This window comes from Streptomyces sp. NPDC111606, from assembly GCF_055656945.1.
In genome coordinates, this window is the sequence record NZ_JBVKBY010000016.1 from 1 (window position 1) to 57,671 (window position 57,671).

The 57,671-nt window shown below is 68.8% G+C and carries 44 protein-coding genes and 3 pseudogenes (1 of these 47 running past the window's edge); 26 read left to right on the plus strand and 21 right to left on the minus strand.

All coding sequences use genetic code 11. From position 1 onward, the window contains the following. Positions 1-362 precede the first annotated feature (362 nt). A complete protein-coding gene (locus ACZ7M7_RS40365; RefSeq protein ID WP_472125890.1) occupies positions 363-1,043 on the minus strand; it encodes an NAD(P)H oxidoreductase in 681 nt (226 codons plus the stop codon). Positions 1,044-1,167: 124 nt separating this feature from the next. Between ACZ7M7_RS40365 and ACZ7M7_RS40370 the strand changes: the two are divergent. Then, positions 1,168-2,097 (plus strand): annotated as a pseudogene (locus tag ACZ7M7_RS40370) (AraC family transcriptional regulator). Between the two features lie 183 nt (positions 2,098-2,280). On the opposite strand, the gene ACZ7M7_RS40375 reads toward ACZ7M7_RS40370, so the two are convergent. After that, positions 2,281-2,775, minus strand: coding sequence for a hypothetical protein (locus ACZ7M7_RS40375; protein WP_451175624.1), 495 nt, complete (start codon positions 2,773-2,775; stop codon positions 2,281-2,283). 398 nt (positions 2,776-3,173) lie between these two features. Between ACZ7M7_RS40375 and ACZ7M7_RS40380 the strand changes: the two genes are divergently transcribed. Further along, positions 3,174-3,674, plus strand: a complete 501-nt coding sequence (locus ACZ7M7_RS40380; RefSeq protein WP_472125893.1) for an RICIN domain-containing protein — start codon at positions 3,174-3,176, stop codon at positions 3,672-3,674. 306 nt (positions 3,675-3,980) lie between these two features. Here the strand turns inward: ACZ7M7_RS40380 and ACZ7M7_RS40385 are convergent, their stop codons facing one another. After that, positions 3,981-4,805, minus strand: coding sequence for a class I SAM-dependent methyltransferase (locus tag ACZ7M7_RS40385; RefSeq protein ID WP_472125895.1), 825 nt, complete (start codon positions 4,803-4,805; stop codon positions 3,981-3,983). A gap of 475 nt (positions 4,806-5,280) precedes the next feature. On the opposite strand from ACZ7M7_RS40385, the gene ACZ7M7_RS40390 reads away from it, so the two are divergent. Then, positions 5,281-6,471: a PP2C family protein-serine/threonine phosphatase gene (locus ACZ7M7_RS40390; protein ID WP_472125898.1), complete on the plus strand. Its 1,191-nt coding sequence runs from the start codon at positions 5,281-5,283 to the stop codon at positions 6,469-6,471. A gap of 41 nt (positions 6,472-6,512) precedes the next feature. On the opposite strand, the gene ACZ7M7_RS40395 is transcribed toward ACZ7M7_RS40390, so the two are convergent. The 5 genes from ACZ7M7_RS40395 to ACZ7M7_RS40415 form a co-directional block, all read right to left on the minus strand. Continuing rightward, positions 6,513-7,016, minus strand: a complete 504-nt coding sequence (locus ACZ7M7_RS40395) for a MarR family winged helix-turn-helix transcriptional regulator (protein WP_383614701.1) — start codon at positions 7,014-7,016, stop codon at positions 6,513-6,515. 49 nt (positions 7,017-7,065) lie between these two features. After that, on the minus strand, positions 7,066-7,476 hold the full coding sequence (locus tag ACZ7M7_RS40400; RefSeq protein ID WP_472125902.1) for an STAS domain-containing protein: 411 nt from the start codon (positions 7,474-7,476) through the stop codon (positions 7,066-7,068). After that, positions 7,473-8,567, minus strand: coding sequence for a cobalamin B12-binding domain-containing protein (locus ACZ7M7_RS40405; RefSeq protein WP_472125905.1), 1,095 nt, complete (start codon positions 8,565-8,567; stop codon positions 7,473-7,475). The genes ACZ7M7_RS40400 and ACZ7M7_RS40405 overlap by 4 nt, the downstream gene beginning before the upstream one ends. Further along, positions 8,564-10,216 (minus strand): PP2C family protein-serine/threonine phosphatase, encoded by a 1,653-nt coding sequence (locus ACZ7M7_RS40410; RefSeq protein ID WP_472125908.1) that lies wholly within the window; start codon positions 10,214-10,216, stop codon positions 8,564-8,566. The genes ACZ7M7_RS40405 and ACZ7M7_RS40410 overlap by 4 nt, the downstream gene beginning before the upstream one ends. 326 nt (positions 10,217-10,542) lie before the next feature. Beyond that, complete coding sequence (locus ACZ7M7_RS40415) at positions 10,543-11,760, minus strand: phospholipase D-like domain-containing protein (RefSeq protein ID WP_472125910.1); 1,218 nt, start codon at positions 11,758-11,760, stop codon at positions 10,543-10,545. A gap of 900 nt (positions 11,761-12,660) precedes the next feature. On the opposite strand from ACZ7M7_RS40415, the gene ACZ7M7_RS40420 reads away from it, so the two are divergent. After that, positions 12,661-13,857 (plus strand): S8 family peptidase, encoded by a 1,197-nt coding sequence (locus ACZ7M7_RS40420; RefSeq protein WP_451175612.1) that lies wholly within the window; start codon positions 12,661-12,663, stop codon positions 13,855-13,857. 274 nt (positions 13,858-14,131) lie between these two features. Here the strand turns inward: ACZ7M7_RS40420 and ACZ7M7_RS40425 are convergent, their stop codons facing one another. Beyond that, positions 14,132-15,847 carry a PP2C family protein-serine/threonine phosphatase gene (locus tag ACZ7M7_RS40425; protein WP_472125913.1) on the minus strand — a complete coding sequence of 572 codons (1,716 nt, stop codon included), beginning with the start codon at positions 15,845-15,847 and terminating at the stop codon, positions 14,132-14,134. Between the two features lie 215 nt (positions 15,848-16,062). On the opposite strand from ACZ7M7_RS40425, the pseudogene ACZ7M7_RS40430 reads away from it, so the two are divergent. Beyond that, positions 16,063-16,187: pseudogene (locus tag ACZ7M7_RS40430) on the plus strand (IS630 family transposase); the annotation flags it as partial. A gap of 889 nt (positions 16,188-17,076) precedes the next feature. Here ACZ7M7_RS40430 and ACZ7M7_RS40435 read toward each other — a convergent pair. Then, the gene (locus ACZ7M7_RS40435; protein WP_472125916.1) at positions 17,077-18,099 is read right to left on the minus strand and encodes a hypothetical protein; all 1,023 of its coding nucleotides are present in this window, start codon (positions 18,097-18,099) and stop codon (positions 17,077-17,079) included. Between the two features lie 700 nt (positions 18,100-18,799). Here ACZ7M7_RS40435 and ACZ7M7_RS40440 point away from each other — a divergent pair. Both ACZ7M7_RS40440 and ACZ7M7_RS40445 read left to right on the plus strand, forming a co-directional pair. Continuing rightward, positions 18,800-19,045 carry a hypothetical protein gene (locus ACZ7M7_RS40440; RefSeq protein WP_472125918.1) on the plus strand — a complete coding sequence of 82 codons (246 nt, stop codon included), beginning with the start codon at positions 18,800-18,802 and terminating at the stop codon, positions 19,043-19,045. Between the two features lie 275 nt (positions 19,046-19,320). Further along, positions 19,321-20,091 (plus strand): class I SAM-dependent methyltransferase, encoded by a 771-nt coding sequence (locus tag ACZ7M7_RS40445; RefSeq protein WP_472125920.1) that lies wholly within the window; start codon positions 19,321-19,323, stop codon positions 20,089-20,091. A 33-nt stretch (positions 20,092-20,124) separates the two neighbouring features. Here the strand turns inward: ACZ7M7_RS40445 and ACZ7M7_RS40450 are convergent, their stop codons facing one another. From ACZ7M7_RS40450 to ACZ7M7_RS40460, 3 genes are all read right to left on the minus strand, one after another. Then, complete coding sequence (locus tag ACZ7M7_RS40450) at positions 20,125-20,268, minus strand: hypothetical protein (protein ID WP_472125923.1); 144 nt, start codon at positions 20,266-20,268, stop codon at positions 20,125-20,127. Positions 20,269-20,816: 548 nt separating this feature from the next. After that, entirely contained in the window at positions 20,817-21,650 is an 834-nt protein-coding gene (locus ACZ7M7_RS40455; RefSeq protein ID WP_472126089.1) for a DUF4436 family protein, read from the minus strand. 62 nt (positions 21,651-21,712) lie between these two features. Beyond that, a complete protein-coding gene (locus tag ACZ7M7_RS40460) occupies positions 21,713-22,294 on the minus strand; it encodes a serine hydrolase (RefSeq protein ID WP_472125926.1) in 582 nt (193 codons plus the stop codon). Here ACZ7M7_RS40460 and ACZ7M7_RS40465 point away from each other — a divergent pair. Then, the gene (locus ACZ7M7_RS40465; RefSeq protein WP_472126097.1) at positions 22,208-22,435 is read left to right on the plus strand and encodes a hypothetical protein; all 228 of its coding nucleotides are present in this window, start codon (positions 22,208-22,210) and stop codon (positions 22,433-22,435) included. The two genes, ACZ7M7_RS40460 and ACZ7M7_RS40465, sit on opposite strands and share 87 nt — an antisense overlap. 572 nt (positions 22,436-23,007) lie before the next feature. Here ACZ7M7_RS40465 and ACZ7M7_RS40470 read toward each other — a convergent pair. Then, positions 23,008-24,876 carry an NACHT domain-containing protein gene (locus tag ACZ7M7_RS40470; RefSeq protein ID WP_472125929.1) on the minus strand — a complete coding sequence of 623 codons (1,869 nt, stop codon included), beginning with the start codon at positions 24,874-24,876 and terminating at the stop codon, positions 23,008-23,010. A 1,229-nt stretch (positions 24,877-26,105) separates the two neighbouring features. Between ACZ7M7_RS40470 and ACZ7M7_RS40475 the strand changes: the two genes are divergently transcribed. Next, entirely contained in the window at positions 26,106-28,883 is a 2,778-nt protein-coding gene (locus tag ACZ7M7_RS40475; RefSeq protein WP_472125932.1) for a glycosyl hydrolase, read from the plus strand. Between the two features lie 860 nt (positions 28,884-29,743). Beyond that, complete coding sequence (locus tag ACZ7M7_RS40480) at positions 29,744-33,289, plus strand: SpoIIE family protein phosphatase (RefSeq protein WP_472125935.1); 3,546 nt, start codon at positions 29,744-29,746, stop codon at positions 33,287-33,289. A gap of 52 nt (positions 33,290-33,341) precedes the next feature. Here ACZ7M7_RS40480 and ACZ7M7_RS40485 read toward each other — a convergent pair whose 3' ends face one another. Then, complete coding sequence (locus ACZ7M7_RS40485; protein WP_472125938.1) at positions 33,342-34,355, minus strand: L-threonylcarbamoyladenylate synthase; 1,014 nt, start codon at positions 34,353-34,355, stop codon at positions 33,342-33,344. A gap of 183 nt (positions 34,356-34,538) precedes the next feature. Between ACZ7M7_RS40485 and ACZ7M7_RS40490 the strand changes: the two genes are divergently transcribed. Beyond that, positions 34,539-35,240 carry a bleomycin resistance protein gene (locus tag ACZ7M7_RS40490; protein WP_472125941.1) on the plus strand — a complete coding sequence of 234 codons (702 nt, stop codon included), beginning with the start codon at positions 34,539-34,541 and terminating at the stop codon, positions 35,238-35,240. Positions 35,241-35,372: 132 nt separating this feature from the next. On the opposite strand, the gene ACZ7M7_RS40495 is transcribed toward ACZ7M7_RS40490, so the two are convergent. Next, the gene (locus ACZ7M7_RS40495; RefSeq protein ID WP_472125944.1) at positions 35,373-36,428 is read right to left on the minus strand and encodes a SpoIIE family protein phosphatase; all 1,056 of its coding nucleotides are present in this window, start codon (positions 36,426-36,428) and stop codon (positions 35,373-35,375) included. On the opposite strand from ACZ7M7_RS40495, the gene ACZ7M7_RS40500 reads away from it, so the two are divergent. The 4 genes from ACZ7M7_RS40500 (at position 36,345) to ACZ7M7_RS40515 (ending at position 40,623) form a co-directional block, all read left to right on the plus strand. Beyond that, the gene (locus ACZ7M7_RS40500; RefSeq protein ID WP_472125947.1) at positions 36,345-37,148 is read left to right on the plus strand and encodes a hypothetical protein; all 804 of its coding nucleotides are present in this window, start codon (positions 36,345-36,347) and stop codon (positions 37,146-37,148) included. The genes ACZ7M7_RS40495 and ACZ7M7_RS40500 overlap by 84 nt on opposite strands. Continuing rightward, complete coding sequence (locus ACZ7M7_RS40505) at positions 37,145-38,737, plus strand: HAL/PAL/TAL family ammonia-lyase (RefSeq protein ID WP_472125950.1); 1,593 nt, start codon at positions 37,145-37,147, stop codon at positions 38,735-38,737. Before ACZ7M7_RS40500 ends, ACZ7M7_RS40505 begins: the two co-directional genes overlap by 4 nt. Before the next feature lie 59 nt (positions 38,738-38,796). Beyond that, the gene (locus ACZ7M7_RS40510; protein WP_472125953.1) at positions 38,797-39,720 is read left to right on the plus strand and encodes an LLM class F420-dependent oxidoreductase; all 924 of its coding nucleotides are present in this window, start codon (positions 38,797-38,799) and stop codon (positions 39,718-39,720) included. Positions 39,721-39,798: 78 nt separating this feature from the next. After that, a complete protein-coding gene (locus ACZ7M7_RS40515; protein WP_472125956.1) occupies positions 39,799-40,623 on the plus strand; it encodes a DUF1684 domain-containing protein in 825 nt (274 codons plus the stop codon). Positions 40,624-40,649: 26 nt separating this feature from the next. Here ACZ7M7_RS40515 and ACZ7M7_RS40520 read toward each other — a convergent pair. Together ACZ7M7_RS40520 and ACZ7M7_RS40525 are read right to left on the minus strand one after the other, a co-directional pair. Further along, positions 40,650-40,757: pseudogene (locus ACZ7M7_RS40520) on the minus strand (cupin domain-containing protein); the annotation flags it as partial. A 24-nt stretch (positions 40,758-40,781) separates the two neighbouring features. Beyond that, entirely contained in the window at positions 40,782-41,162 is a 381-nt protein-coding gene (locus ACZ7M7_RS40525) for a winged helix-turn-helix transcriptional regulator (RefSeq protein WP_472125959.1), read from the minus strand. A 73-nt stretch (positions 41,163-41,235) separates the two neighbouring features. On the opposite strand from ACZ7M7_RS40525, the gene ACZ7M7_RS40530 reads away from it, so the two are divergent. The 3 genes from ACZ7M7_RS40530 (at position 41,236) to ACZ7M7_RS40540 (ending at position 43,734) form a co-directional block, all read left to right on the plus strand. After that, complete coding sequence (locus ACZ7M7_RS40530; protein ID WP_472125962.1) at positions 41,236-41,889, plus strand: NADPH-dependent F420 reductase; 654 nt, start codon at positions 41,236-41,238, stop codon at positions 41,887-41,889. A 245-nt stretch (positions 41,890-42,134) separates the two neighbouring features. Then, positions 42,135-43,124, plus strand: coding sequence for an ornithine cyclodeaminase family protein (locus tag ACZ7M7_RS40535; RefSeq protein WP_472125964.1), 990 nt, complete (start codon positions 42,135-42,137; stop codon positions 43,122-43,124). A 175-nt stretch (positions 43,125-43,299) separates the two neighbouring features. Next, positions 43,300-43,734, plus strand: a complete 435-nt coding sequence (locus ACZ7M7_RS40540; protein WP_472125967.1) for a hypothetical protein — start codon at positions 43,300-43,302, stop codon at positions 43,732-43,734. 219 nt (positions 43,735-43,953) lie between these two features. Here ACZ7M7_RS40540 and ACZ7M7_RS40545 read toward each other — a convergent pair whose 3' ends face one another. Both ACZ7M7_RS40545 and ACZ7M7_RS40550 read right to left on the minus strand, forming a co-directional pair. Further along, positions 43,954-44,820 (minus strand): GNAT family N-acetyltransferase, encoded by an 867-nt coding sequence (locus tag ACZ7M7_RS40545; RefSeq protein ID WP_472125970.1) that lies wholly within the window; start codon positions 44,818-44,820, stop codon positions 43,954-43,956. 123 nt (positions 44,821-44,943) lie between these two features. After that, positions 44,944-45,789, minus strand: a complete 846-nt coding sequence (locus ACZ7M7_RS40550; RefSeq protein ID WP_472125973.1) for an RNA polymerase sigma factor SigF — start codon at positions 45,787-45,789, stop codon at positions 44,944-44,946. Positions 45,790-46,056: 267 nt separating this feature from the next. Between ACZ7M7_RS40550 and ACZ7M7_RS40555 the strand changes: the two genes are divergently transcribed. From ACZ7M7_RS40555 to ACZ7M7_RS40565, 3 genes are all read left to right on the plus strand, one after another. Further along, positions 46,057-46,491, plus strand: coding sequence for an ATP-binding protein (locus ACZ7M7_RS40555; protein ID WP_383611657.1), 435 nt, complete (start codon positions 46,057-46,059; stop codon positions 46,489-46,491). Between the two features lie 221 nt (positions 46,492-46,712). Further along, the gene (locus ACZ7M7_RS40560; protein ID WP_472125976.1) at positions 46,713-47,072 is read left to right on the plus strand and encodes an STAS domain-containing protein; all 360 of its coding nucleotides are present in this window, start codon (positions 46,713-46,715) and stop codon (positions 47,070-47,072) included. Beyond that, on the plus strand, positions 47,066-48,001 hold the full coding sequence (locus tag ACZ7M7_RS40565) for an anti-sigma factor RsbA family regulatory protein (protein WP_472125979.1): 936 nt from the start codon (positions 47,066-47,068) through the stop codon (positions 47,999-48,001). The genes ACZ7M7_RS40560 and ACZ7M7_RS40565 overlap by 7 nt, the downstream gene beginning before the upstream one ends. A 194-nt stretch (positions 48,002-48,195) precedes the next feature. Here the strand turns inward: ACZ7M7_RS40565 and ACZ7M7_RS40570 are convergent, their stop codons facing one another. Beyond that, a complete protein-coding gene (locus ACZ7M7_RS40570; protein WP_383611666.1) occupies positions 48,196-48,366 on the minus strand; it encodes a hypothetical protein in 171 nt (56 codons plus the stop codon). An 870-nt stretch (positions 48,367-49,236) separates the two neighbouring features. Between ACZ7M7_RS40570 and ACZ7M7_RS40575 the strand changes: the two genes are divergently transcribed. The 5 genes from ACZ7M7_RS40575 to ACZ7M7_RS40595 all read left to right on the plus strand — a co-directional run. Beyond that, positions 49,237-51,177, plus strand: coding sequence for an AfsR/SARP family transcriptional regulator (locus ACZ7M7_RS40575; protein ID WP_472125982.1), 1,941 nt, complete (start codon positions 49,237-49,239; stop codon positions 51,175-51,177). 69 nt (positions 51,178-51,246) lie between these two features. Further along, positions 51,247-53,433, plus strand: coding sequence for a TOMM precursor leader peptide-binding protein (locus ACZ7M7_RS40580; RefSeq protein ID WP_472125985.1), 2,187 nt, complete (start codon positions 51,247-51,249; stop codon positions 53,431-53,433). Continuing rightward, positions 53,423-55,336, plus strand: coding sequence for a TOMM precursor leader peptide-binding protein (locus ACZ7M7_RS40585; RefSeq protein WP_472125988.1), 1,914 nt, complete (start codon positions 53,423-53,425; stop codon positions 55,334-55,336). Before ACZ7M7_RS40580 ends, ACZ7M7_RS40585 begins: the two co-directional genes overlap by 11 nt. 84 nt (positions 55,337-55,420) lie before the next feature. After that, positions 55,421-57,004, plus strand: a complete 1,584-nt coding sequence (locus tag ACZ7M7_RS40590; RefSeq protein ID WP_472125991.1) for a nitroreductase family protein — start codon at positions 55,421-55,423, stop codon at positions 57,002-57,004. A 12-nt stretch (positions 57,005-57,016) separates the two neighbouring features. After that, positions 57,017-57,671: the start of a lantibiotic dehydratase gene (locus ACZ7M7_RS40595; protein ID WP_472125994.1), read on the plus strand. It continues 2,051 nt past the right edge of the window; the window shows 655 of its 2,706 coding nt (coding positions 1-655); its start codon is at positions 57,017-57,019; the stop codon falls past the right edge of the window.

Genomic DNA, 57,671 nt, shown 5'->3' on the forward strand with positions numbered 1-57,671 from the left:
CACTCACCCTTGGCCCGCTGATCCGTACGCGGCACCGAGGCGAAAACATCCGCCACGAACATCGCCAACGCCGCCCGTAATCGGTTCACTTCATGTGCATCCACAAGACCCAACATGCTCTTGATCAGCATCAACCAGAAGACCTAACGAAGCACTACTAGACCCTGTCCGGCGGATCATGTGACTACCAAGATCAAGGGGGGCTCAACGACCCGTCGGACAGCAGACGCACATGCGGCGCATCATCGACACCGAGGACACCCTGGGGTACAGCCCCATCGGCAAGGCCCTGAAGTCACCAGCTCGACCTGCAACGTTCGACACCCACAGGTCGTCCCCGAACATGAATGTCGCCCTGGCGGTCAGGCCGCCACGAGTCCCTCGGCGACGAACTTTTCCACGAGCTCTTGTGCACGTCGGTCGAGATCGGTGTACTGCGCCTCTCGCTCAGCGCCCGCGACCGCTTCGCCGATGAGGAGGTTGCCTTCGGCGTCGACGCGCTGCGGGCGCTCCTCCGCGTCGGTGAGCAGACCGACGGTGGAATGGGAGAAGCCGCAGTAGTAGGCGATGCCTTCGCTCAGATTGGTCTCGAGGAGGGCTTGCATCCCCTCCACGATGGGGTCGTCGGCAGTGGCGCCGGCGACGCCCAGCCACAGCATGCGCTTGCCGGCGAGACGGGGCTTGCTGCGGCCGTAGGCGAACCCGTAGTTCCATACACGGTCGATCCAGCCCTTGAGGATGGCGGGCACGTGCTGCCAGTACACCGGGAAGACGGCGACCACGACATCGGCGTCGAGGATGCGCTGCATGTGGGCGTGCGCTTCGTCCGAATACGCCTTTTCCCTGTTGCCCCAGTCCGGCTGGTCCGACATGTTCATCCGTGGGTCGAACCCCTCGGCGTGCAGGTCGAGCAGGTCAATGCGGTATCCGGCGGCTTCGAGCCGGACGGCGGCACGGCGGGCCGTGTGCGCGGTGAGGGAATCGGTGCGGTGGTGTGCGACGACCACGAGGGCGGTCCTGGCGTGGCTGTCGTGCTGCTTCACGGTGTCTCCCGGCTGGTCTCGGTCGATTCTCGGTCGATTCGATGAATCCAGTACAGCCGCGGTGACGTAGATGATCCATGGGAGAAACGCTCCGGAACATAGGAGATCGTCTACGATATGTCTCGTGGATCCGCTGAGTTCGCTACTGAGTGGCATCCGGGCCGAGGGCTCGGTCGTCAGCCACGCCGTGCTGACGGCGCCCTGAACCATCCGCTTCGCCGACGAGGCACCGCTCACCATGATCAGCGTGCTGCGTGGCGGGGGCACCCTGCTGCTGCCCGACGGCATCGAGCGAGCGGTCGGTGTGGGCGATACGGCCATCGTGCGCGGCCCCGCACTGTTCCATCTCGCGGACCATCCCACCACGGTCCACAGCTCCCACGCCGCGTACGAGATCGCGTGCTTCACCAGGGACGCCGAGTGCACCGCCCAGGAACTCGGCGGTATCCACTGGGGCACCGGCTCGCAGGAGGCGACCGCGCTGATCGTGGGCGCCTACCGCGCCTCGGGCCACCGCCACGATCGGCTCCTGCGTGCCCTGCCGCCCGTCCTGGTGATCCAGGAGGACGTGGAGGTCTGCGCCTGGCTGGAGACGGCCGCCGCCGACGCCGCCCATCTCTCGGCCGGTTCTCAGGCGCTGATGGACCGGCTCCTGGACTGGGCCCTCGTGTGCACCTTGCGCAGCTGGTTCGAACAGGCCGGTGCCGACGCGCCCAGCTGGTACCGAGGCCTTGCCGACCCGGTCCTCGCCCCCGCCCTGCAGGCCTTCCACGACCGGCCCGCCGAGGCGTGGACGGTGGCTTCGCTGGCCGCTCGAGCCGGCGTCTCCCGGGCGCTGTTCGCCAAGCGCTTCACCAAGCTGATGGGCCGCCCGCCCCTCGCTTACCTCACGGAATGCCGCATGGACGAGGCCGAGACTCTTCTGACCGACACCGACCTCAGCATCGCCCAGATCGGAAGGTCCGTCGGCTATGCCGACGCTTTTGGCTTCAGTGCCGCGTTCAAACGCCACAAGGGCCTGAGCCCAAGCACGTTCCGCGCCGCGGCGGCCTGATTTCCGGTCGGCCTGAGCTTGTCGTTCAGCGACCAGCACCAGCAGCCTCAGCTTCCTTGTAACCGTCACTGTCGCTCGGCAGCGAACACCAGGTCATGGGTCATGAAGTGGAGTTCCACGTCGTCCGTCGACTCCACCCACAGCCCCTCTGCGTAGAGCACGGAGGCCGCGACCATCCCTGCCTCAGCGACGAGTTCGGAGTGCTGGGAGCTGTCCGGCCGCACGGTCGTGGGCGGTCCGGCATGACGCCTGGGTGAGCATCATCGTCGAGTTCTTTCGCGGCACCGGATGACGCGTCAGCGGCTCTGGTTCGCTGAGGCGTTGTCCAGCACCGCGGTGCACGGCCGCGAGAGTGCCCAGACGGGCAGCTGTCCATCGAGGCCGTCGGCGGCCGATTTCAGGGCTGCGGCCCCCGCCGGGCAGGCCGGCCAGGTCCGCGCAGACGAACTCCAGCAGCATTCCGGCGTCGATCTTCCCGCAGGTGACCTGCCAGAGAAGGTCCGGCGTGGTGCCCACGATCTGGGCTCCTAGCACGTTGACCCGGGGGTTCTTGGTGTCCTCGCGGGGCGCCACCGCCCGCTGCCCGATGCACGAGTAGGTGTAACCGGTGGGCATGGTCGGGGTGAAGCCGGATTCGTCCAGGAAGATCAGGTCACGCTCGCCCGCGTGCGCCTCCATGGGGGCGGCCTTGCCGCAGTCGAGCAGGCGGATGTACTCCGCCCGCTACCGGGTGCAGCGGGTCAGATCCCGCCGAGCCCACGACGCCGTGGCGCCCACCTGTCGAGAGCCGGTAAGCCCTGCTCCCCGACCCACTGAACACGGTCGGTGACCTCGCAGATCGCCATGGCCGAGTGCGGGCTCGGCGTCACCGTCGTGCCCCGCCGTCCGGTTCAGACCGCTCCGCCACGCGACAGAACATTGAACGCCTCCAAGCCCCGCCGACCATGGACTCGGCTATGCGACGACCTGATCCCTCGTGAAGGCTCCCCCGTTCGGGTCCCGATCAAGACGACCACCTGCGACCATGTCCCGGTGCCAACTCGGGTAAGCCAGGCCACGATTGAGGGGAATCGATCATGACCGCTTTCGGGAGAAGAATCAGACGCGCCGTGTCGGTCATCGGGTCGGCAGCGGTGCTCGCCATACCTCTGAACCTGGCAATGCCGGGGACGGCCACCGCCGCTGGGACCGCAGCGACCAGCCTCGACCGGTTCGCGAACTACGAGTACAAGGAGTGCATCGAGGAGAACTCCTATTACAACTTGTGGTCCCAGGACTGCGGCATCGGCTATTCCGATCTGTACTGGCGGTGGACCGGCACCACCAACACGTCCTCGACACTCCAGAACTACATATGGGGCCACTGCCTCGACAGCAACTCGGCCGGCGACGTCTACGCCAACGGGTGCAACGGTGGAAACAACCAGCTCTGGCAGGTCAGCCAACCCGCGCCGGCAAGCGCAGTCATGCTCCGCAACACAGCAACCCGCCTCTGCCTCTACCAGACCACCGGCGGCCTCTACCGAACGACGGTATGTGACCGCAACGCGCGCACTCAGCGATGGACCATCGGCTGAGCGATCCGTGCCTCGCGGAGGACGACGTCATACGCGACACGACGGCTCAGGTGGGGCACGCACGCACCTCGGCGGCTGGAGCGTCGAGGTGCCGCCCAGGTTCCCGGAGAGTCGCTCCGAGCAAGTTCTGACCAGCGGTAACACTCACCGCTAACAACCGGCGCCACGGCAAAGCGACCCGCATCTGGTCGACGCCGCCTTCGACGCGATCGCTCGTGCCAATCCTCATCGACGAGCCCGCTGTCCCGGACCTGGCCATGATTGCAAGGTTCGACCTCACTCGTGGAAAGCCATACGGAGGCACACCTAGGCAGCAGACCGGCGGGCTGTGAGCAGGAGATACTCCCAGTCCATCGTGCCATCAGTCAGGTGTCGCGCGGCCAGGTCGTCGAGGGCCGCGTCAAGGGCGGCCACCCGATCGGGGTCCTCCGCGATGAAGCGATACGTGGCGATGGTCGGCCCGTAACAGGTCTTGAAGAACTCCCGGAACTCTTCCGGCCGTACGAACCGATCGACACGCAGCGGCTGCCTGCGGGCGTCAATGTCCGTCACGCGATTCCCCAGGAGGGAGTGCACGTGCTCCGGGTCGCCCCACAGGGGCGGCGGCTGGGCGCCCGGCGGAGGCGGCGGAGCGTATGGGCGCATCGCTGCGAACATCTGCCCGATGAACCCCTCCGGGGTCCAGTTGATCAGGCCGATCGTGCCGCCCGGCCGACAGACCCGGACCAGTTCGTGGGCCGTTCGCTCATGGTGTGGAGCGAACATGACACCGACGCAGGACATCACCATGTCGAACTCTCCGTCCGCGAAGGGCAGAGCTTCCGCGTCCGCCACCCGCCAGTCCAACCGGGCACCGCGAGCCTCGGCGAGGCTGCGTCCGACTTCCAGGAGCTCGGGCGTGAGGTCGGAGGCGACGACGTCGGCGCCAAGGAGTGCGGCGGGGATGGACGCGTTCCCGGAGCCGGCCGCAACATCGAGGACGCGGTCACCGGGCCGAACGCCGATTCCCCGCACCAGCTCGTCACCCAGCTCATGAATGACATCCGACACCACGGCGGGATAGTCGCCCATCGCCCACATCGCACGGTGTTTCGCCTTCACGGCATCTGGCGCGGCATTGTCATTGTTCATGTCCCTATGCTCAGCCCCGCGCAGGCTCCGCGGCCACGGCCAGGAGGGTGATTCTCAGGCATTCAAGGGCCTGTGCGGGGTGCTGGGGCCAACCCTCCACCGGGCCTAATGAGGTAGTCCGGCAGGTGATCGCCACACTCCGAACGGCCCCCGCGGGCTGGGCGGCCGCCAGAACCAGACCGAGCACGAGATGGACATCCTCATCCAGATAGGCCCCCATCCGCGGGCTGCTTCCTCGTCGTCGCCGACGTCGGCTGTCCGAAATAAAGCGACGGCCGCGGCCGGAATCCGGCATTTCCCACAGTCGATGCGGCACCGGATACGATTCCGTGGTCACAGGACGATCTTCTCGCTACGGAAGTAGTTTTGCATGCGGGATCTGGAATTCCTCCCGCTGCTCTCTGTGTCCACGCCTCGAGATTCCGCACCACTGGCGTCCTCGCGTGACTCCCCTCTCCCTGATCGCTTCCGACGAATGGCTCTCACCGTGACACAGTTCGAGGCCGTTGAGCGCGCTGTGCGCGCGGGCGCTCCTCATGAAATCCTCAGCACACTGCGTGACGCGCTGATTCGGCACTTCGAAGCCACCGAGGTCGATCTGCTCTTGGCGGACTACAGTTCCTCTGTCCTGCAGCCGGTGACTGCTCTTCCGTATACCGCCCAGCCCTTGGCCGTACGCAGCAGTCCGGAGGGCCGTGCCTTTGTCAGCCAGGAGCCCTACGGCAAGTACATCGCTCAGGACGCGACGGTGAACCTGCATCTGCCGGTGACCGTTCGCGGCGACAGGCTGGGCATCCTGACCGTGCGCCTTCCCGAGCACAGGTGCACTCCTCAGGCTGTTGACGAGATGGCGGGACTCGCCGAGCTTCTGGGGCACGAAATCCTGGTGGCGGAGCGTGACACCGATCTCTACGTGCAGGCCCGCCGCCGCCAGCGGCTCACCCTGGCGGCGGAGATGCAGTGGCAACTGCTGCCTGCCCGTTCCTGTGCGCGTCAGGAATACGCCGTCGGGGGGCAGTTGGAGCCCGCCTACGACATCCACGGCGACAACTTCGACTGGTCCACTGCGGCCGACAGCCTCACCCTCACCATTACGAACGGTATGGGCGAGGGAATCCACGCCTCTCTGCTGACGAACCTGGCTGTCAACGCCCTCCGGAACGCCCGCAGAGCCGGAATCGGCATCGCCGATCAGGCTGCGCTCGCCGATCAGGCCATCTACGCGCAGTACCAGGGCACGCAATACGTTTCGACCTTGCTGCTGTTCTTCGAACTCGCCACAGGACGCGTGCAGGTGGTGGACGCCGGATCGCCTCAGCTCTGGCGTCAGCGCAACAAAGTTGTGGAGCGCGTCGATTTCGAAGCACAGCAGCCGCTGGGTATGTTCGACGAGACCCTGTACGAGGCGCAGGAATTCCAAGCCCTACCCGGAGACCGTCTGATCTTCGTCAGCGATGGCGTCTATGGCGCCGTCTCCGGAGCGGGGGAAGCCTATGAGGAGCGGGCCCTCGCTCGAGCCATCCAAGCCGCAAGCTTCTTGCCGGCCGCCGCAGTCCCCCGGGCGATGTTGGAGGAGCTGAGCGCGTACCGCGACGCGGACCCCGACGACGACGCCCTGGTTGTCTGCCTTGACTGGTTCGGCCGCGGCTCGGCGCAGTCGCACTGACCGCAGTGGACGCGAACCAAGACCTCCGCATCGAGAGGAGTTCATGCCACGGAGTGGGCGCCGGGTCTGTCGTCTTCCTCGTCGGTGGCGTTGAGCTGAGCGGTAAGCGTTGCGAGTCCTTTGGCCAATGCACGGCGCTCGGTGGAGGGCATGTTGCTTATGGCCTGGTGCAGCATGCTGTCGCGCCGTTCTCGGATGCGTTGCAGATGCCGCTTCCCCGCGGTGGTCAATCGCAGGGCGATCTCGCGGCCGCTGTCGGGGGATGGCATGCGCTCGAGGAAGCCGATGGCTTGCAGGCGGTCGCACATGCGGGTGACGGTCGGCGGTGCGGAGGAGAGCTGGTGGCACACCGTCCGCATCCGGATGCCGTCCTGCCGGTCGACGACGTACATCAGACGCAGTTGGGACGCGGACGTGGGCGCGGTGGCATCGACGGTGGAGTTTCTGGCGTGCTCCCACATCACGTCCAGGAGTTCGGTGATGGAGCCGGCTGACTGAGTCGCCTCGTGAACTATCCCGCTGGGTGCGGCGTCTGGTGCGGTCATCATGGCCCGTCAGTGTGTGCTTCTGCCCGGTGAACGGCCAGGCAGTGCCTCAGGTGCCGGCGTCCGGCCGGGTGGGGCGGAGCGCCGTGGCCTCCTCCTCGTGCGTTGAGCACTTTGCGGCGGCGGTGGGAGGTGCCGTGAAGTGGTCAAGGGTACCGGTGATGTGCAGGAGCCGGTCCAGGTTCGCGGGCCGGTCCTCAAGGTGCAAACGCACCCCGGCTGCGGTGGTGCGGCGGCTGATCATCAGCAGAGCGGACAGGCCCATGGAGTCGACCACGCCGAGCCCTCCACAGTGCAGATGCAGGCTTCTCAGTGCGGGCCGGGCTGCAAGCTGTGCGGTGGTCTCGTTCACGAGGAGGTCTGCGGTGTAGAAGTCGAGATCGCCATCGAGCTGTATGCGGACCCGGTCCTCGGTGTCGACCCTGGTAAGACGCAGGTGGTCAGGGGGCGGTGTGGTCATGCGGTGTTCCCGGCTTCGGTGGGGTGGTGGGTGGTGAGTGTCCGCGTCGCGATGTGGAGGATCCGGGTGGCTCTCGGGAAGTCCTTGAGCTCCAGGGCTAGGAGGTGCAGGGCCGGCGGCAGACTCTGCGCGGGTACACCCCGCGACGTGAGGATCTGCGCGGTCCAGGTGATGAACCCGGTGAAGAGTTCGTCGTCATCGAGGTAGAGGGCGGTGGCCAGGAACTCGACGATGGATGCGAGGTCTTCCGCTGTGCGCTCGCGCTGCAGTTCGCTGTATGTGCGCATGGCGGGGAGCGCACCTTCCAGAGCGGTGAAGACAGTGCGCACCAGGGAGTCGCTGTTGCGGGTGACCAGGGTGTATTCCTGGTCGTCCAGGTGAGGTAGATCGTCGATCTGTTGGTGGTCGAGATGAGTGCGTAGCAGGGGACCGCGGGCGAGGTGGTCGGCGGCGGCGCGGGCGTTGGGGGCCCAGGCGTCGGCCCCGAGAAGTGTTGCGTACTGGCCCGCTGGTCCGAAGGCGGCGCCGCCGACGAGAACGGGGACGCTGATGGCCTGGCATGCGGTGATCGCCGCGTGGGCGGTGGGCAACCGGGTGGCGATCGAGCTGGAGAGGGCGACCGCGTCGGCGCCGGTGGCGTGGAGGTGGGCGATGAGGTGCGGGGAGGGCAGCTGGGCGCCGAGGTAGTCGATCTGCCAGCCGCGCAATTTCAAGACCTCGGCCAGCAGACGGGCGGGCAGCGCGTGCCATTCGCCGTCGACGCAGGCCACGGTGATGCGGCCTCGGGTGACAGTCGTGCGAGCGGAGGGGTGGACGCTGAGGGCGGTGATGACCCTTTCGTTGATGGCGGTCGCGGCGTGTTCCTGGGCGACGCTGAGCCGGTTCGCCGCCCATTCCTCGCCGACCTTGCCCTGTACCGTTGCGATCACATCGAGCAGCACGCTTTCCGGATCCACGCCTTCATCGAGGGCGCGCAGCACCACCTCGGTGGCGGAGTACTCGTCTGCTGCCGAGACGCTGTTCCACAGCTGGTCTGCCAGCTGCTCCGGGCGGCCGTTGTGCGGGAGGCGGGGCTGGGTGCTCGTGCTCATCCGGTGAATCTGCCCCGGGTGTGCCCGTTCAGCGCGCTCAGATGGTGGGTGCGGGGTGCTGCGATCACGACGACGGCCATGTCGTCGTGACGCCGGTTACCGACCCATTGGGCGGCCAGCAACTGCACGTGCTCGACGATGCCCTCGGCGGGCATGCCCGCACATGCCGAAAGGGCCCGTTTGAGGCGCTCATCACCGAACAGAACGTTGCCCATCGGCCCGCCCTTGGCTTCGGTGATGCCGTCGGTGTAAAGGACGCAGCACTCCCCCGCCGCGAGGGTTACGGCCGTGGTGTTGGCGGAGACGTTGGGGATGGCTCCGACCAGGGTGCCGCGGGTGTCGGCTTCTTCGACGGCTCCGTCCGCACGGATGATCAGCGGCGTGGGGTGGCCGGCGCTGGTCAGGTTGAGGTCCACCTCGCTGCCCCGCCGTACGGCGGAGGCCAGGACCAGGGTCGCGAACCGTGCGTGATGAGAGTTGAGAAGTGCGGTATTCAGCAGCGAGAGGATCCGCTGGTGGTCGTCCGCCAGGGGCAGCAGGGCGTGCAGGGTGCTGCGGATCTTGCCTGTGAGGACGGCGGCTTCCAGACCCTTTCCGCACACATCCCCGAGAGAGACCAAGGAGGCTTCGCCCTCGGTGGCGGGGTGCACGTCGTAGAAGTCCCCGCCAATGCGCTCGTGGTCCGCGGAGGGCCGGTAGCGGCCGGCGAAGTCCACCCCGGAGACCTGGTGCAGGGTCGGGGGCAGGAGTTCGCGCATCAGCACCTCGGTGATGGCGGTCTGCTCAGCGTAGAGGCGGGCGGCCGACATCGCCGCCCCTGCGCGGGTGGCGAACAGCCGGGCGAAGACCTCCTCCTCGTCGCTGAAGGAGTCACTCGTCGCCCGTCGCAGCAGGACCAGAGCCCCGGCCGGGACACCGTGTCCGGGCAACGGGGTGATCACTATCGACCCGGCCGGCCCGAAGCCTTCGGGAACCAGCCACTGCGGCGCCGTCGACGGATCAATCCACCGGGAGGGCACCGGCGGAAACCCACGCAATGCCTCCCCCAGCCCCGGTACCTCGTCCGGATCCACTGTCTCGTGCGAGAGTTCGGGCACACCGCCCCGAACGCAGGTCACCACCGGAAGCCGATGTCCACGGCTCGGCGCGATCGCGAGCGCCGCATCGGCGAGGTGCTCCGCAGCCATCTGGGCGGTCACATCCATACAGCGCCCCAGATTGAGGGTGGAGAGCAGGGCACTGGACGCCCTGGCGAGGAACGCGGTCCGCTCCCGCTCCCTGTGCAATGCGTCCCGGGCGAGCTGGTGATCGGTGTCATCGACCAGCCACCAGGCCACGGTGCCGTCATCCCGCACGCTGAGGTGCGCCTCGAAACGCCGTCCGCCGATCATGCCGGAGAGCGGTGCATCCGTCTCCGGCACGCAATGGTGGCCGGGGAGATGCACACTGCGGTGTGCTGCGGCGAGCCAGGTCGGAGCCACACCAGACAGAGGTGTCCCGGGCGTTGCTTCCGGGAGGAGCGCGGCAGCCGCGTCGTTGCGCTGCACGAGGGTGCCGTCGACGTCTGCGACCAGGACCGGGTAAGGAGCCGTGCCCCACGGGAAGTCGGACTTCGGCTCCGCGACGGTTTGCGCTCGGGTGTGATCCAAATATGCAGGATCCGCTGTGCGGATCCCTCACCTCATCGACTCGACGGAAACGTTGCTCGAAGGCAACAATCTCTCATGTCCTCGCTCTCTGACAACCAACTACCTCCTCGTGACCGGATCAGCGCAGAAGGCAAAGAGAGGTGTGCTCGCAGGGCGGGGTTGATGCGGGCAAACGGTGAGGAAAGCGTGGGGATTCGCACCGCTATCGACTCACCACCACCCGATCCAGGGCCATTGGTGGCCGACCGGACTTTGGACTTTCCCACGACTCCGCGGCCTTCGCGGCGCGCAAAACGTCACCCCCGTGCGCGACTTGCAGGCAGGGCTCAGAGAAAACGACGGATCGGCACTACGGCCGCTTCCCTTGCCCTTTGCAGGAGGTCGCGGCGCTTCCATCGGCCGTGCTTGATCAGCACGCTCTTCTCTCGGTCCTCGTCGAAGTGGCCGTCGAGGGCCGTCGTGAAGTCCTGGTCCAGGACGGCGAGCATGACTTCCTCATCGTGGTCGAGCGAACGCCGATTGAAGTTGGTGGAGCCCACCAGCGAGGCGATCCTGTCGACCGTGATGATCTTCGCGTGCATCATCGTCGGCTGGTACTGATAGATCTTCACGCCGCACGCAGTCAGGTCCTCGTAGTGGTGCTGCCCCGCCAACTGGCAGACCCGCTTGTCGGTGTGCGGGCCGGGCAGCAGGATTTCCACCTCCACCCCGCGGCGGGCGGTGGCGCAGAGCAGCCCGGTGAAGTAGTCGTCGGGGGCGAAGTAGGCGGTGGTGAGGCGGACGCGTTCCTCGGCGGATTCGAGGACGACGCGGATCAGGGTCTGCATGTCCTGCCAGCCGAAGGAGGCGGAGCCGCGCACCACCTGGACGACGGCGTCGCCATGGTGCTCGCTGTCGACGAACCGGTCGCGTTCGTCGAAGAGTTCGTCGTGGCACTCGGCCCAGTTCTGGGCGAAGGCTGCGGCCAGGCCGTCGACGGCGGGCCCGGTGACCTGTACGTGGGTGTCGCGCCACTCGTTCTCGTTGCGGGCGTCGCCGCACCACTCCTCGGCTATCCCGACGCCGCCGGTGAACGCGGTGCGCTCATCGACGACGAGGACCTTGCGGTGGCAGCGGTGGTTCTGCTTGAGCGGTGAGAGGTAGAGCGGCTTGCGGAACCAGGCCACCTCCACACCGGCCTCGTCCATCAGGTCCAACTCATCCTTCTCGATGAGCCGGCTGCCGAAGCCGTCCAACATGAGCCGCACCCGCACTCCGGCACGGGCGCGATCGGCGAGCGCCTCGGCGAACTTGTGCGCGATGCCACCACGCCAGTAGACGAACGTCATCATGTCCACGGTGTGCTCCGCGCCGCGGATCGCATCCAGCATCGCTCCGAAGATCTCATCCCCGTTGCGCAGCGGAACGAGAGAATTCCCCTCGGTGGCCGCGATACCGATGAGCCGTTCCAGCCTGCGTCTCAGCCGCAGGGAACGCTCCTCGCAGAGTTCCTCGGCCAGACCATGCTGACCGTCCAGCACGCTGCGTTCGGTTGTCTGAGACATGCTCCACCTCGTATGTGCGTCGAGTGGTGTCGGCGATCGAGCGGCAGAAACGGCTTGCCGCGCGGGATGTACGCACATGTGCAGCCACCGTCTACCCTCCGAACCCCCGGAGATTCCGCGGCCGCCTCCAAGTCCGCGCGGCGGGTCACCGATCACATGGCCGCCTCCTGGGCGGGCTACGCCGCACACCACGGAGACACCCGTGCAATCGGACCGCGGGACAGGGTGCTTACCGCACCGTCGGTGAGTGCGGCGCCGCACAAGGCCTGGCCGGCCTGACGATGCGCCGGATCGCCGACGGTGGAGCAGCTGGGTTTCCAGGCAACGGGAGCGGATCGCACAAGGGCAGTGGGCAGCGCGTCCAACCGCGAATCGTCACCGCGCGGCACGCACACACTCCTCCCACGCCGCGGCAACATGAGGCCCAATCCAGGCCCCGCACCTTCCCATCGAGGGACACACCCTACGCAAGCACATGAATCAGGGTGAGTTGAGCGAAGCGGAAGCCCAACACCCAGATCATTCAAGCCGATTCGATACCTGCGAGTAGCGCCCCTTCCTGCTGAGTTCCCCTCAAAGCACCGACGTTTTCGCAGTGCTTTCACGCTTGGCGAGCGCGCAGCGCGCTCGTCTGCCCTGCCCATCCGGATCGACACGGGGATGTAGGGAAGGTTCACGTTTTCTCGACTGAAGCCCCATGCATGCGGAGAAGTGCCGGGCGTGTCGCGGCGGGGCTGGTTCTGTCCGGTTCCCGCATTGACCCGCAGCTGATCGGGTCTCGAGTGCATGGAATCCACTGCATGAGCACATCAATGAGTCACGGCTTTCGCCGCAGATCACCGGAGAAATTGCGGTTGAAGGCTCAACCCCCCACAAAAACCGGCGAGGAGACCTCTCTTCATGGCAACTCACAAGCGCTCGAACCGGATCCGGCTCACCGCGATCGCCGTCGCGGCCACCGCGGCAGGCGTCACGCTGCTGAACCCGTTCTCTGCCGGCGCCGCGGCCCCGGCGGAGGGCAAGATCTACGGAGCGAACGCCGACGGCGCCGTCGCAGGCAGCTTCATCGTCATGCTCGACCAGAAGGCCAACAAGCAGGAGTTGGCCAAGGAGTACGGCGGCACGCTGCAGCGCACCTACCGCTCCGCCATCAACGGCTTCTCGGCCAGCGGCCTTTCGCAGACCGAGGCCAAGCGCCTGGCCGCCGACCCGGCCGTCGCCAAGGTGGTGCAGAACAAGAAGTTCACGATCAACGCGGAGCAGCAGAACCCTCCGTCGTGGGGCCTGGACCGCGTCGACCAGGCCGACACCGCCGGTGACAGCAAGTACACCTATCCGGACGCCGCCGGGGAGGGCGTCACCGCCTACGTGATCGATACCGGCGTCCGCATCTCCCACAAGGACTTCGAGGGTCGCGCCACGCACGGCTTCGACGCGATCGACAACGACAACAGTGCCGACGACGGCAACGGGCACGGCACGCACGTGGCCGGCACCATAGCCGGCGCCGCGCACGGCGTCGCGAAGAAGGCGAAGATCGTTGCCGTGCGGGTCCTCGACGACAACGGATCGGGCACCACGGAGCAGGTCGTCGCGGGCATCGACTGGGTCACCCAGAACCACCAGGGGCCCTCCGTTGCCAACATGAGCCTGGGCGGCTCCGCCGACGAGGCCCTCGATGAGGCCGTTCGTAAGGCGATCGCCGCGGGCGTCACCTTCGCCGTCGCCGCGGGCAACGACTCCGCCGACGCCGGCCAGGGCTCCCCGGCCCGCGTTCAGGAGGCTCTCACCGTCGCCTCGTCCACGAAGGACGACGCCCAGTCCGACTTCTCCAACTTCGGCGCGGTCGTGGACATCTACGCGCCGGGCTCGGACATCACCTCCGCGTGGAACGACAGCGACGAGGGCACCAAGACCATCTCCGGCACCTCGATGGCCACCCCCCACGTGGTCGGCGCGGCCGCGGTCTACCTCGCCGGGCACAAGGACGCCGCTCCGGCGGACGTCGCCACCGCCCTGACCAACGGCGCCACCCCTGACAAGATCACCAGCCCAGGTGCGGGCACACCCAACAAGCTCCTGAAGATCACCGAGTAGCCCTCCCCCTTCGCATCCGCCGCGCCCTGAGGCAGATCACGGCCCTCACGGCGCGGCGGAGTGCACGGGCCGTCGGCCGACGAGGCAAAGCCCCGAGACTGAAGCCGACCGCAACGGAAATGAACTCCAGCTCATGGGGTGGCGTGGTCCTCGCGGTTGCACTCGTCGGGACCTTATGTCCTCGATCTTCTTGAGTTTTTCAATCTTGAAGATCTTGGCGACCTTGAGTCAGGGCAGGGCGTCAACGAGAGGACGCGCGGCCCCGCCAGAAGGATCAGGCGGGGGCGCGCAGGGCGAGCAGGGCCACATCGTCGTCGTTCTCGGTCGGACGGACACGGCGCAGCACCTGGTCGGCGAAGGCGGTGAGGGGGCGGTGCACGAGGGCGGCCGCGTGCCGGCGCAGGCGGTTCAGGCCGACGTCGATGATGAGGCCGGGTTCCTCGACGAGGCCGTCGGTGTACAGCACCAGGGTGGATCCGGGCCGCAGCACCACTTCGGCGTCCGGTCGTGAGGTGCGCAGCCCCGTGCCCAGGGCGACACCGTGGCCGGCGTCGAGATAGCGGGCCACACCATCCCGGCTGATCAAAAGCGGCGGAGGGTGACCCGCATTGGTCCAGGACAGCTGCCAGTGGCCGTCGTCCAGCACTTCGATCCGGGCGTAGATCATGGTGGCCATGCTGACGTCGGTGATGTGCTCCATCGCCTCATCGAGCCGTTCCACGATCCGGCTCGGGGGTTCGTGCTGCGCCCAGGCGTAGGCGCGAAGCATGTTGCGCACCTGGGCCATGCCTGCCGCAGCCTCCAGGTCGTGGCCGACGACGTCGCCGATGGCCAGGGCGGTGGCTCCGTCGGACAGGGGGAAGGCGTCGTACCAGTCGCCGCCCACCTGCGAGGCGTCGGGTGCGGGCAGGTAGCGGGCCGTCATCTGCAGGCCCGGGACGCCCGGCATCTGCGGCAGCAGATGGTTCTGCATCGTCTCGGCGACCTTGCGCTGACGTTGGTAGAGGCGGGCGTTGTCCAGGGCGAGGCCGGCGCGGCGCGCGATGTCCTCGACGAGCGGCAGGTCGGCGGTGGTGTAGTCCACCGGGTCCTCAGCGCGGCCCAGGGTCAGTGCGCCCAGGACCTCGCGCGTGCTGCGGATGGGTGCGATGGCCGCCGAGCGTATGCCTGCCGTGTCGAACAGGCGGCGCTGCTCGACCGCGATGCCGGAGTCCGGCGCCCGGTGGTAGGTCTCGGGCCCGGTGACCGTGGAGGCCACCCCGCGCAGGGCCCGTGATAGGGGCATCACGGACTCCTCCAGCACCGGCGGCATCGGCCCCTGGAGGTCCTCGTGGTGCGTGAGCGTCTCGCCGTCCGCGTGGACGACGACGGCGCGCCACACTTCGTCGCGCTCGGTGAGCAGGTCGACGATCACCCAGTCCGCGAGCCGGGGCACCACGAGCTCGGTCAGTCGTTGCATCGTCTCGTCGATGTCGAGCGTGGAGGTCAGCTGTGCGGTGGCCTCGGCCAGCAGGGTCAGCCGCTCCAGCTCGGGCAGGGCGGATTCCGGCGGCGCCGGTCGCGAGCGCGTCTCCTGCTCGTTCTCATGGGAGTGGAAGACGACCAGGGTGCAGGCTAGGTCGTCGCCGATGTCGTACGGCGTGATCAGCCAGGAGATGGCCTGCACGGTGCCATCGGCAAGCGCGAAGTAGTCTTCGTCGGCCTGGGCAGGACGGCCGGCGTGGAACGCCTGCCGCATGGCGCACTGGCTCCGCGGCAGCAGCTGGCCATGAGGGCCGCGGTGCAGCAGGTCGTGCGCGTCGTAGCCGAGGAGGTCGTCGGCGGACCTGGCGAGCAGGTCCTGGGCGCGGGCATTCGCCGCGATGATGCAGCCCCGCTCGTCCACGACGTATGCCCCAGCGCCGATGGCTTCCAGCGCCTGGGACAGCTCGGCGGACGCGGCCGGAACCGCCTCTCTCCGAACGGCCCCCGCGTCCTGCGGCCCTTCCACCTCATGCCTCCCAGCTGATCCGTCCGACGTCCACCCGCACGCCGACACTGCCTACGTACGGGGCCCCATCCCGCCGTCCCTCCCGTGTGCCCCCGGACAGCCAAAGTCCACCTGCCATCGACACCGGCCCGGGCAGAAGGGAGCCTCGTGACCACTGAGGTGACCGTGCACGACCGCCCAGCTCTTACGTCCGTCGGGCCGACCGGGCTTGTACGGACCGTGTCCTTGCGTTCGACGAGTTCGGGCCGCTCGGCATCCGGCCCACCACCGGTTGTGCCGGGCCGAGCAGGACCGGCCCGACGGGCATCCCGCGACGTACCACCGCACCCACGGAGTGCGCTAGTCCCTCGGCTGCTACTCGATCGGCGACGGCGTCGTCGGGGCGGGCGGCCCGGATCGACTTCAGTGCGGCGAGAGAGTTCGCGGCACGTTTCCTGTGGGGGTTGGCCCCACAGAGCCCGCCCTGGTGAACCTTCCCGGTCAGAGCCTAGCTGCGCGAACTGTGCCCATCTCAGCCTCGGCAGCAACACCGGCCACGCAACCCCAAAGCCCGCGGACCAGGCCAGGACGGACTTCGCCATGGAACTGGGCACCACGCGAAGTCGGCCTGCCCCCGGAGGACATCGGGGTCGTGCACGCCCACGTCACCTCGACGGGTCCGGTGATCTGGCGGAGGCTGAGGCGATCGGCCGCGCGATTGGCGGTCACGGCATCGTGACGCGCCCTTTCATATGTGGCCGTGGGCGGTGGCTCAGCAAGGCGCGCGGCCGGGGCCCCGGTTGCCGACGAACTCGGCGATGGCCCGGACCACGTCGAGCTGCCGTACGGCGACGCGGTCGGTGCCGGCCACCGAGACCTTCACTGGCACCTCAACGAGGGTCGCCCACGGACCGACGCATTCGCAGCGAGCAATGACAGGGGCTGAGGCTGGAGCTGGGTGACGACGCTGCGGTTGCCTCCGGTCAGCGGGGCGACCCTCGTCGAGGTGCTGGCTCCGTGGTGAGCCGGGTCGCAAGGTGATAGGTGACGGTGACGTCCTGGTATTCCTGACCGGGGATGACCGGGTCCGGTAGGTGGGTGCGGTCGCTGTGGCTCGTCGACTCCCGTTTCCCCGTGCCAGGGAAGCGGACGGCTGTCTGTGGTTGCTGCGTGAAGCGGAGCCGTTCAGCGTGGACCGTCGACCGGAACGAGATGTCCGCCGCTGCGCTCCCGGCTCCCGCGCCACGCGTTCATGGCGGCTTCCCAGGATCCCTGACAGTGCGATGGCGGCTGGACCTTGGTGGCAGCTTCCCGTCCTCTCCACGTACCCGGCGCTTGCGGGTGCCGCTTTGGCTCCGGCTGGCTCGGTCCCCCTCTCCCTCGCGCGCCGCACGCTGCTCTTTCGGCTCGGTCACTTCCGCGCTGTCGTTCGCCGTCTTCGCAGCGTCCGCAACAGCGTGACGCCCGTCCCCTGCTTCTGTCGCACCCGCGGCCTGTTCGACCACGCTCCCCGCGGTGCCGCTTACCACCTCGCCGACGCCGCCGACGGCCCGGCTCGTCTCATGGCCTACGTCCTCTACCGCGTGCCCCGCACCAGAGCCCACGTCTTGTACGGCCTTCCCGGCTCCCTCACCGACATCCTGAGCAACGGAGCCGACGCCCCGGCCCACGCCCTCGACAGCGGCTCCGGCACTCTGCCCCACGTCCTGTACGGCAGCTCCGGCGCCCTGCCCCACGTCCCGGACCGCGGTCCCCGCACCTTGCCCGACCTCCTGGACGGCCCTACCGGCACCCGTACCCACCTCTCCCACGGCCTGACCGGCACCGCCGCCGACATCCTGCACGGCGGACCCAATTCCACGCGCCAGCTCGTGCAGGATCTCCGGATTCCGGTCGAGCGTGGTGAGCACTCGGTCGATGATCTTTGCGACGTTGTGGAGACGCACCTTGAGCTGGGCTTGGGCCTCCACGCCCGAGATGCCCAGGTGCACCCGGCCGAGCGTGACGTCGGCGCCCACATTCAGTTTGAGCAGATCCAGAACCTCGGCCTGCAGAGAGACATGCGCCCGCAGGTTCTCGACGTCCAGGTCGATCTCGTCGACCTTCAGGATCGGAACGTCGAGGAAGACGTCGGGGTCCCCATCGGCTGCGTCTTCCTCCTCGTACGCCTCAGGATCGGCGTACTCGTCACTGTCCGCAGCGTCGAGGTCGTCTCCGTGCTCGTCGTCGTATTCCTCAACGGAGCTCTCGTCGTTCTCGGCGTTGCCGTGCATCGCCACGCCTCCGCAGTTTCGGCATATTTCTGCCTATTTTGGTCCATTGTGGGGATCGATGCGCAGTCAGCACCGTCTATCCAGGCGAAGGGGATGGCCGCCGACAGGGTGGCGGAACAGCAACCCGCCCGCGCTTCGGCGCCCCAAACCCGACCGCTCACGAAACAGCCGTTGGTTCTTCGAACAGTCGTGGTCGTGGACCGTGCGCGCCGGGCACCATTACTTCGATGCCCCGGCGGCCATGCAACGCCGATGCCGGCCTGCTGACTGATGCAACTGTTGTCTGCTGACTCTCAACCCGCGGGACGGCCGGACGGAATGCAACCGGGCACGGGCGCGGGCGGCGATGAGGGGTCGTCGTCGCGGGTGCGGCGGCTACACGCCAGCCTGTAGGGATCTGCCGTCCCAGAGACGTGCAATGACAACTCGCGCGTATCCACTGTCGGCACCCGAAACTGGGCTGCGCCCGAGGGCCCGCTCTCTCTCGCGCCCGTCGGGCGGCGACTCGATGAGAAAGCAGGAAGCGAGTGCGGAGCCCACACGCGGCGACTCGGAGAGAGGGAACGCCGTGACCGCGGATGCCAGGAAGACGGTTGCAGCCCGTCGCCCCGAAGCCGCCGGGACCAAGGCACCTCGCCTTCGGCCGCCCTCTCTTCGCACTGCGCCGTGCTGTACGCCCCTGACCTGCCATGATGCCCTCATGGAAACTGGCTTCCCCTGGGGGTCCACACCTACCGTCGATCTCCGCCTGTGGCGCTCCGATGCCATCGTGCTGTTCGACTGGCTGATGAGCACCGATCTGAACACCGTGCCGATCACGCACCCGGCTCAGAAACAGGCCCTCGCAGACCTGCTGACACGCTTGGAAGAGGTGGACGTTGTCGAGGCCACCGAGGAAGAGGTCGCCGTAGCCCAGGAGGAAGTGGCCAAGGACATGGGATGGTAGTGGCCGGTAGCGATCAACCTCGTACGGCAGGAGCTCAAGGTTCGCTGCCACAGGACAGCCGCCACGCACGCTGACAAAGGCGGTTGTGTCTTCCTTCGCACCGCAACTCCGGCAACCTGGCTCCGCGCACGAGGCCCGCCAACTTCTAGGAGTACATGGCCGCCACGACGTACAGGCAAGCGGCGAGTGCGACCACTGTCGTCGGGGAGAAGGGACCCGCGCCGATCACGGGGCGACCAGGGTCTCGGGGCAATCAAGCACGGTACTTTGGAGTCATGCCCGAGCCATCGGTGGCGCACTTCTACGACGAGCTGGCCGACGACTATCACCTGATCTACGCAGATTGGGACGCGAGCATCCGTCGGCAGGGGGACGCTCTGGATGCCCTGATCGGCCAGGAACGTGCGACGGTGCTCGACTGTTCCTGCGGAATCGGCACACAGGCGATCGGGCTGGCGTTGCGCGGGCACCGGGTCACCGGGAGCGACCTCAGCTCCCGAGCCGCCGCCCGCGCTGCCCTTGAGGCCGCCCGCCGGGGCCTGCACCTGCGCACGGCCGTCGCCGACATGCGACGCCTGCCGTTTTCAGATGGCCAGTTCGACACCGTCGTCTGCGCCGACAATTCGCTGCCTCACCTGCTGACGGAGCGGGATGTCCACGCTGCCCTCGCCGAGATGCGCCGCGTGCTGCGTCCCGCCGGCCTGCTGCTGGTCAGCACACGCCCTTATGACGACCTGGTGCGCGACCGCCCGGCTTCGACGCCTCCTCAAGTCCACCAGGTCGCCGACGCGGAGGGCGGAGAACGCACCGTCACCTTCCAGCTCTGGCACTGGCACGACGGCGAGCACTACGACTTGGAGCACTTCCAGCTCCTCCCGGCAAACGGACATTGGCGCGTCCGGGTCCGCCGGACCACCTACTGGGCACTCGGCCGGGACCGGCTGACGAGCCTCGCAGCCGGGGCCGGCTTCGTCGACCTCGGGTGGCGGATGCCACAGGAGACCGGCTTCTTCCAGCCGCTGCTAGTAGCCCGCGCCGGCATGTAGGTAGTTTCACCACCCGGCGTGGGACGGCAGGCATCAGCCGACACCAGCCACTCCGGCTTCCGGGCCGACGTTGAAAGCGAACCGGCCATCGCCGGCGGCGAGGTCTTCATGGAGATGATCGAAGCTCATCAACGCCTCGATCTTGCCGGGCCCTCGATCCGCAAGCTCCTCTACCACCCGCGCAGGGACATCGCCCGGCCAATGAGGATTGGCCGCCAGACCCTGCCGACAACGCGAACGAGCCAGCATCCGCAGCGAGAAAGCTGCCCGCTGGCGAGGGCGTCCGACCACAATGGCGACCTGAGCGGCTACACCTGCTCTTGGTACACCCTGTTCTCGGCTGGATTGAGTCTGTGGCGTCGTGATCACCGTCGCTGTCGAAACCTCGAACTGTCGGGTGAGGTCCAGTGTGAACGTCTGAGGACAGTGGAACGAGTTGGCCTCGTACTGGAACAGAGGCCGTCGGCATCGAGGGTGTCCGGACGTTGAACAGCTGCCCGCCAAAACAGAGGAAGGCAAGCCAGACGGCTTCCGTGACCAGATCGGGAAGCGCCCGGGACCCCAGTTCGCGCTCAAGGAGTCCCAAGGCCTCATCCATCGATGGTCTCCGCGTCACGCCCGCCCTGCTCGTTCGACGCAGCCAGGCTGAACGTACTCAGCCCGGCGAACCTTCACGCTCAGAGCACTGGGAGCACGGTCGGACAGCAGGGTGTACAGCGGAGCCACTACCTGAGCGGCGCGTCCCGGTGCAGGGCTTTGTTGACGCCGGTGATGACCACGGTGATCAGGCAGAGAGCGATGATGGTCTCGGCCCACAGGAAGGCGAACCAGTCCAGCACGCAGCCGATCGGGGGTGTGCCGGGGGCGGTGTTGCGGAACGCGGCGAGGGCGAACAGGGTGGCGGCCATCCAGGCGAAGCTGGGCCAGACCACGCCCTCGCTGCTGGTCGTCAGGTACCAGGCCCCGATGAGCACGGCCGCCGCCAGCGCCCACATCACCACCATCATGAAGACCGCGAAGACGAGCAGGCTGCCCGATCGCGCCAGCTCCAGCGCCACCACGGCCTCCTGCCGGGACGGCGCAGGTTCCGTTGAGATCGAGAAGAGCGTGTCGGCGTTGGAGAACAGCATCCGTACCGGCACCTGCTTGCCGCCCAGCTGCGCCCGGAACGCGATGTCGGTCTCGTAGGTGTCGAACGGGTAGTCACTGATCGATCCGCCTGTAAGCGCAACCTGCACGTCTCTCGTCGCGAGCCGCTCATGCGCCGCGAACTCCAGGTCTCTGACGGTCGCCCCGGAAGTCTGGAGGCTGAGATCAGCCACCGGGGCCGCCCCGTCGGCCTCGCCGAGGGTCCCGCGCGGGGTCACCCAGACCCGCAGTACCAGCTCTCTGCCCGCGGCGTCGATGCTTTGGACGACGGCCTCCACATCCACCCGGTCGACGGCCGAGGATCCGACGGTGTGCACCGTGTCGACCGCCTGCCGCTCGCTGAACTGCAGCCACGAGCCAACGGCCACCGCCACCACGATCAAGAACGCGATGAGGATGAGCACGGGCAGGATGGACCGTCCGAAGCGTCGTGGGCGAGGCGAGTCGGCAGATGCCGGACGGCCCTGACGCATCACTTGGTCCAGATGTCCAGCAGTTGGCTTGCCGCACGAAAGTCATGAGGTGGTTCCGCGTTGCATGCGGCGGTGACGGCAGTGTTGCGGTCCGGGCTCACCTTGCACGTGATGTTGGAGAAACCCTCACCTGGCGGATCCTGTGGCTGTGAGGCGGGGGTTGCCGTGATCGCTTCCTCCTGGCCGGCCGGATCGGTCAGCTCGATGCCCTTGTCCTCCAGCAGGTCCTGGCAGTCGGGAATGCCGCTCGTGTGGCGCATCGAGTCGCCCAGCGTGACGACCCGCGCCCAGGCCGGAGGGTTGTCGATGCCGAGGTAGTCGGACGGGGGGTAGTTCAGCGCGAGTTGGTGCCGACCGGCCGGCAACAGGACCACGTCTGCGGTGAGCCGCTTGGAGTTGGCCGCCGTGTCCAAGACCACCCTCGAGGTGATGGCGCGCCCTGTTGTCAGATCGGCTCTCCCTCTCCCCGCCTCCCGGACAACCCTCGCGTAGGCATGCGGGTTCGCAGCACCGGCCTGTACGACCACAGCCGTGGCGGTCTCGGCGGTACGCAGCGACGCCGTCCAATTCACGGACACCACCTGCTCATGAAGTCCGCTGCGGGTGCGCCGCTGCCGGTGCGCCGTGACGCGGCGCCGGCCGGCACCGGGCCGAGTTTCCAGAAGGACCAGAACGCCCATGCAGCCACCGCCCTGATGCGGAAGCTGCGCGCTGCCAAGTGATCTCGTTCCCCTACCGACAGCAACTGGGCCTCCCGGGCGACGCCGTGACGGTGTTGGCGGAACGCACGTGATCGACGCTACCGGGTGGTCCGAGGACGTGCATGCGGACGACGTGACGGCATCGAAGGGCGCGCTGTTTGCCTCGGGCATACGGCTGGGAGACCACCGCCGGAGCGGGGGTGGCGCCGCCCTCGACCGACCGGGTGACCGGGTGCCCGGGGACATTGCTCGGCTCGGAGGTGAGGCGTGCCACGAAGGGTTTGAGGCGCTTGCAGGACGCCGGGCTGGCGAACCCGGATCTGGACGCGCGGCTGACGGCCCTGGCGCTGGGGTCGGTGGTCGAGCAGGTGGCCCACGCACGATCCTCCGTGGAGGACTCTTTCGACGAGGAAACCCGTCGTCGATCATCAGTCCCTGCTGTAGACGTCGGCAATCGGGTTGCGGGGCGCGCCGGCCGGGGCAAGGCGTACCGCCTGACAGTGTGCAACGGCGCAGCCACAAGACTTCGGGTGTGAGGAAGGGGCACGGAGTGGTGCCCCAGGGATGCAGGCCGGGCAGTATGGCAATAAGTATCAGCGTCTTGTTGTCTGTGGATGATTTACCAGCCACTGCTGAAATTCACGGTGCCGAAACTGATATGCCCCGCCGGACACTCGGAGCAAACCCGACGAACAGGCCCACTTCATGAACCTTCCAAGGCGAAAGGGAAGCCTGGCGGAAAGGTAAACAGTAACGATCATATGACGGCGCATGAGGGCTAAGCCGACACCAAGTTCCAGAATAAGCATTATGGCAAGAGATGCGGACGTGGTGAAGAGAACTTTCTCTTGAGCGATCTCAAGGTAGGGGGGACGATCTGCAGCCGGCGCGTAATAGTATGTCCGCGCCGCCGCGAACATCCCAAATGCACCGAGCGGCAGGGGGATGAGGACCATGGCGGTTAATGCTCGCGCGAGAGCTGCCCAAGGTTTCTGAAGCCGAGGCGGCAACTGCCAGTCCGCAAAAATTGCTATGGGATGCGGTTGCAAGGCGAAGCCTACTGACACGAGGGACATGACCATGGAAATGGTCACGGTAGCACTCGGATACGGAGAGTACACAACGAGCGGAAGTACGATCAGTGAGGTCGCGGCAGCGAGAAGGGCATCAGTGATACGGACTCGCCAAGATCCCGCCAGCGGGGTCAGATGGGATAGCTCCAATTCATGGGATGTGCTGCGGTGGGAGCTGGATGTGGCGCTGCTCGCGTACGTTGCTAGCAGGGCAAGCCACCGATGAATAGCATCGGGCCGGTAGGCGTGAGGGTTCGGAAATAGCTCTGCGGCAACCGGTATCAAGCGCGCAAGCAAGTAGGAGTCTCGCGCTGCGGGAGATCTTAGACTGAGGAACTCGGAGAGATTTCCGCTGCGGGCAAACACCGTCGCTAACAGTGTGAGGCGCCAAGGCGTTGTGAGCGAGGAGGCAAGGCTGCCCTGAGGTCGCTCCAAAGCGTCCAGCAGCGGTTGCCAGCGACGGATGTCGATCGCCCGTTCGGCGAGATATCGACGTGCTGTCTGCGGAGTGAGGGGTTCAATGTCGATGCGAACGGTGTCGAGAAGACTGGAATTCCGCAGCCGTTTATAGTGCACCGACCTGCACGTGATGACCAGCGGGGCTGCTTCACGTCCGGCCTGCAACTGATTCAGAGCCTCGATGGCCTTCCCTGCGCGAGGTGGGGCGCTTTGTGGGTGGCCGTCGGGACCGATTGGGTCCATCTCGTCCAGTCCGTCCAGGATCGGCAGCACAAGCCCTGCGTCGACAAGTCGCTCCGCCCTTTTTAGTGACAGTCCGTATGCCGCGCGCAAATGACGAGAAATCCAGTGCTCTAGCGAATGGTCTGTGTTCCAGCCGGCGAGGGGAATGAGGACGGGTACGCGGTCCTGAGGCTGACGGTCCTCAATAAGAGCCAGGAGCAACTCCGTCGCCATCACAGTCTTTCCGGATCCCGGTGGCCCTGCGATCAAGAGGCGACATGGTTTCAAGGAGCGGTAGAAATCAGCAATAGACGGAGCGGTCTCGGCGGCCCCATCGTCCTCCGCTCGCTCTTTCAGACGGCCTGCACCGTAACGCGCAGCGCCCGACCGCGTTTGAGTAGTCTGCTGAGCAAAGCGAACATTGATACGTGGAGTGTCGCCACCCACAAGCCGTCGAAATTGGGCACTCTCAATTTGCTCAACGCGATGGGCTAACTCAGCAGCCCATCCTTGCGTTCTGCCTTCGCGGTCATTCGAAGCTGAATCCCACCAAGCCAGCAGTGTGACGAATAGTGCCAACACCCCCACTACCACAGCCAGCAGGTCGATGGGTGCCGCATCAGCCAGACCCTCGCGGGCAATGCGAACGAGGCTGTAGCCGCAGAAGGGCGCCCCAATGACCAGGCCTGCGATGATCCACTTACGCACAGAGCGGTCCCTGCGCACCCCTGGGAGACTCATGGAGCCATCATCTCCGGATCGAGGTCACCGCACTCGCATTCAGCGGAATCGGTAGTGGTGCGGCCAATTTGGTCGCGGGCTGGGAGCTCATCGCCGTCGTCGGGGCATTGCACGTGGAGCAGCATCGCGTACAGCCCGGTTGCGCCTCTGAGATCGTCCTGCGCCAGAGTGCGCGGCGCGAACTCCAGGTCACCACCGGTACGAACATCAGTCGCATTACCTAAGGCCATGCAGGACGCGGTCTAAGGGGGTCTAAGGGGGCATACGCACGGTTCAGCTCACCGTGAAGGTCGGCTTCTGCTTGGCGTGGAAGGCATTGAGGCCGAGCTGGTAGTCCTCAGAGGCCCAGGTGCACGACCGAACGACGTACAACGCAGAGCGGAGCGGAGCGCCGGCCGGTTCCTGGCACGGACTGCTGTGGCGCAGGCCGTGCCGTCCCCGCTGACCGGCTGGGCTTTCGGCCTCGTCTGTGGAACGGCGAATCCTTACCGAGGCCCCCTCGCTCCCCACGCGTACCAAGACCAGGGTCCGGTCGGCATCTCCATAGCCATCACTGACATGGCCTCGGGCATCGTGGTCGCCGCCAGCAGCTGCCCCGCCCTCTCCCCTACCCGCCGTCGCAGCCGCCGACCACCTATCGCCGACGAGCGAAGAAACACCTGCCCCAGGGCGGCACCGTCGACGGCACGGCCGTGAGCTTGCCGCTCAGCAACGCATTGCTCGGCAAGGCTGTTCGCACTCATGGGCGATGGCGAATGGGGCGGCGCACGACCGGGGCTCCGAGGGCGGGCCCAACCTGAACGTAGGCGGAGTACTTGGCGAGTCCCGTCATCAAAATCGCCGCAGCGTTCCCGGCGTCGCATGGATCGGCATGGCTCGGCCGGTCCAGGCACCGCCAGAGCGCTTCGATGCGCCCCGCCCCGCTGAGTCGGACGGCCGCAGCCCTGGTCACAGGCGCGCGACGTTCGGCCGGACCGGCCGCAGCAAAGAGAGCTGCCAGCCGTAGCGCTGGTCCGCGCCCGCCAGGAGCCGGCTGCACCGACCTTCATCATCAAGGAGCGAAGACATAACGGACTTGGTTCGTCGTCAACTCCCGGGCGCGTTCAATGCATTGACACGTGCATTACAGAGGCTTTACGTTCCGGCCATCTGAGAGCGCTCTCAGACTCCTCTTCTGTGAAGACTTGAGGTGCCGCATGCCATCCCCACGCACCAGACCGGCCGTCATACTGCTGCTGGCCTCAGCGCTCGCCGTCGTCGGCCTGGTCCCGGCCGCCGTACCGGCGGCCGCGGCTACCGTTCCCGTAGGCTCCGGCAGCTACTCCGACACCCGGCCCGCCGGCACGTCGGGCCCCACCACCAACACAGGAACACCCGTCACACCCAAGCTGACCAGCGCCGCCCGGAACCGGCCCGTGCCCACCAACGACTGGTGGTCCTCCCTCGCCTTCCAGCGCTACGGCGACAACCCCTGGTCGACCCCCATGTACGGGCACCCACTCACGTACCAGGCCACGGCCGGCGGACTCGACGTCGGCTACCCGACGTCACCCGCGATCGTCGGCGACGGCCGACAGTACGAGTACGCCCACAAGCGCGACCTCACCATCGGGCTGTCCGGCCTCAACTCCCCCGACACCAAGGCCGACGACTGGTCCGACTGGACGGTCACTCCCCTGTGGTCCGACGGTGCCCGAACCCTGCGTACCACCATCGGCCACGGCTCCCCGTTCGTATACGCGAGAGGCTCCGGCGGCAACGCCCAGATCACCACCGCCGGTGCGCCCACCGTCTTCGCCGACCAGACCAACGTCCTCGGCATCACCGTCGGCGGGCACCACTACGCCCTCTTCGCGCCGACCGGCAGCGACTGGAACGTCGCGGGCTCCACCATCACCGCCGGTCTCGGCTCCAAGGACTACTTCTCCGTCGCTGTGTTGCCGAACACCGATGCGCTGGCGACGTTCAAGAAGTACGCCTACAGCTTCGTCACCGACTCCAAGGTGACCTGGAGTTACTCCGGTGGCACGGTGAACGCCACCTACACCCTCACCACGGAGGCGAAGGAAGGCACCGAGCGCGGCGCACTCCAGGCGCTCTACCGCCACCAGTGGCTGAACACGACCGACGCCCTCACCTCGTACACGTACGTCTCACCGCGCGGCACCATGAAGGTCCGGGAGTCGGCCTCGTTCACCACGACCCAGAAGGCGGCTGCGGTCCTGCCCGCACTGCCGAAGTCGAACGGTGTGGACGCCGCCCGGCTGCGCGGATACCTGAACGAGGTCGTGAATGCTGCCGACCCCTTCTCCGGGGCCACCGACACGTACTGGACCGGCAAAGCCCTCGGCCGCCTCGCCCAACTCGTTCCGGTGGCCGAGCAGATCGGTGAGACCGGCATCCGCGACAGGCTGCTCGGCCTGATGAAGGGCAAGCTGCAGGAGTGGTTCACGGCGGGCGGCGCGAACGAGTTCAGCTACGACAAGGATTGGAAGACCCTCACCGGCTATCCCGCGTCCTACGGCAGCGACACCGAGCTCAACGACCACCACTTCCACTACAGCTACTACGTCTACGCGGCGGCGATCGTCGCCCAGTACGACCAGGGATGGGCCGCCGACTCCGCATGGGGCGGCATGGTCAAGACCCTCGTGCGGGACACCGCCAACCCCAGCCGCACCGACAGCGCCTTCCCCTTCCTGCGCGGCTTCGACGTCTACGCCGGCCACAGCTGGGCATCCGGCCATCAGGGCTTCGCCGCCGGCAACAACCAGGAGTCCTCCTCCGAGTCCACCAACCTCAGTGCAGCCCTTGTCCTTTGGGGCTCCGCGACCGGAGACACCTCGCTGCGTGACCTCGGCACCTTCTTGCTGACCACCGAGTCGGAATCGATAGCCCAGTACTGGTTCGACGCCGACGAGCAGGTCTTCCCCTCCTCGTTCGGGCACGACACGGCAGGCATGGTCTGGGGCAGCGGCGCCGCCTACGCCACCTGGTGGACCGCCAACCCCGAGGAGATCCACGGCATCAATGTCCTGCCCGTCACCGGCGGGTCACTCCACCTCGGCGGTGAGAAGGCCGCCATACGCCGCAACATCGCCGAGATGGAACGGGAGAACGGAGGCCCGGCCGTCGAATGGCGCGACATCCTCTGGGAGTTCCAGTCCCTGGCCGACCCTGCCACGGCCAAGGCGAAGTGGGACGCCGGTAACGCCGGATACACCCCGGAGCAGGGAGAGTCCAAGGCACACACCTACCACTGGATCAACACCCTCGACACGCTCGGCGCCCCGGACGCAACGGTGACCGGCGACATCCCCACCTCCGCCGTCCTCACCAAGGGGACGACCCGCACCTACGTCGCCCACAACCACGGATCGTCAGCCCGTACCGTCACCTTCTCGGACGGCAAAACCCTTTCCGTTCCGGCTCGTTCCACCGCGACCGGCACCGGGGCGGGGTCGCAGGACCCCGACCCGGATCCCGACCCGCCGACGGGGAACACCTTCCAACTGCGCAGCGGTGGTGTCCTGACCACGGCAACCGGTGGTACCGCGGGCAGCGACACGATCGCCTCCGCGGGCGGCGCCAACCACGACGGCACCCCGCACCAGCCCCTCGTCTACGAGGTTCGCGGAGTCAACGGCACGCTCACCGCGGGAGTCGGAACCACGTTCCGGCTCCAGGTGGACGCCGACACCAGTGTCGGTCTCGGTCAACAGGCGCGTGTCAGTTACGACTTCACCGGTGACGGCAGCTTCGACCGGACCGAGACCTACAACTACTTCGCCACCGACCCGGTCGCCGGGTGGGAGGAGTACACGCAGGCGCGCGGCCTCAAGGCGTCCACGGGCACACTGGGCACTCTCAAGGGCGGAACCGTACGTCTCGAAGTGTGGAGCGCCATCGGCAACGGCGCCGCAAAACTGCAGACGGGCACGGACAAGTCCGTGTTGGTGATCCCCTACAGCTGATCCGGCGAGAGCCATGCGGTGGGCAACGGCGCTGGTCCGTTGCCCACCGCACCGACTTGTCCGGACAGTGATCACTCGTCCTGCCCCGGGGACGCCTGGGCGGACTGGCTATTCATGCTCGGTCTGCCAAGGATGAGGCCGGCGCTCGTCGGCGGTGGCCGTCTCGGGCGCGCTGATGTGGGTCGTCGAGTGGCCGCCCGCCCAGCCCCTCCCCTCCCATGGTCACGGCCCGGGGCAGAGGCAGCAGGTCCCTTGAAGCGGCCGACCGGCCCTCGCCGGCCTGCGCCGTGGGTGGGCCCACGGTAGAGGCCCACCGCATTCCCCGCGGGTCAGCGCAGCCAGGGGTTGCGGCGACGAGCGACAACTTGGCCCAGAACTTGCCGACGCGAAGGGCGTCGCCGGTGGAGACGGCAGCCAGGGCGATCAGGACGACGGCGTAGATCAGGTGGGCGCCGCGCCTTGGCCCTCCTCGCTGAACGACATGCGGCGGAACCGGTGGCGACGACGCTCCGCCTCCTTCCTCCCAAGTCGGCATGGCAGTCCGACACCAGCGATGGGCTGTTGCAAGCTGCGTGGACGCTCACGGCGGACACCAGACCACCACCAGCAGCCAGCCCAGGCCGTCCACGAACTGTCCTTCGCGGCCCGCCGCCCTTCCCCGCCGTCGGTGTGCGGCTGAAAGCTTACAATTCTGAGCAAATCGCAGTTTAGACTATTTTAACCTTGCAGTTCCTGCAGGCGTGTGGCCAGAATCTTCGGATCCCGCGTCCGATCTGCCCGGAAGATTCGCAGCGATGAGCCGACGGCAGCTCTGGGAGGCCGCGGGCGAATCGCAAAGGCGCCAGGAGGAAGATCTCTCGATGACCCGGCCCGATGACCCGAGCACCGCGGCGGCCCGGATGTTCGACGAGGCCGGTGCCTTCGGCGAGCTGCTGGCCGGGATCGAGTGGGCGGCGACGCCGCTCGGACCCCCCGAGTCCTGGCCGGGGCCCCTGGTGGACACCCTGCGCCTGATGCTCACCTCGGAGCACGGGATGGCTCTGTACTGGGGCTCCGAATTCGCCACGTTGTACAACCTGGGCTCCTCACCCATTGTCGGCGCCAAGCATCCCTGGGCCCTCGGCAGGCCCTACAAGGACGTGTTCCCCGAGGTCTGGGCCCACCCCGTGAGCTCCCACTTCCACTATGTGACCGACACCCGCAAGTCCCTGCTGATCCCCGATGAGCCGCTCATCATGGAGCGCCACGGCTTTCCGGAACAGTGCTACTTCGACTCCTCCTTCCAGCCCGTGCTGCTGGACGACGGCACGTCCGGCGGCGTGCTGCAGATCATCACCGAGACCACCGGCCGGGTACTGGGCGAGCGCCGGCTGCGGCTGCTGAGCGAGACCGGTGCCCGCACCGCCGGGCTGCTCACCCCGGACGAGGTCGCCCGTGTCGTAGCGGAGGTGCTGGGCTCCTATCCCGAGGAGATCCCGTTCCTGAACCTGTACCTGGCCTCCGAGCCTGGCGTGCTGCATCCGGCGGCCTCCACCGGGCTCCAGCAGACGCCCGCGGCCGTCTCGTTGAACGCGGCCGACGGGTCGGAGGTCGCAGTCCGGCTGGCACAGGTTGTCACCGACGGTGCCCCTGCCACGCTCCCGGCCGCCGCGCTCACCGGCGGCAACACCGCCGGCCGGCACGCCGCGGCCTCCCGGCTCCCGGTCGAGGAGGCGGTGGCTCTGCCGCTGGACTGCGCGGGCCAGGTGAGGGGCGTCCTGGTTGTGGGCATCAACCCCTGCTTCCCGCCCGCAGGGACCTACCGGGACTTTTTGGAGGTGCTCGCCTCCTCCGTGGCCGGGGCGCTCACGGCCGCATTCGCCCACGACGAGCAGCGCCGGCGGGCGGAGGCACTGGCCGAGCTCGACCGGGCCAAAACCACCTTCTTCGCCAACGTCAGTCATGAACTGCGCACCCCGCTCACCCTGCTCCTGGGCCCGCTTCAGCAGGCCCTGGCCGACGAGGACCGGCCCGAGCGGCGCGAGCAGCTGGAGCTGGCCGAGCGCGGCGCCCTGCGTCTGCTGAAGCAGGTCAACACCCTCCTGGAGGTCGCCAGGGCCGATGCCGGGCAGATACGTCCGGCCCTCGAGCCGGTCGACCTCGCCGGTGCCACGGCCGAGCTGGCCGGGGTGTTCCGCTCCGCCTTCGAGGCGGCCGGGTTGACGCTGGAGGTGGACTGCCCGCCGCTGTCCAAGCCGGTGCCCCTGGACCGGGAGATGTGGGAGAAGATCATCCTCAACCTGCTCAGCAACGCCCTGAAGTTCACCTTCACCGGCGGCGCCCGAGTGCAGGTGGCCGCGGCCGACGACCGCGCCCGGTTGACCGTGGCCGATACCGGCACCGGCATCCCAGCGGACGAGCTGCCGCGCCTGTTCGAGCGCTTCTACCGGGTCCGCGGCGCCCGCTCCCGCTCCCACGAAGGCAGCGGCCTCGGCCTGGTGCTGGTGAAAGACCTGGTGGAAGCGCACGGCGGCACCGTCGGCGTGGACAGTCTGGTCGGCCAGGGCACCAACGTCACCGTGTTCCTCCCGTTCGCCGCCGCCCACCGGCCCCGCCCGGGCCCGCCCGCAGCCGGCGCCGGATCCCCCGGGGAAACCCTCAGCGAAGGCGGAGGCGGCCCGTCCGGCCGCGCCGCCGCCTATGTGGACGAGGCGCTGGGCTGGCTGGCGGCTGACCCCGTCCCCGCCGCGGCGGCCCCTGCGGCCAGCGCTCCACCCAGCAGCCCCGCGACCCGCGATACCCGCCACGGCCACGGCCCCGGCGCCGGCCCGCACGAAACCGACCGCCCCCGCCGGGCCCGCCTGCTTGTCGTCGACGACAACGCCGACATGCGCGCCTACCTCACGCAGCTCCTGGAGCCCGACTACGACGTACTACTCGCCGCCGACGGCCTGGCCGCCCTGGAGATGGCTCTCGCCCAGCCGGTGGAGCTGGTGCTCAGCGACGTGATGATGCCCCGCATGGACGGCTTCGAGCTGGTCCGGGCACTGCGCGCCGACCCGCGCACCGCCCGCCTGCCCATCGTCCTGCTCACCGCCCGCGCCGGCGAGGAGGAATCCGTACGGGGCCGGCAGGCCGGCGCCGACGACTACCTGGCCAAACCCTTCTCCGCGCGCCAGCTGCTGGCGCGTGTCCACACCGGGTTGGAACTGTCCCGGCTGCGTGAACAGGTCCTGACCGAAACCCGCAACCAGCTGGCCGTGCTGGGCTCCCTGGCCGACGCGGGCCTGCGGCTGTCCGCCACCCTCGACCCGGACCAGATACTTCAAACTGCCGGCCAGATCCTGCTGCCCGACTTCGCCGACCAGATCAGCATCCACCTCACCACCGCAAAACACGCCCCGGCACAGTCGCTCCCGGCATACATCGCCGGCACCCCCCTTCTTGCCCGCGAGGCCCTGGCCACCGCCGCCACCCACGCGATCAACGGCACCGCGCAGGCCTCAGCCGGCCCGCATCCGCCGCCCACATCCATGCTGGCCCTGCCGCTGCATGCCCACGACCAGACACTGGGGGCCCTGGTACTGGTCCGACAGACCGACTACTCCGCGGTCGAACACAAGTATCTGGAGAACCTCGCCCACCGCCTGGCCCTGGCCTACGACAATGCCGCCCGGTACCACAACGAGCGCCGCCTCGCCCTGACCCTGCAGCGCGCCCTGCTGCCCCACAGCCTGCCCCAGGTGCCCGGGATGCGTCTGGCCACCCACTACAGGGCCAGCAACCGCGGCGCCGAGGTCGGCGGCGACTGGTACGACGTGCTCGCACTCCCCGACGGTGCCGTAGGGCTGGCCATCGGCGACGTCATGGGCCACGACGTGGACGCCGCCATCGTGATGGGCCAACTCCGCTCCGCCCTGCACAGCCTCGCGATGGAGGGCGCCGGCCCGGCCCAGGTACTGGCCAGGCTGGACGCCTACATGCAGTCGCTCGCCGCCGAACGCTTCGCCACTTGCCTGTACGCGGTCTACGACCCACACCACCACCGCCTGCGCTACGCAGCCAGCGGGCACCTGCCGCCGCTGCTGATAGCCACCGACACCGCCTATCTGGAGCTGCCCCCGGCGCTGCCGCTGGGGCTGGGCAGCACCCCGGTCGACCGCGAGGTGGCGTTCCCGCCCGGCACCAGCTTGCTGCTGTACACCGACGGCCTGGTGGAAAACCGGGCGCTGTCCCTGGACGGCTGTCTGGAGGCCCTGCGCCAGACCTGCGACACACTGCCCGCCGCCGCCCGCACCGACCCCCAGCAGATCACCGAACGAGCCCTGGAACTGCTCAACACCCCCGACCGGGTCGACGACGACACCGCCCTGCTCGCCGCCACCGCCGAACCATCGTCTCCAACCCGCGGCCCCCAGGCCGACTGAAGCGTCATACGACCGACCGCTCAGTCAGGTTGCCCCCGATCCGGTGTTCCGGTCACTCGCTCGTAGGCCGAGGCGAGGTTGTCGGTGGTGCCGCGGAGAGCCGAGGCCCTGCGGCGCGGCGGAGTCGGTTGGCGATCGCCACTCCCAGACCCTCCTCCGCCGGCAAGGACGCGACGATGAGGTCGCACCCCTGCTGGTCGAGCTCACGCAGGAACCCGTACAGGCCGCGCGCGTAGGCCGCCATCGAACCGGGGACCGCCACGACGGCGTGCACCTTCATCGCAGCGTTGGCCAAGGAGGGGGGAAGGAACACGCCCACTTGATGCCCCAGCTCCTGCGCGAGCTCCGCTTCGGCGACGACCTTCTCGGGCTCGACGAGGACGACCCGCGCACGCGGCGCGTAGTGCGACGGATGCTGGCCCGGCACCCGAACGTGGCTATTCGCGTTGACCGCAAGCGGGCGCCCCAGCACCGCTTCGAGGTCCTCGCACGTCACCCCGCCGGGCCGAAGGACGTTCGGGATGTCGCCCGTGGCGTCGACGATGGTCGACTCGACGCCGACCTCGCAGGCGCCGCCGTCCAGCACGAAGTCGACGGCATCACCGAGCTCGGCCCGGACATGGTCCGCCGTGGTGGGGCTGACTGAGCCGAAACGGTTGGCGGACGGGGCAGCGACACCGCCGCCGAAGGCCGCCAGCAGCGCGAGTGCGACGGGATGGTCGGGCACCCGCACGGCCACCGTCTCCAGGCCACCAGTCGCCTCGAGGGGCACCCGGCTACCGCGCCGCAGGACCAGCGTGAGTGGCCCCGGCCAGAAGTGTTCGGCCAACAGCCGCGCCGCCGCGGGCACGTCCTCCACCCAATCGCCCAAGTGCTGCGCGCCGCCGATGTGAACGATCAGCGGGTGCGAGGGAGGGCGCCCCTTGACCTGGAAGACGCGCGCGACTGCGGCGGGGTCCTCGGCGTTGGCGCCCAGACCGTAGACGGTTTCGGTCGGGAGGGCCACCAGCCCTCCGCCGCGCAGCACATCGGCCGCCTTCTCGATGTCGCTGGTACTTGCCGTCACCCTTGCAATCCTCTCCCTGATGCTGTTCCCCACATCCCATGGTCTCGTCTGCGCATAACGACCGACCCAGGGCGATGGCACCGCCTGAGCAATGGCCGTGCTCATCACGTACGGCGTCACCGGGATCAACTTCACCACCGGCGGCACCTGTACCCGGTAGTCAATTTTGATTAGTGTGTGGATATGAATGAGAAGACCATCCCGATCCTGCCGTGCCGGACCATCCAGCCCGTTGTCGACTTCTACACCGCCCTCGGGTTCGAAGTGACCTTCCAGCAGAAGAGCCCCAACCCGTACGCCGTCGTACGGCGCGGCGGCATCGAGCTCCAGTTCTTCGGGATGAAGCAGTACGAGCCGACCGAGTCATTCAGCACCTGCTACGTCCAGACCGATGACGTTGACGGGCTGCATGCCGCGTTCCGGGCCGGGCTCAAGGCGGTGTACGGGAGGATCCCGACCCGTGGCCTGCCGCGCATCGGGCCGCTCAAAGACATGTCGTACGGCGTACGGCAGTTCCTCATGACCGATCCAGGCGGCAACTGCATCCGCATCGGGCAGCAGACGAGCGAGGACCCGCACCACCGGCCCGCCCCCAAGGAGACCTTCGCCCGCGCTCTGCACCACGCGTCTCTCTTCGCGGACTCGAAAGAGGATCCGGCGGGCGCCGCAAAGACCATCGACCGGGTGCTGCACCTTGAGGATGAGCAGCCCACACCCGTGCAGTTGCTTCGCCTCCTGGTCCTGCGAGCGGACGTCGCCGGGCGTCTCGGTGACGAAGAGACCGCGACGACGGCCCTCGCCAAGGCCGCCGCGGTCAACCTCTCCGCCGAGGAGCGGGAGACGGTCCATGACGACCTCGTGCGTCTCGCGGAGCTGCGGGCCTAGCCAACGGCGTGGGTGGCAGCGGCAACGGCCGAAGCGGCGACTGGTCGTTCATCGTGGAGCACGGGCCAGCGAAGGTTGCTCCCTGGACCCTGAGTTGGGGCAGGCGGCTGGGCCTTGGGATGCGTCTCGCCCTCAACCGGCGACCGCCGCCGCAGGCAGCTCCTGCTCGGTCCACACGTACTTGCCCTCGGTCTCGTACCGGGCGCCCCAGCGGTGCGAAAGAGCCGTCACCAAGTGGAGTCCCCGCCCGCCTTCGTCGGTCTCGGCCGCCCGGCGGACATGAGGTGTCGTCAGGCTGCCGTCCGACACTTCGCAGACGAGCAAGTCGCTGCGCAGGAGACGGAGCCGGATCGGGCCGCGTCCGTACCGCACCGCGTTGGTGACCAGCTCGCTCACGATCAGCTCCGTGGGCATGACGAGGTCGTCGAGGTGCCAGGCGGCCAGCTGCTCGCGAATCAGGGCGCGTGCCTGACCGGGTGCGAGGGGGTCCTCAGGAAGGGTCCAGCCGGCCATGTCGGAAGCCTTGAACGAGCGGGGACGGGCGACGAGCAGGGCCGCGTCGTCGGTCGTGTCGGACGGCGAGGAGAGCAGCGCGTCGGTGAGCCTGGTGCAGAGCCGGTCGAGAAGCGGATCAGGTACAGGGACGTCGTGGTCCGTCGCAGGGCCGGCGCCGGAACTCACCTGCGCCAGAGTCTCGTCGAGGGTGGCCTTCAGGAGGTCCATACCTTGGCCCATGGGGCGCGTGGCCGTCTCGGCGAGTCCGTCCGTGTAGAGGACGAGCAGGCTGCCGTCGGGAACATGGAGGCGAGTTGTCTCGAACGGCGGCTCGGCCACTCCCAGCGGGGAGTTCGGCTCCAGGTCGACGAAGTGTGCCGTGCCGGACGGGTCCACGAGCACGGGTGGCGGATGGCCGGCTGTCGTGATGGTGCAGACGGCATCCGTAGGGTCGTAGACCGCGTAGAGGCACGTCGCGTAGAGGTCCTCTCCGAGGTCGGCTACGAGGTCGTTGAGGTGCACCAGCAGGTCGTCCGGGGCCAGTTCGAGGTCGGCGAGCGTTCGCACCGCGGTTCTGAGGCGTCCCATGGTCGCGGCTTCCGTCAGACCGTGACCCATGACGTCGCCGATCACGAGGGCGACACGGCCGGACGAGAGGGGCAGTACGTCGTACCAGTCGCCGCCGACATCCATGGCCTCCCCCGCCGGCAGGTAGCGGGCCGCGGCGGTGAGGGCCGGCAGGGCGGGCAGATCGCGTGGCAGGAGCCCCCGTTGCAGCTCGGTGGCCCGATCTCGATCGGCGTCGTGCAGTCGGGCACGTTCCAGAGCCTGGGCGCCCGCGCCACCTCGTACTGGAACGTCCGCCTGCTCGACCGGATCTTCGACCTCTCCGAGATCCGCGTCCACTCGCGCCGTCCCGAGAGCCGCAAGGCCTTCGCCGAGCGACTTGAGCGGGAACTCGGCAAGCCCGTCGTCGTCACCGAGGACTGGAAGACCTGCGTGGAAGGCGCGGACATCGTGGTGGAGGCCTCCCGGCTGGAGCGCCCGGAGCCGCTGCTGAAGACCGAGTGGATCGCCCCCGGGTCCCTGGTCGTGCCCTACGGAACGAACAGCGCCGTCGAACTCTCCCTCACGGACGTCATGGACAAGATCGTCGTCGACGACTGGGGCCAGGCGCACGCCGGACCGTTCGGCGCGCTGCGTGCACACGTCGACAGCGGCAGACTCGACAAGACCAATCTGCATGCCGAGTTGGGCCAGATCGTCGCCGGCAGCAAGCCCGGCCGGGAGAGCGCCGACGAGAGAAACCTGTTCTGGCACCGCGGGCTTTCCCTCTCCGACATCGCGCTGGGCGCGGCCATGCTGAAGAAGGCCGAAGAGCGCGGCCTCGGCCAGAAGCTGCGGTTCTCATGACAGGGGTCGTCGTCGACGGACGGACCCTGTCCTACGACGATGTCGTCGCCGTCGCCCACCACGGAGCCGAGGTCGTCCTGGCGGACGAGGTGCTCCCCCGCCTCACCCGCGAGCGGGCCGTCGTCGACGACGTCGTCGACCGCCAGGTTCCGACGTACGGGCTGACGACGGGGCTGGGCACCCGCTCGTCGTACGCACTGCCCCGCGACCAACTGGAGGAGTTCAGCGTCCGCACCGTCCGGGGACGGGCCAACGCGGTCGGCGACCCGCTGCCGGTCCCTGTCGTACGTGCTGCCCTTCTCGCCCGCGTCAACGGCATCGCGGGCGGCGGCAGCGGGGTGCGACCGGAGATCCCAACGCTGCTCGTGGCCATGCTCAACGCGCGGGTGCATCCCGTGATCCCCGAGGTGGGATCGATCGGCGCCTCCGATCTGTGCCAGATGGCCCACGTCGGCCTGGTCGTCCTCGGTGAGGGCAGGGCCGAGTTCGCCGGCCAGGTGCTCGATGGCGGCACGGCGCTGCGGCAGGCCGGCCTCAACCCTGCCGGACTGGGCCCGAAGGACGGACATGTGTTGTGCAGCGCGAGCCCACTGGCAGCCGGGCAGGGGGCCCTGGCCCTGCACGAGGCAGCCGCTCTCCTCACCCTGGCCCAGGCGGTCACGGCTCTGACCTACGAGGGGTTCCGGGCGAACACGAGCCCGCTCGACGCCCGCGTACTGGGTCTGCGCCCCGCCCCCGGCCAGTCCCTCGCGGCGGGCGAGCTGCTCGCACTGCTCGACGGCGGTCAGTTGAGTGATCCCCGGCACGCGCGCCGGGTCCAGGACCCCATCAGCCTGCGCTGCGCGGCCCAGGTGCACGGCGCGCTGCACGCCGCCCTGGACTTCGCCGACGCCTCGCTCCGACCCGAGCTCAACGGCTGCGGCGACAATCCGGTGGTACTGCCCGACACCGGCGAGATCCTCTCCTCCGGCAACTTCCACACCCCGGCCCTGGCCCTCGCCTTCGACACCCTCGCACTGGCCCTGACGCAGACCGCCTCGCTCTCCGCCGAGCGCATGCGACGGCTGCTCGACCCCGCCGTCAGCGGACTGCCCGCGAACCTCTCGCCGTACGGCCCGGAGCGCTCGGGCTTCGCACCGCTGGCCAAGACGGCACAGGCACTCGTCGCCGAGATCCGCATGCTGTCGGTACCCGTGTGCACGGACCCCCGTCATGGCGCCGACGCCGTCGAGGACGACTCGACCAATGCGGCGCTCGGGGCACGGCGGCTGGCCACGATCCTCGTCCGGCTACGGCAACTGCTCGCCGTGGAGGCCGTCGTTGCCGCCCAGGCCGTGGACCTGGCCGCTCCGGCCACCCTGGGACGAGGACCTCGGCTGCTGCACCACGCGGTCCGGGAGATCGTGCCCCGCCTGGACGACGACCGGCCGTGCGGGGTGGACGTGGAGGAGGTGCACCGCGACGTGCTGGGTTCGGACGACGTCCGGAGCGCGCTGCGCACCGTGGTGCAACAAAGCGCTGCACGCCGCGCACTCTCCTCCGGTCTTCGCGACGTCGGTGTCCCACCCGAGTCCTGTACACATGACTGACAAGAAGCTGTCACACACGGACCGGAATGCGGGTTCGGCCGGGGCCCGTTGTGACTGGCATGACTGTTGGAGTAGTGCTCAACACGCCCGACGCACAGAACCAGGTCGACACCAGCGTGCAGTTGGCCCAGGAGGCCGCGGACGTGGGCCTGCGGTCGGCCTGGTTCGGCCAGACCTTCGGCGCGGACTCACCCCAGCTCGCGGCGATCGTCGGGCGTGCGGTGCCCGGACTGCAGGTGGGCACCTCCGCGATCCCCGTGTTCGGCCGCCACCCACTGATCGTCTCCAGCCAGGCCCAGACCGCCCAGGCGGCGACCCACGGCCGCTACCACCTCGGGCTGGCCCTGGGTACGAAACTGCTGACGGAGACCGGCTTCGGCCTGCCCTTCGAGCGTCCCATCGCGCGTCTGCGTGAATTCCTCACCGCACTACGGCAGCTGACACAGACCGGCACAGCCGACTTCCACGGCGAGCTGCTCACCGCCGCCACCCCGATTTCGGCGCGTGTACCTGGCGCCGAGAACGGCGTTCCCGTACTGGTCGCCGCCATGGGGCCGCAGGCGCTGCGGGTCAGTGGGGAGCTGGCGGACGGGATCCTGCCCTACCTGGCGGGACCGCGTGCCCTGGCGGAGCACATCGTCCCTGCCCTCACCGCCGCGGCCGAGGCTGCCGGCCGGCCCACGCCCAGGGTCGTGGCTCTGGTGCACGGCGTGGTCACGGACGACGTGGATGCGGTACGAGCGAGGGCCACTGAGAACCTCGCGTTCTACGAGCAGATCCCGTCCTACGCACGGGTCATCGAGCTCTCCGGTGGCCGACGGGCCGCCGACCTGGCCGTAATCGGCGACGAGAAGACGGTCGAAGCCGAGGTACGCCGCTACCGCGACGCGGGCGCCACCGAGGTCGTGTTCTCGGGAACCGAGATCGCGGGAGAAGCGGACCGCCGACGCACCTGGGCGCTCCTCGGCGAACTGGCCGACTGAGTACGCCCGTCGGGCCGCGGCCCGACACCTGTCCCGTACCCCGAGCGCGGCCAAATCTCGCGTGACGAAGGAGAACTCATGCCCACCGAGGCGACCACAACGGACCTCCACGCCTTCACCGAGGACTGGCTGGAGTGGCACCGCGCCCAAGAGGCCCGGCTCACCGACCCGCACGGATTCCTGGCGGTCACCGGTCTGCACTGGCTCGACGACCGGCCGCAGCGCTTCCCCGACGCACCCGGCGCGTGGCACACCGGCCCCGACGGGGTCGTCGTGAATCTCGACGACGGCGAGGAACTGGTCGTCGGCGGAACGCCGGTGCGGGGTGAACACCGCTTCGGTGTCCTTCCCGAGCGCGGTGGCGTCGACGCGGTCTGGGGAGACGCCGTCATCGAGGTCGCCAAACGTGGCGGCAACGACATCGTGCGCCCCCGGCACCCGGACGCGCCGCTGCTCACGGCCTTCACGGGCACTCCGGCCTACGACCCCGACCCGCGCTGGGCCGTGACGGGCCGGTACATCCCCTTCGACGAGCCGCGCCCGACCACCGTGGGCGCCGCGGTCGAGGGACTTGAGCACGTGTACGACGCGCCGGGCAGGGTCGAGTTCGAACTGGAGGGGCGCCGACTGTCCCTGACGGCCTTCCCCGGGCATGTGGCGGGCAGGCTGACGGTGCTGTTCACCGACGCGACCTCCGGGGTCACCACCTACGCCGCCAACCGGGCGCTGGCCATCGAGCCGCCCGGCGCCGACGGCACGGTCGTCCTCGACTTCAACCGTGCCACGAACCTGCCGTGCGCCTACACGGACCTGGCCACCTGCCCGCTGCCGCCGGCCGAGAACCGGCTGCCGGTGGCGATCGAGGCGGGTCAGAAGATCCCCCGCGAGCGCAGCGGATCCTGAGCCGGCCGGCTGGCCGACAGCCCAGGTCAATCCTCCCAACGCCCCAGTACGCATAGGTGCGGAAGGTTCACGGCAAGCGCCTCCTGCGTACTGCGGGCGATGACCACCACGGCCTCCTCGGTGGGGTCCGGGGTGAGCGCCTCACGCGGCTGACCGGCCTAGCGGGTGCGAGGGGACCGCTGCGTGGCGGCGGTGCATTCCGCGTCCTGGGCCGCCATGACCTCGTCACCATGCTCGAAAGCCCATGCTCCGATGGCGTCGATGGGGGCCAACAAGGTCCGTCCCAGAGCGGTGAGTTGGTACTCGACCCGCGGTGGCGCCCCAGGATGGGCGTGCCGTGCCACCAGGCCGTTGAACTGCAGGCGCCGCAACGTCTCGGTGAGGACCTTGGAGCTGATGCCCCCGATCCGCTCCCGCAGTTCGACGGGGCGCCTGGGGCCGTCGCGCAGCGCCCAGAGCACCACCGCGTTCCAGGTGTTGGCGAGCAGGTCGAAGGCGAGGCGGGCGCGGCAGTCGGCGAGGAAGGCATCGGTCGTCACTTACCAAATGGTGCCCGAGAGGCTCCCTAGCGTCGTGCTGAACGGTCGAAGCAGGCGGGGAGAGGAACGCGTGATGAGAATCGGTGTGCTGGGAACGGGGAACATGGCGGACGCGCTCGCCACCCACTGGGCGCGAGCCGGGCACGAGGTGACCATCGGTGCACGGGACGCGCACAAGGCGCAGCGACTGGCGACACGTATCGGAGGCAGCGCGGCGCCTGCCAGTCTGCGCGCGGCGGCGGAGTTCGGTGAGGTGGTGCTGGTCGCGCTGCCTTTCGGGGCAGGGGCGGTCGTCGTACGGGAGCTGCGGGCATCGTTGGACGACAGGGTCCTGCTCGACTGTTCCAATCCGGTCGGGCCGGGTTTCCGACTGCTGACGACAGGGGCCCCCTCGGCGGCGCAGCAGCTGGCCGCGGCGGCACCGGGAGCTCATGTGGTCAAGGCGTTCAATCTCTGTCACGAGGATGTGTGGCGCATGCGGCCACCCGTCTTCGAGGGGCGGCCACTGGCCGTTCCCGTCTGCGGGGACAACGAGGCAGCTCTCGCCCTTGTACGTGAGTTGGTGCGGGATGTGGGCTGCGAGCCCCTGGCCGGCGGCGGCCTCGAACAGGCGGGGCTCCTGGAGGCGACCGCAGCGCTGTTCATCGCCCTGTGGGTCGGCCAAGGAGCGGATGCTCAGGCGATCGCGCCGCCGCTGGCCTTTGCCGCTGGGCCGAGTGGCCAGTGAGCGGAAGCAGTTTTCAGCAGGCGGGCCGCTCGCGGAACCACGGAAGTGCATGTCCGGCATCACGGAAGCGGGCGATTCGCCTGTGGGTGCCAGGGGTCGGCGCAGCATGCAGACGAACGAACCTGCCCAGTGTGTACGGATGAACATGCTCAAGGGGGACGGCGTGTCACAGCAGGGGAAAGAGCCGTAGGACAACGCTTGACCGACCGGCCGACGGGCGCGACGGCCCCTCAGGAGGTTTCCGGATGCTTGTGCTCGGGCGCTCGCAGGTCGAGGCCCTCATCGATTTGGACGCGCTGATCGACGCCCTGGCCCCAGCCATGGCGGACCTCAGCTCGGGCAGCGCCTCGGCACCGGCCCGGATCGCGGCGCTCGTGCCCGAGCGGGAAGGCTTCCTGGCCGCCATGCCGGGCTATGTGCCATCGGCCGATGTGCTCATGGCCAAGCTGGTCTCCCTCTTCCCACGCAATGCCGGGACTCCCCTGCCGACCCATCAAGCGGCCATCCTCGTGTTCGACTCGGCCACCGGCGAACCTGCCGCGCTGTTGGACGGTACGGCCATCACCGCTGCACGGACCGCTGCCTGCTCGGCGCTGTCGGCGCGATTGCTGGCGCGCGAGGACGCGACGCTACTCGCGGTCCTGGGTACCGGAGTACAGGCCCGATCCCACGTCCGTGCGATGTGCCGGGTGCGCCCCATCCGCGAGGTTCGAATCGCCGGCCGAGTCCCGGCGAAAGCAGCTGATCTCGCCGCAGAGCTGTCATCCGAGCTGGACGTCGAGGTGCGGGCTGTGCCGACCTACATCGAGGCGCTCGACGGTGCCCACATCGCCGCGGCGACCACCCACGCCCTCGAACCCGTGGTCCGCCGTCCCTGGCTGGCTCCTGGAGTGCACGTCACCTCGGTGGGTTACAACCCGGCCGGCCGTGAAATCGACGACGACACGATCGCCGATGCGCTCGTGTGCGTCGAATCGCGACAAGCCGCGTTGGCTCCCTTCCCGGCCGGCAGCAACGACCTGCTGATGCCCATCCAGCACGGCGTCATCACGCCCGAGCACGTGCATACCGAGTTGGGCGAAATCATCTCCGGCCACAAACCAGGCCGCACCTCACCCAGCCAGATCACCCTGTACAAGTCGGTTGGGGTGGCCGTCCAGGATGCCGTCGCCGCCGCGTTGGTCGTCACCGCCGCCCGCAGGGAGTCGGTCGGCGAGTACGTCACACTGGCGTGATGCCGAGGTTCGGCCCGGTCATTCACCGGTGGGCGGCAACCGGGCGGCGGACTCGTGACACACCGCGTGGCGCAGGTGACCCGAGCGGTGCCCGGTGAACCGGAGTCGAGCCGGAGCCGGTCCGCGAACGCAGCCATGATCGAACATGTTTGCTGCCGGAGGATACGGCAACGCGATGTCCATGAGCCCATCGAATAATGACACCAGTCAAGACTCCGTATCCGCAAAGGAAGCGGCGGCCAAGGCTCGTCGCACCACGTCGCGGGCGACCGCTCCGGCATCGAAGGCGGCGGGCAAGGCTGCCGGCAAGACCGGTGACGCGGCGTCAGCCGCCGCGGGAACGGCAGAACGGACGGCCGCGGCGACCACCGCGGTCGCCCACACGGCAGCCCAGCGCGTCGAGGCCGGCCGCCAGGCCGTCGTCGCCGCCTCGGGGCAGGCCGTCGCCCTCGCCAAAACAACCTGGACCCTCATCGCCAACCGCAAGATCGTCGTCGCGGGCGCCGGCGCCGGACTGACCGCGCTGGGCGCGGCGTCGTACGCGGCGGGCCGGCGTGCGGGCCGACGCACACTGGGTCCGATCACCCGCATGACCGGTGGCCGGATCTGACACGCCCGGCACCCTGCCCGCACAGCGGGCAAGGCGCTGCCGCAGTAGGGCAGCGGCGACTTCGCACTACTGACTTCGGCGCTTCGAGGTGGTTGGCTGGTTCGTACCGTCCGATCGAGCCGAGAGCAGAGCCTCGTGCGGCTGCCGCACGAGGCTCTGGCGCGCATGACCGCCGTACGAGGTGCTGCGGCATGGTGAGAAGGTCCGCAGACCCCGGCGTCAGACCTTCCGGATCCGGTCGGCGATCTGCGGCCTCGCCTCGAACCCGGCCGCCTCGTACGTGGCGACGCCGCCGACGTTGGAGCTCGGCGTGCACACGCGCGCGCTCGACGAGCCCATCTCCCGCAGTGCGGCCGCCCCGGCGACGGTGATCGCCCGGCCATAGCCGCGGCCGCGGTGGTCCGTGTGGACGCCCATCGGCTCGACCAGTCCTGGTTTCCCCGGGCCGGCCGACCACACCGTCACCACCGCCGCGGGGTTGCCCTGGTCGTCGTAAGCACCCAGGCAGCGAGCGTCGGCGTAGAACGGTGCCGCGGACATCTTGTGCCGGTACTCGCGCGTGGGCTTCGTGGTGTTGAACGCGGACCGCAGGACGTCGGCGAAGTCCTGCGCCTGCTCCAGGCCGATCTCCTTGATCCGCACGCCGGGGTCCTCCACCGCTTCGGCGAGGTCGCGGAAGAGCGGCGTCCACGGCTCGTCGACGCCCCAGCCCTCCTTGGTCAGCAGGTCGTGGAGCAGCAGGCCCTGCGGCGCCTCGATGGACACCGCTCCTTTTGGCAGTACGCCGCGCTCGGGCAGCGAGAAGTCCTCGACGAGTCGCCGCGCCAAGTCCTCGTCATGGAAGGCGTCGGGAGCGACCGTCATCCGCACGAGCGTCGGCGTATCCAGCATCCCGACGGCGAGGATCCGCCCGTTCCGGCTCCAGGTCCGTACCGCCGCGGCCGTCTCGGCCGTTCCGAACCGGTAGTTCCAGCCGATGTCCCCGGGATGCAGCTGCATAGGCGTTTCGTCGTGCTGCCACTCCCGCAGCGCCGTACTGGCCTGGCGCACTCCGTCGGCCGTCGGCGTACTCAGCACAATTGTCATAGCCGGGATCAGACACCCCGTCTCGGTGGCGTGCAACCGATTAACTGACCAGGCGCTTCAAGGTGATGGCGGCGGGAGGTCGTCGCTCACCTTCACCTACGCTGTCCCGCCGACTGGCCGGCGTCACTGATTCGTGAGCATGCCTTCACGCAGACGGGCGAGGCTACGGGACAGCAGACGGGAGACGTGCATCTGCGAGACGCCCAGAAGCTCGCCGATCTGGGCCTGGGTGAGTTCCTCCACGAACCGCATGTGGATGATCTGCCGGTCCCGCTCGTCGAGTTCGGCGATCAGCGGGGCCAGGGCGTGGAAGTCCTCCACCAGCTCCAGAGCGGTGTCCTCCGTGCCGATGAAGTCCTGCAGTGCCGATTCACCGTCCTCGCTGCCGCCGATGGTGGCGTCCAGGGAGGAGGAGTTGTAGCCGTTCGCGGCGAGGCGGGCCTCTTGCACCTCTTCCTCGGAAAGGCTCATCAACTCCGCCAGCTCTGTCACCGTCGGAGTGCGCCCCAGACGACTGCTCAGCTCCTCCGTGGCGCGCGCGAGCTGGACGCGGGCTTCCTGCAACCGACGCGGGACATGGACGGCCCAGGTGGTGTCCCGGAAGAACCGCTTGATCTCACCCACGATGTAGGGGATGGCGAACGAGGTGAACTCGACCTCGCGGGACAGGTCGAACCGGTCAATCGCCTTGATCAGACCGATCATGCCAACCTGGACGATGTCCTCCATCTCCTCCGGCCCGCGACTGCGGAACCGGCCGGCCGCGAAGCGGACCAGGGACAGGTTCATCTCGATCAACGTGTTCCGCGCGTAGCTGTACTCCGGCGTGCCCTCCTCCAGCACCGCAAGCTGATCGAAGAACACCTTGGACAGCTCACGGGCATCCTTCGGCGCCACCTGAGAGGGATCGGCGACCTCCGGCAGCTCGCTGGTCTGCGTATGCGCTGCAGGCATGCTCGTTATCGCCATGATGTCCTCTCCCAGAACCGCGGCAGCCGCTGCCGCTTGGAACGGCTGATGACCAGCGCGTACCCCTTCGTTCCGTGCTCACACCCACAGCCACTGAAGCGCGGGGCCACCGCCGCACCCAGCGCGGCGTGGAGCAGCATGCAGACGCGCCGGCTCAAGCCGCAGATCACACGACGCGAACCCACCACGGGCTTCGGCTACATGAAGGTGAGAAGCTGCACTTTCCGGGCACACGGACCACGGACTTTGTTGGCCCGGAGGAGACAAATGGCGCAGGACATGAGAGCTGCGGGATGGGCGCGTTCGCTGCCGATGGGCAGTGGAGTGAAGACGGCCAGGGACTGGACGCGCGGTCATCTGGCGGCCCTCGGGTGGGAACGGACAGCACCCGATCTGGTGGACTCGGTCGTCCTGGCCGTGTCCGAGCTGGTCACCAACGCGCACATCCACGCCCACAGCACAGCCCAACTCATCCTCACCCGGGACGAGGAATGCTTGCACGTGACGGTGCATGACGCCTCGGCTCAGCTACCCGAACAGCGCCACGCCGACAGCGAAGCCCCCGGCGGACGTGGGCTGTTCCTGGTCGACGCCGTCGCCCATGACGTGGAAACACGCCGTTGCCCTCGCGGCAAGGACGTCACGGCCTGCTTTGAGCCGCCGCCCGCACCAGCCCCACCGGATGCGGGCAGCAAGGGGTGAGGGCCGGGATCGGAGTGGCGGAAGGTCGCTTCGCGAGATCCGGATGACGGCCCCAAGCCGCAACAACCTGGACGTCCCGGACCATCACCCGGGGCCTCCCGCGTCAATCCCTGCTTCACTCCGGAACAGCCGGCACCAGCAGTTGTGGTGAACGGTTCATGCCCAGTCGCTGCGCGAGAGAGACTGTTCTCAGACCGGCATGTGACTGGAGGTGACAGAAAATGGGCGGTTCGCCGGCGGCTGATGGAACGACATCGCTGCCCGCCCCGCTCGACGGTGAGCGGGCCCTGTCACCTCTGACCGGTGACAGCGGGTGGCGGGTGGCCGGTGAGATCACTCTGGCCACGTGCCGAGATTGGGAGCAGATGCTGGACGGACTCGTTCGGAGCGATGCGCCGGTGTGTCATCCGGAACTGTCCGCAGTGACCTTCGCCGATGTCGCAGGGGTCTCCGCCTTGGCGGTGACCGCCCATGGCCTCACGACAGGGCGACGTGTCGTCGTTGAGCGGCCACCTGCCTGTATGCGGCGGCTGGAGATGTTCTGGCCGAAGCTGCACGCGATCGAGGTGGTGTCATGTTGACCAGATCGGCTGCCACCGAACCGTTCGTGCACCCAGCGCTGTTCTACCGGGGCGAGCAGGAGTACCTCGAGGGAACCATCCCCTTCATCCGCGATGGACTCAAAGGCGGGGAGCCGGTGGCGGTCGCCGTGCCGGGCCCGAACTTGACCATGCTCAAGGAAGCTCTGGGCGCTGACGCAGTATCCGTACGCTTCATGGACATGGCCGAAGCCGGCCGCAACCCGGGGCGGATCATCCCGAACGTGCTCCGCGCCTTCGCCGACGCACACCCCGCCACGCGGGTCCGGATCATCGGGGAGCCGATCTGGCCCGGCCGCAGCAGCCTGGAGTACCCGGCCTGCGCCCAACACGAGGCACTCATCAACCCCGCCTTCCAAGGCCGGGAAGCGACCATCCTGTGTCCCTACGACGCCGACCGGCTCGAGGAACGCGTCCTCACCGACGCGTATGCCACCCACCCGCTGATCGTCTCCGGACCGTCCCAACTTCCGAGCCCGTCCTTTGCCCCCGGGCACATCGTGGAGCTGTACAACCAGCCGCTGGGGCCGGTGCCGACGTCGGTCCAATCGCGGGAGTTCGGTGCACAGGAGCTGTCGGCCACGCGGCACTTCGCCGTCGAGCGTGCAGCACAGCTCGGGCTACAGGGGGTGCGTCTGGAAGATCTGGCGCTGGCGGTGGCCGAGCTCACCACCAACAGCGTCGTGCACGGGGGCGGTTCCGGCATCGTGGGGGTGTGGGCGCAGGACGCTCAGGTGGTGTGCGAGGTCAGCGACCGCGGGTATCTGAGCGATCCGCTGGTCGGGCGCCGTCCACCCGCTCGTGACCAGCGAGGAGGCAGGGGCCTGCTGCTGGTGCATTGCGTCGCAGACCTCGTGCGTGTTCACACTGACGCCGACGGCACGGTCATCCGGTTCTACATCGACCGCTAGAGGACGTCCCCGGTGGCCGGTCGGACCGGGCCACCGCGACCAGGGTCCGCGCGGAGGGCAAACGACCACCACCGAAGGCACGCTCCTCAGCTTTCATAGCCGTGAACCCAACACCGCCGCCGGTCAGGAATCCGCCGCGCCAATGCGATGTGATCCCCGCCGTCGCCGTCACGTCGGTCGAGCCCCTCCGAACGTCAGTCCTTGCCGCGAACCCCGACGACCACGAGGAACGCGTCCGACTGCAGGTCCATCACGACGGTCGCGCCGGGCTCGCCCTCGTCCCGTAGCCGGGCCGCACATTCCTCCGCCGGCCACGATCCGCGCGGAGCTCCCGCTGGAAACCGCTCCAACACCTTCGCGTCCATGGCGTATCCACCTCCGTCGTCGCCGTAAGAAACGCGTCCTGTTCACCCGTTCCTCAACATCCGCCTGCCCGCGATTTGTCGGTGTACGCAAATGGCGGGGCCGTCTTGAAGCTCCTGACCAAGGCGTGGCTCGCGAGGGGGGAGTCGGGCCGCCGTCGTGGTCAGTCGGCCAACCCGCGACGGCGGCACCCTTGTGCGTTGGCCTCCGTAAGGCGACACCACACGGGCGCCGCGAGATCAGCACGGCGGCCGAGCCCGCCGCACCCGGACGGTCAGAAGGAATTCAGGCGTCCTTATTCGACCGGTCCACTTCACATGACAGTCGGCGCCTTGATTGCGTTCGCGCGTAAAGTTATGCGTTACCCCAGGTAACGCATCGAATTGGATTGAACCAATGACGGAACAATCGATTCCGCACGGAAAGAAGAAGCCCGTTCACCTTCCGATCGCAACCGGGATCCAACCTCCCGAAGCGGCGCGGAGAAGCCTGCCAACGACGCGACACCAATACTGACCTGCGAGTTCAGGAGAGCGATCCGACCTGGCCATCCGCACAGGGCCGACAAAGGGCCCATGTGAGACCTTCATGGAATACAGCAGAAATTCCGACACCTGGGCAATATTCTTAAACCAGGGGATCGACTTGCCGCGACCTCACGCTTAAAGTATCCGCTGGCACACGCAAGGGAGCCAACGCAATAGGCTTCCGGACATTGCTGCCACAGAAACAGCTTTCTTTCCGGTCGTCGAGCGTCCCCCCAATCCGTCAACGCCGCCGACGTTTGCACCCGTATTCTTGCCGGGCCCAGGAGCGAGCTCGATCAGCCGCGCGCCAGGACCGCCAGAGGACACAACGGAGCGATAAGTAGGATGCGGTTCCAGCTGTTAGGGCTCCTGAGCATCACCGACGGTGAGCACGCCGCCGTCCTGCAGCCGTCCAAGCCCACCAATCTCCTGGCCGCCCTGCTCATTCACTCCGGCGCGGTGGTCTCGACCGACTATCTGTTACGCGCCGTCTGGGACACCGAGCCCCCCGCCACGGCCAGGGCCGCCCTGCAGAGCTGCGTCCTGCGGCTGCGCAGGATCTTCGCGAAGTACGGCATAGCCAACGACACGATCGAGGCCGTACCGGGCGGCTACCGGATGCGGATGGACCGCGAGACCCTCGACCTCGTCCGCTTCCGCGGCCTGGTCCAGGCGGCCGACTCCGCCCGCGACGCCGAGACGGAGTCGTACGTACTGCGCGAGGCCCTCGCCCTGTGGCAGGGCCCCGTACTCGCGAACGTCTCCTCGCACATGCTGCACCGCGACGAGGCACCGCGGCTGGCGGAGGAACGGCTCAGGGCACTGGAGCGGCTGTGCGACATCGAACTGGCGCGCGGGCGATGTCGCGAGGTCCTGGCCGATGTGTGGGACGCGGCCCGACGCCATCCGGAGCGGGAACGGTTCGCTGAGCAGTTGATCGAGGCGCTGTACCGAACCGGCCGCCAGACAGAAGCCCTTGTGGAGATCCGGGCCGTCAAGGAGCGGCTGAAGGAGGAGTTCGGCATAGATCCGGGCGCGCCTCTCCAGCGGCTGGAGATGGCCATCCTCCGTGGCGAGGAGCTGGATATCGCCCCGGGCTCCAGGGTCCTCCCCGCGATCGATGCACGGGCGTCCTCTCTACCGGCCGCATTACCGGCCGGGGGCGCCATGGCCGATCTGCCGCCGAGTCGGGCGCCGGCCCAAACGCCCGCACAGGAACAGGCACCGGCTGTCGCGGCCCTTCCGCCTGCCGCCCCCACGGCTCACGACCGGGCACCCGACCCCGCGCACGACCCGACGTACGCCCGGGCCGCGGACACCACTCCCAGCCTCCCCGTCACCAGTCCCGTGACCACCCCCGCCTCCACCGTCACCACCACCCCCTCCCTCGCCCCCGTCCCCTGCTTCACCGGGCGCACCACCCAACTCGCTGCGATTCAACGCGCGTTGACCGCCGATCATCCGCAAACCGGCCTGGTGGTGATCTCCGGAGCCCCCGGCATCGGCAAGACCGCCCTCGCGCTGCAGGCGGCCCATCTGGTGCAGGACGCCTTTCCCGGCGGCTGCTTCACCCTGACCATGACCGACCCTGACGGCAGTGCGCTCAGTACGGCGGAGGCCCTGGGGCGGCTTCCCTCCCCGAGCCGCCCGGGGCGTCGGCTGCTCGTCCTCGACGACGTGTCGAGCGCCGGGCGGATACGGCCCCTGCTCCCCTCCCCCGCCGAAGGTGCCGCCGTCGTCACCAGCAGACGCGGGCTCGCGGGCCTGGTCGCCACGCACGGGGGCGTCGTGCATCGCCTCGATACGCTCGACGAGCAGGAGTCCTACGACCTCCTGGTCGCCACCTTGGGTGCCGAGCGGGTCGGCCAGGAACCGGACGCCGCGCGCGAACTCGCCCGCATCTGCGGGCACTTCCCCCTCAGCCTGCGGATCGCCGCCGCCCGTCTGCTTACCCGGCCCGGCCTCGGCATCGCCGACTGCGTGAGCTGGCTGGCCAAGGACCTGCCCGCCCGGCTCTCCCTCGCCGACGAGCCGCTGATGTCCGTACCCCAGGTCTTCGAAGCCGCCCTGCGGCGGCTCGATCCCGATCTGCGTGAGTCCTTCCTGCTGCTCGCCACGCAGTTCGAGCGCGGCGGGAACCCGGATTCGCCGCCGCCCGACGAGGTGCTCGAACAGCTCGCGGACGCCGGATTCGTCGAGGAGGGCCCGCCCAAGCCGTACCGCATCCACGAACTGCTCAGGATCTACGCGCGTCAGCTCGCCGCACCCGCCCGAACTCCCGGCTGACCCCTTCCCGTTACCCCGCACCACCCGGTGCCCCACCCCCCACCCCCTCCGACCAGAGGTGACATCCGCATGCTTTCCGCACGGTACGACGCCGTCGTCGCGACGCGCCCCCGGATCCGCCGTGACGTCCTGTTCACCGAGACCCCCGACGGTGTCCTCTTCCACAACGCCGACGGCGGCTTCCGGCTGACGGCCAAGTCGGCGTACCGGTTCGCCACGCTTCTCGTGCCCCACTTCAACGGCGAGCACACGGTCGCCGAGATCTGCGAAGGGTTCGGCGACCGGCAGCGCGCGATGGTCGGCGAGCTTGTCGGCACGCTGTACGAGCGAGGCTTCGCGCGTGACGCTCCGGCCGGACCCGCGGCGGACGCGTCCGCCGAGCCGGAGCCGTCCGCCGACGTGGCCCGCCGATTCGAGGCGCAGATCGCCTATGTCGACCACTACGCCGACGACGCGGCGCGGCGCTTCCAGCGGTTCCGGGACACGCGCGTGGCCGTCGTGGGCACCGACCTGGTGGCCCGCTGGTGTGCGCTGAGCCTGATCCGCAACGGCGTCGCGGCCGTCGGCGTACTGCCCGGCCTCGACCGGGAGGCGATCGCGGAGGAGGCGGCGGCCGCCGCTGCCGACGGCTGTCCGGTCGAGGTCCGTGACCTCGCGGACGGGCCGGTGACCTGGGACGGCCTCGACGGGTACGACGTCGTCGTCGTGACCGGCGGGCCGGACGCGCCGCGGGTGATTCTTCCGCTGCTGCGTGCCGGTGTGCCCGCGGGCCGCACACTCCTGCCGGCCTGGTCCTTCGGACGGCACGCGGTCGCGGGACCGGCCATGTCGGCTCAGACGACGGGGTGTTGGGCGTGTGCGGTGCTGCGTCTCGGCGCCAACGGAGCCTCCGCGCAAGCCGCCGACGTGTGGAGCGCGCTCGCGCTGGGCCTGCCGGCCAACACGCCGGTCCCCGGCGGTCCGCTGTCCGCGATGCTCGGCAACCTGCTCGGCTACGAGGTCTTCAAGTCGGCGACCGGCGCGCTGCCCGCCGAGACGGCCGGGCAGCTGATCGTGCAGGACACGGAGTCGCTCGATGTCACCTCGGAGCCCCTGCTCCCCCATCCCCGCTGCCCGTTCTGCGCCGACGACACACTCGTCGAGGTGCCCGAGGTGGATCTGGCGACCGGGGACACCGACGACGCTCTCGCGCTGCCCACCGTCGACACCGCACGCGACGCGGACGAGCTGGTGGCGGAGCTGAATCGCCGCTCGGTGCTGCTGCGGCCGCACGCCGGTGTCTTCCGCCGCTACGACGACGAGGACATCACCCAGACCCCGCTGAAGCTCAGCGTGGTCGAACTCGGCGTCGGGCACGGCCGCCCCCGGCGGATCGCCGCCGCCGACGTCCACCACGTGGCCGGCGCACGGCTGCGTGCCCTGCACCGCGCCGCCGAGACGTACGCCGAGCACGTCGTCCCGCACGCCCGCAGCACCGCCCCGGCACCCGCGGTGCGCCTCGCCCCGGCCGAGCTGGCCACAGCCACCGGCATCGGGGGCACGGAGGCGGACGTACGGGTGTGGGACGCGGCGGCCTCGCTGCTCACCAAGGAGCGGTTCCTGGTGCCGGGGGAGGCCGTGCGCCCGTTCGGGGCCAGCAACCCGGAGCGGCTCTTCGAGGCCACGAGCGCCGGGATGCGGGCCGGCGCGAGCGTGGCCGACGCCGCAGCGCAGGGCATGTTGTCGGCGTTCGCGTACGACGCGCTCCGGCGGACGGTCCGAGGTGCCGCCGTGCCCGGCGTGACCGTGCCCGCCGACGCCGATCCCGAACTCACCTTCCTGATGCGCTCCGCCGCCAACCTCGGCGTCGAGGCCGAGCTGCTCGACCTCGGTGAGCGGGAGCGGTCCGGCGTGTCGGTCGTCCTCGCCCGGGCCGGTGCCCTCTGGTCGGTCGGAGCCGAGCTGTCGTACCGGGCCGCGGCCGTGGCGGCGCTGCGTGAGCTGCTGGGTCAGGTGCAGCTGGAGCAGCAGGGGCCGGCCGACGACACGTCGTTCGGGGATCAGGTGCTCGACGATCTCGACCCGCGCGCCCTGACGGTGCTCGGCACTGTGACCGCCGACCACGACTCCGGTACATCCTGGGCAGACGTGCTGCGCCGGCTCGGCGAACAGGCCCGGGACGCACTCGTCGTACCGACCGGCTCGGCGGACCTCGAACGCGCCGGCATCCACGTCGTACGCGTGCTACTGACGTCGGAGGCCCGGCGTGTCGGTTGAGACGACGGCTCCCGCGGTCCGCGTGCCGAGTGCCGTCCGTCTCATCACCGACCTGCTGCGGGCGGCGCTCGACCGACAGGGGCACGGCCACATCGATGTGTCGGTGCGCGCGCTGGGGTTCGACGACGCCTTCGCCGAGGAGTACGGCGCGCACGAGCGGGGACCGGTGCCGGTGCACCTCTACGCGCGGCACGCGATCGTCGGACCCATGGGTGACTCGCCCTGTCCGCGGTGTCTGGGCCGGCGCTGGCAGGCGGTACGTTCCGTGCCCCTGCGCGACGCGCTGGAACTCGGCGGTCCCACGCACGAGTCGGGGGCGTGGCCCTACGCCGTCCCGTTCGCGGCCGACGCGCTCGCCGTGGTCGTGGCACAAGCGCATGCGGCCCCGGCCCGCGAGCCGTTCCCGGACGTACGGGTCCTGGATCTGCAGTCGTTGTCGGTGCGTGGCTATCCGCTGGTGCCGGACCCGCAGTGCCCGACGTGTTCCCGGCCGGTCGCCGACACGCCCGAGGGTGCCGTGGTCTCGCTCGGCTCCGCGCCCAAGCACGCGCCCGGGTCCTTCCGGCTGCGCCCGGTCGAGGCCTACGGCATCGACATCGCGGCCTTCGCAAACCCGCTGTGCGGCGCGCTCGGCCCGTCCCTCGTCCAGGACGTGTCGTCCACGTCGACGTCGGCGACCATCGGCTGCTTCTCGATGCGCTCCGGGGAGTACCTGCGGGAGACGTTCTGGGGCGGGCACGCGGCGTCCTACGATGCCAGCGCGCGGATCGGCGTTCTGGAAGGGCTGGAGCGGTACGCCGGCATGCGGGCGCGCGGCAAGCGGACCCAGGTGAGGGGGACACCGGCGGAGTTCGGCGCCGACGCCGTGGACCCGCGCGAAGTGGGCCTGTACTCCGAGGCCTTCCACCGCGACAACCCGCACGTCGTGCCCTTCTCCGCCGATCGGGAGATCCCCTGGGTATGGGGCTGGTCGCTGCGGGACCACGCGCCCCGGCTGGTGCCGGAGATCCTGACGTACTATCACGCGCCCGGTCTGGAGAACCGGTTCGTGCAGGAGAGCTCCAACGGCTGCGCCTCGGGCGGCTGTGCCGAAGAGGCCGTCTACTTCGGGCTGATGGAGGTCGTCGAGCGGGACGCATTCCTGCTCACCTGGTACGGGCGGCAGCCCCTGCCCGAGATCGACCCGGCGACCAGCAGCCGCCCCGCCACCCGGAACATGGTCGACCGGCTGGCCATGTACGGCTACCGGGCCCGCTTCTTCGACACTCGCGTCACGTTCCCGATCCCGGTCGTCACCGCCGTCGCCGAACGCGTCGACGGCGGTCCGGGCCGGATGTGCTTCGGAGCGGGTGCCGGTCTGGACCCGGAGTCCGCGCTGGACGCGGCCCTGTGCGAGATCGCCACCGACGCGGTGAACCTCCAGGGACGGACCGAGCGTGACGAGGCCCGACTGCGCGCCATGGCCGAAGACTTTTCACAGGTGACCGACCTGCACGACCATCCGCTCGTCTACGGCATCCCCGAGATGGGCGTGCACGCCGACTTCCTGCTGCGCGGCCGGACGGCCACGAAACAGCTCGCGGTCTCCGATCTGGCGTGGCCGGACGCGTCCGGAGCGCCCGTCTCGCCCGATCTGCGGGACGACCTGGAACGGTGTGTGTCCGCCGTGACCGGCGCCGGGTTCGATGTCGTGGTCGTGGACCAGACGCTGCCCGAACAACGACGGCTGGGACTGCACACGTTCAGCGTCCTCGTGCCCGGCCTGCTCCCGATCGACTTCGGCTGGTCGCGCCAGCGCGCTCTCGGTATGCCGCGGCTGCGTACGGCTCTGCGGGAGGCGGGGCTGCGCGACCGGGACCTGGAGGCCGCCGACCTCAATCCGGCTCCGCACCCCTTCCCCTGACGACCCGTATCTCCAATCCCCCACCGCCGCCACCCCCACAACCCTCCACGCCCCCACCCTCCACGCCCAGCAGAGGAGAGTCCCATGGGCTACGCCCATGAATACGCGACGGCGATCATGCACCGGGGCCGGATCCCCATGGAGCCGGCTGACTTCGTGCCCGACTGGGCGGACCGTCCGCGCAAGGCGAAGTACTACCCGGGCGCCGAGTCGTTCCCGCTGCCCGACGCGCCCTACCCGGCCGACGCCACGGTCACGGCCGGCTTACTCGCGGACGACATGCCGGACGCGGGGCGGTTCTCGCTGCCCCTGCTCTCCGGCATGCTGCTGGACTCCTATGGCCTGACCGGCCGCCGTCTCGGTGTCCAGGCCAACACCGACCTCGGTGCCCTCCCCCACTACACACAGGCCAACTGGTCCCGGGGCACCGCCTCGGGCGGCGGTCTCTACCCGGTGAGCATCTACTGGATCTCCGGCCCTTCGGGTCCGCTCACACCCGGCGTGCACTACTACTCACCGCCGCGCCACGCCATGCAGCGGCTGCTGGCCGGGGACGTGAGCGGGGAGGTGGCCGCGGCCCTCGGGTCGTACGGGGCGGCGACGGACCAGTTCTTGGTACTCGGCGTCAAGTACTGGCAGAACGCTTTCAAATACAACAGCTTCTCCTTCCACGCCGTGAGCATGGACGTGGGCGCGCTGCTCCAGACCTGGCGCGTCTGGGCGCGGGCCCGCGGGCTGCGGGTGGCCCCCGCGCTCTGGTTCGACGAGGCGGAGCTGGCCCGGCTGCTGGCGCTGGGAGAGGACGAGGAAGGGCTGTTCGCGGTCGTTCCGCTGCGGTGGGACGGTACGGAGGCGCACGGCACGTCGCCAGGGGCGCCGGGCGCCGCCGTCCGGCGGCGTGACCAGGAGCGGTCCCGGACCGTCCTCGAATTCGAGACCCTGCACCGGATCCACCGCGCCACCGCCGAGTACGCCACCGACCGGCCCGGGCCCGAGGCGCTCCGGCCCAGCGCGCCCGCCCCGCCGGCCACGACCCCCGACCCGGTCGCCCTTCCGCCCGCGGAGTTCCCGGACGTCAGCGTCCGTACGGCCCTGCGCTCCCGGCGCAGCAGCTTCGGCCGCTTCGACGCGACGGTCCCGGTGACGGCCACGCAGTTGGCCACCACGCTCGCGGCCTGCGCGGCGACGCAGCTCGGCAGCGACGCGGAACCTGCCGACACCCCGCGTCAGGCCCGGCTGTACACGTTCGTCAACCATGTCGACGGTGTCGCGCCGGGCGCCTACGCCTACGAACCCGACACGCACACCCTGCACTTGGTGGCGCCCGGCGCGCCGGGCTCGTTCCTGCAGCGCAACTACTTCCTGTCCAACTACAACCTCGAACAGGCCGGCGCCGTCATCGTGCCGACCGTGCGTACGACGGCGGTACTCGACGCGGTCGGCGACCGGGGCTACCGGCTGGTCAACGCCACCGTCGGGGCGATCGCGCAGAGCTTCTACACCGCGTCGGCGGCGCTCGGGCTGGGCGCCGGTGTGGCGCTCGGTTTCGACAACATCTCGTACATCGAGGAGCTGGGGCTCGCGGACTCCGGCGAGGCGCCGCTGCTGATCATGCTGCTCGGCAACGAACGTCCGTGTCCTGCCGACTTCCGCTCCGAGATCGTCTGACAGGGGGCCGCCATGACACCGAGAACCAGTTGGCAGCCCGGACATCGCTTCCTTCTGCGGGTCGCCGGGCTGCCCGTCGAGTCCGTCCGTGCCCTGCGCTGCCCCGACACCGTCCGCTGGGCCGACGAGGTGCTGGCCGCCGAGGAGGAGCTGCTGGAGCGGGGCCGGGAGCTGAGCGACGTACTGCACACGCTCGTCCCGGCCGCCGACCGGCTCTTCCCGGACGACGGCCGCCGCCGGCACCTGCTGGGGCTGCGCCGGGACATCTTCAACAACCGTCTGCCCAAGGGCGACCCGCCCGCGCTCGACCTCATCGAGGCCCTGGATCCGGACGTGGCCGAGCGGACCGGGCAGTGGCTGGAGGGAAGGCGGGCGCTCGACCTGCTGCACCGCCGGGGGGCCACGCTGCTCGACGGCGAACTCGCCGGGACACGGGGCGTGTTGCGGGCGCTGTTCGACGAGGACCGGCTGCGGCACGGGCTGTTGCTCGCGTCGCCGACGCTCGAAGGCCGACTGGACTCCTATGTGCGGCTTGGCGCGGGTGAACGGCCGGACAAGCGGCTGCGGAAGATCGAGCGTTCGGTGCTGTCCTACCTGTACCGGACGGCCTGCAAGACCAGCCCGTTCAGCACGTTCACGGGTGTCGCCCTCGGCACGTTCGGCGACG

Coding starts and splice junctions, on each gene's coding strand:
- ACZ7M7_RS40375 (WP_451175624.1), bottom strand. CDS start 2,775: ATGGAGGCGCACGCGGGCGAGCGTGACCTGATCTTCCTGGACGAATCC.
- ACZ7M7_RS40380 (WP_472125893.1), top strand. CDS start 3,174: ATGACCGCTTTCGGGAGAAGAATCAGACGCGCCGTGTCGGTCATCGGG.
- ACZ7M7_RS40385 (WP_472125895.1), bottom strand. CDS start 4,805: ATGAACAATGACAATGCCGCGCCAGATGCCGTGAAGGCGAAACACCGT.
- ACZ7M7_RS40390 (WP_472125898.1), top strand. CDS start 5,281: ATGGCTCTCACCGTGACACAGTTCGAGGCCGTTGAGCGCGCTGTGCGC.
- ACZ7M7_RS40395 (WP_383614701.1), bottom strand. CDS start 7,016: ATGACCGCACCAGACGCCGCACCCAGCGGGATAGTTCACGAGGCGACT.
- ACZ7M7_RS40400 (WP_472125902.1), bottom strand. CDS start 7,476: ATGACCACACCGCCCCCTGACCACCTGCGTCTTACCAGGGTCGACACC.
- ACZ7M7_RS40405 (WP_472125905.1), bottom strand. CDS start 8,567: ATGAGCACGAGCACCCAGCCCCGCCTCCCGCACAACGGCCGCCCGGAG.
- ACZ7M7_RS40415 (WP_472125910.1), bottom strand. CDS start 11,760: ATGTCTCAGACAACCGAACGCAGCGTGCTGGACGGTCAGCATGGTCTG.
- ACZ7M7_RS40420 (WP_451175612.1), top strand. CDS start 12,661: ATGGCAACTCACAAGCGCTCGAACCGGATCCGGCTCACCGCGATCGCC.
- ACZ7M7_RS40435 (WP_472125916.1), bottom strand. CDS start 18,099: ATGCACGGCAACGCCGAGAACGACGAGAGCTCCGTTGAGGAATACGAC.
- ACZ7M7_RS40440 (WP_472125918.1), top strand. CDS start 18,800: ATGGAAACTGGCTTCCCCTGGGGGTCCACACCTACCGTCGATCTCCGC.
- ACZ7M7_RS40445 (WP_472125920.1), top strand. CDS start 19,321: ATGCCCGAGCCATCGGTGGCGCACTTCTACGACGAGCTGGCCGACGAC.
- ACZ7M7_RS40465 (WP_472126097.1), top strand. CDS start 22,208: ATGCGGGTTCGCAGCACCGGCCTGTACGACCACAGCCGTGGCGGTCTC.
- ACZ7M7_RS40475 (WP_472125932.1), top strand. CDS start 26,106: ATGCCATCCCCACGCACCAGACCGGCCGTCATACTGCTGCTGGCCTCA.
- ACZ7M7_RS40480 (WP_472125935.1), top strand. CDS start 29,744: ATGACCCGGCCCGATGACCCGAGCACCGCGGCGGCCCGGATGTTCGAC.
- ACZ7M7_RS40490 (WP_472125941.1), top strand. CDS start 34,539: ATGAATGAGAAGACCATCCCGATCCTGCCGTGCCGGACCATCCAGCCC.
- ACZ7M7_RS40495 (WP_472125944.1), bottom strand. CDS start 36,428: ATGGATGTCGGCGGCGACTGGTACGACGTACTGCCCCTCTCGTCCGGC.
- ACZ7M7_RS40505 (WP_472125950.1), top strand. CDS start 37,145: ATGACAGGGGTCGTCGTCGACGGACGGACCCTGTCCTACGACGATGTC.
- ACZ7M7_RS40510 (WP_472125953.1), top strand. CDS start 38,797: ATGACTGTTGGAGTAGTGCTCAACACGCCCGACGCACAGAACCAGGTC.
- ACZ7M7_RS40515 (WP_472125956.1), top strand. CDS start 39,799: ATGCCCACCGAGGCGACCACAACGGACCTCCACGCCTTCACCGAGGAC.
- ACZ7M7_RS40530 (WP_472125962.1), top strand. CDS start 41,236: ATGAGAATCGGTGTGCTGGGAACGGGGAACATGGCGGACGCGCTCGCC.
- ACZ7M7_RS40535 (WP_472125964.1), top strand. CDS start 42,135: ATGCTTGTGCTCGGGCGCTCGCAGGTCGAGGCCCTCATCGATTTGGAC.
- ACZ7M7_RS40540 (WP_472125967.1), top strand. CDS start 43,300: ATGTCCATGAGCCCATCGAATAATGACACCAGTCAAGACTCCGTATCC.
- ACZ7M7_RS40545 (WP_472125970.1), bottom strand. CDS start 44,820: ATGACAATTGTGCTGAGTACGCCGACGGCCGACGGAGTGCGCCAGGCC.
- ACZ7M7_RS40550 (WP_472125973.1), bottom strand. CDS start 45,789: ATGGCGATAACGAGCATGCCTGCAGCGCATACGCAGACCAGCGAGCTG.
- ACZ7M7_RS40555 (WP_383611657.1), top strand. CDS start 46,057: ATGGCGCAGGACATGAGAGCTGCGGGATGGGCGCGTTCGCTGCCGATG.
- ACZ7M7_RS40560 (WP_472125976.1), top strand. CDS start 46,713: ATGGGCGGTTCGCCGGCGGCTGATGGAACGACATCGCTGCCCGCCCCG.
- ACZ7M7_RS40565 (WP_472125979.1), top strand. CDS start 47,066: ATGTTGACCAGATCGGCTGCCACCGAACCGTTCGTGCACCCAGCGCTG.
- ACZ7M7_RS40570 (WP_383611666.1), bottom strand. CDS start 48,366: ATGGACGCGAAGGTGTTGGAGCGGTTTCCAGCGGGAGCTCCGCGCGGA.
- ACZ7M7_RS40575 (WP_472125982.1), top strand. CDS start 49,237: ATGCGGTTCCAGCTGTTAGGGCTCCTGAGCATCACCGACGGTGAGCAC.
- ACZ7M7_RS40580 (WP_472125985.1), top strand. CDS start 51,247: ATGCTTTCCGCACGGTACGACGCCGTCGTCGCGACGCGCCCCCGGATC.
- ACZ7M7_RS40590 (WP_472125991.1), top strand. CDS start 55,421: ATGGGCTACGCCCATGAATACGCGACGGCGATCATGCACCGGGGCCGG.